Source organism: Nonomuraea sp. LPB2021202275-12-8, assembly GCF_037044575.1.
Lineage (GTDB): Bacteria > Actinomycetota > Actinomycetes > Streptosporangiales > Streptosporangiaceae > Nonomuraea.
The window spans coordinates 57672-114611 of the sequence record NZ_JBAHWD010000027.1; the positions used below are offsets into that span (position 1 = coordinate 57672).

A 56940-nucleotide genomic window follows, 5' to 3' on the forward strand; every position below is an offset into this window, starting at 1 on the left:
CCACGTCCTCGCCTTCGCCAAGGCCCTGTCCGAAGCCACCGCCCGCGCGGCCGCCTGACCCCTCACCCACCTTCTCGAAAGGCGCGACATGGCGAACCTGCCGCTGGTGCCGGCGTACGGCGGGGCGTCCTTGGGAGATCTCGCCCGCTCCCTGCTGTCGGCGCTGGGCATGGACGAGCCCAACCCGCTGGCGATCGAGCCGGCAGACCGGACCTGCCTGTTCCTCGTCGACGGTCTCGGCGCCGAGTCCCTCGCCGCGCATGCCGGCGCCGCGCCGTTCCTGTCCGGCATCGCCGCCAGGACCCTGACCGCCGGTTTTCCCGCGACCACCGTCACGAGCCTGTGCTCGCTCGGCACCGGCCTGTCGCCGGGGGAGCACGGGATGATGGGCCTGATGCTCGCCGTTCCCGGCGCCGGGCAGCTGTTCAACTGCCTGCGCTGGACCGGGATGCCGATGGACCCGCTGGAGTGGCAGCCGAGCGCCACGGTCTACGAGCGGGCCGCCGCGGCAGGGATCGAGCCCGTCTACGTGGCGCCCGCCGAATACGAGGGCACCGGCCTGACCGGGGCCGTCTACCGCGGGGTGCGCTACGTGGGCGCCGAGACGGTGGACGAGCGGGTGGCCCGGACGCTGGCCGAGCTGGCGAGGCCGCGGGCGCACGTCACCGTCTACTACGGCGATCTCGACGCCACCGGTCACATGACGGGTTGGGGCAGCCCGGAGTGGCTGCTGCAGCTCGCGATCGTGGACGAGATGGCCCAGCGCCTGGCCGAAGGGCTGCCTCCGGGCACCGCCCTGTACGTCACGGCAGACCACGGGATGGTCAACGCCGGCGAGAAGATCGACGCCGAGGCGACGCCCGAGCTGACCCGCGGCGTGGCCATGCTGGGCGGGGAGGCCAGGGCCCGGCACGTCTACGCGGAGCCGGGCGCCGCCGGGGAGGTGCTGGACGCCTGGAGCGAGGTGCTGCGCGGGCGGGCTTGGGTGGTGTCCAGGCAGGAGGCCGTCGAGTCCGGCTGGTTCGGGCCGAGGGTGCGGACGCGATGGCTGGGCCGCGTCGGCGACGTCATCGCGGTGCCCTACACGGACCTGGCCATCACCGCCCCGAGCAGCCATCGCATCGAGGCCCTTTTCACCGGCTACCACGGCTCGATGACCACGGCCGAGCAGCACGTGCCACTACTGGAGGTATCCGCCCGATGAGCCCGCTGATCACCCCGGCCGATCTCGCCTCGCTCAGCGGCGTCAGCGTGCTCGACGTGCGCTGGCGGCTCGGCGGGCCGCCCGGGATCGGCCTCTACCGGGAGGGGCACCTGCCGGGTGCCGTCTACTGCGATCTCGACGCCGACCTCGCGGCGCGACCGGGCGCGGGCGGCCGGCATCCGCTGCCTGCGGCGGAGGAGTTCGAGGCGGCCATGCGGCGGCTGGGCGTGTCCGGCGGGCGGCCGGTGGTGGTGTACGACGACGCCGGCGCCACGGTGGCGGCCCGCGCCTGGTGGGTGCTGCGTTACTTCGGGCATCCGGATGTGCGGGTGCTCGACGGCGGGCTGCCCGCCTGGATCGCGGCGGGGCTGCCGGTCGTCAAGGAGGAGCCCGAGGTGGCTGCGGGCGACTTCACGGCCAGGCCGGGCGGGATGCCGGTGCTGGACGCCGACGCGGCCGCGGCGCTGGCCGCCGAGGGGGTGCTGCTCGACGCCAGGGCTGAGGAGCGCTACCGCGGCGAGGTGGAGCCGGTGGACCCGGTGGCCGGGCACATCCCGGGCGCCGTCAGCGCGCCCACCTCGGCGAACGTCGGTCCTGACGGTACGTTCCTCGCCCCCGGCGAGCTGCGGGCCCGCTTCGCGGCGCTGGGTGCGGCCGAAGGCGTCCCGGCGGGCGCCTACTGCGGGTCCGGCGTGACGGCCGCGCACGAGGTGCTGGCCATGGAGGTGGCGGGCCTGCCCGCCGCCCTCTACGCCGGCTCGTGGTCCAACTGGGTCGCCGACCCGTCGAGGCCCGTCGCGACCGGCTGATCGCCCGCGCGCTCCCGAAGCGTCGCGATGGGCTGGTCGCCCGCGCCGAAGCAGGCGAAACCGAGCACCCCGGTCTTGGCCGAGGCGCAGGCCAGCGCCGAGGCGGGCGGCTGCCCAGCCGCGAGCAGTTCGTGAAAGCACGTCATGAGGGACAGCGCGTCCTCGTCGCCCACCGGCACCAGCCCGGCGACGACGCAGGCCGCTCCTCTGGCCAGGAACGTCCCGGCCAGGCCCAGCGGCGCGCCGTCCGCGGGCGTGCGCGCCATCCCGGAGTCGCACGACGACAGCACCACCAGCCTGGCCGCCTGTGACACGCCCAGCAGGTCGTAGGCCATGAGCGGGCCGTCATCGAGCGTGATGCTCGACAGCAACGGGCTGCGCGCGTGGAACACCCCGTGGGCGGCGAGGTGCAGCACGTCACCGGATGCGAGCGAGGCCAGCACCGGACCCGTCCGCGCGGGCACCTCGCGCGCCTGCGGATGGCAGGCGAGCACCCGCTCGACCTCCTCGTGGGCGTGCGCGAGCCCGGGCCCCGCCGCCGCGACCACGACCGCCGGACCTGCCGTGGGCGGGCGGCGGACGGCCGCCAGCCAGGCGGCGGCACTCGCGGCCACGCTCACCGGACGCTCACGCAGGGCGGGCAGCGCGGCCCACGGCAGCGTGTGCAGCGCCCCGGTGGGCACCAGCACCAGCGGCCGGTCGCCGATCTCGTCGCTGATCGGCCGCAGCAGCAGCCGCTCCAGCTGCGCCGCGGCCTCGCCGATCGGATGCCCGCTCGGGTGACCGGCCGGGTGACTGGCTGGGTCGCCCGCCGGATGCTCGGCGATCGGCCCGTCGCCGAGGCTGGACCTGCGCAGCGAGTAGCGCAGGCGGATGAGCGCCTCGGTCACGGGGAGCAGCTCGCCGAGCCGCCGCAGCGCCACCCCCTCACCGGTGATCACGACGGCGAGCAGCGACGTGCCGTCGGGGACGAACTCCACCAGTGCCGCCCGGCCCAGCGCCGCCCGCACCTCCTCGGGGGTCGCCGGCGAGCAGGCGTGCGCGGGAGCGGCCACCGCCCGCCAGCGCTCGGCCCACTCGAACACCTCCTCCGCGCCCCCGTCGCGCACCGCGAGCCGCAGCCCGAACCCCGCCAGCCGTTCGCCCGTTCTGGCGGCGTGCGCGCGCAGCAGCGGGTCGTCGAAGGTGTCGACCTGGCCGCCCACCTCGGCCAGCCCCTCCTGCACCGCCCGGAACGCGCCGGGGATGTCCTCCTGCAACGCCGCCTCCAGAGCCAGCGCGTGCTGCCGTACGGGGCCCGGGATCGGCGACGCCTGGGCCGTCCGCCCGGCGTGCGGTTCGGAGACCAGAGGCGTCAGCCGGGTGCCGGCGGGCATCCAGCGCTCGCGCCGCCTGACGTGCATGGTGAGCCGGGCGAGCTGGGCCGAGGCGGTCGGATGGTCGTCCATGGCCAGCGCGGTCTCGGCCGCCACCAGCCGCAGCGCCGCCGCCTCCGCGAGATGGGCGGCGTCCCTCTCCAGGTCGGCCGCGCACCCGATCAGCTCACGCAGCAGGGCCGGCGACGGCGGCTCCAGCACCAGCCTGGCCCGTAGGACGACCTCCCTGGCCAGCGGCAGCCACGACCGGCGATCCTGCACCGACAGCTCACGCATGGCGCGCTCGGCCACCGAGATCGCCTCGCGGGAATCGCCGGTCAGCAGCTCCACCTGGGCGAGCTTCAGCCGCGCCTCGGCCAGCGCCACGTGGGCGCCGGACTCCTCCAGATCGGGCACGGCCAGGCGCAGCAGGGCTCTGGCCTCGCCGGGCAGGTGCGCCGCCAGCAGCGCGGCGGCGAAGTCGGCGCGCATCGTGGCCAGCCTCTCGGGGAAGCCGAACAGGGTGTCCTCGGCATCGCGGTAGTGGCCGAACGCGCCGCCGATGTCGCCGCGCCGTACCGCGAGGAAGGGGAGGTTGGCGGCGGCCAGGCGCGCCAGGTGGTGGAGCCCGGCGTGCTCGGCGATCTGCAGGCACGCGCTGATGTCGCGCATCGCTTCGTCCCAGCCGCCCCGGTAGGCGTGCACCAGGCCGCGGTTGAGCAGGCCGCCGGCCAGGAACCTGCGGTCGTCGATGGTGCCGGGGGCGGCCACGAGGGCCCGCAGCGCCCGGTCGCAGGAGGCGATCGCCTCCTGATAGCGCCCGAGATGGGCCAGGGCGACGGCCCGCTGGGTGTCGAGTTTGGCGCGGTCGAGCGGCGACAGGTAGGCCCAGGCCAGGGCGGCGACCCGCAGTGCCTGCAGCGGGTGGCCGCGCTCGGTCCTGACCGTCACGAGCGAGAGCCTGGCCTGGGCCCGCCGCTCGGCGGGGGCGCCAGTCGTCCCGATGGCCCGCCTGAGGTGCTCCTCCGCGGCCTGGAGATCGCCGAGCTCGCGCGCCGCCAGCCCCATGGCCCGCAGGGCCACCACGGCCGCCTCCGCGACCCTGGCCGCCTCGGCCGACTTCAGGATGGTGCGGCCGGCGTCCATGGCCTGGCCGGGATCCACCACCGACCGCAACACGGCCATCTCCGCCGCTTCCACGAGCAGTGCGTCCGGGGAGCGGTCATGCGGACGGCGGTTGTCCGGTGTGGCCATGTGTGCCTCTGTTGCTGGTGCTGCCGGGGTGCGGGTGCGATGCGGGCCCCTGGCCCCGGCCGTGGCTTCACGGGCGGATGCGCACCCACCTGGTCTGGACGGGCGCCTGGCCAGGACGGTGACAGACCACGCTCAGCCAGCCGGGAGGCAGGCCGGTGGCCGCGAACTGGCCGCTGTGGGCCAGGTGCCTGGTGAGCGTCAGATGGGGGGTCCGGACGTCGACGTGGCTGCCCTCGGCGGGAGCCGGGCACACCTGCCCCGCCACGTCGATGAGCCCGTCGCCCACGGTCACCTCCAGGTCGAAGGTGAGCCCCGCGGCGACGAACCGGACCATGTGCGGGCCCTCGGCCCCTCGCACGCCACGGGTGGCCGCCCACTCGGCGGGGACGGCGGTCACCGCCCGCGGAACCCGCAGCCCGAAGGCGTCGCGGGCGGCCGCGGACACATGCCCCGGGATCGGATCGTTCCCGGAGGCCAGCCGGAGGGCGGCCAGGAAATACTCGTCGTTGATCATTGCACCGTCTCCTGTAGTGAGATCAGGGTGCGCAGTTTTTCCAGGCACCGGGCCCTGGTGGGACCGACGCTGCCGACGGGCACCCCCAGCCGCATCGCGACCTGCCTGCTTCCGAGATCCGTCGCGACCAGGTGGAGCAGCGTGCGGCAAGGCTCCTGCAGAGTGGAGACCGTCTTCCAGAGCAGGCGGTTGCCGTCCGCCTCCAGCACGGCGGAGGCAGGATCGGGGACGTGGGGGAGGTCGAAACCGGGACCGTGCGACGCCTTTCGCAGCAGCAGGAGGGCTTCGCGGCGGGCGGTCGTCGCCAGCCACGCGCCGACTCCTGCCGGGTCCCTGATGCTGTGGAGGTGCTCGAGCAGGCGCAGCCATGAGCCCTGGACCGCGTCCGCCGCGTCGGCCTCGCTCAGCCCGCACGCGCGGGCGACCGCCCACATGCGCGGCCCGAACCTGGACTCGAGCTCGTCCCAGGCGCGCTGGTCGCCGTCGGCCGCGGCTGAGAGCAGCTCCGCTGGATCACGTGTGTCCTGCATACGGCCTCCTTTCCGACCCTCACCAGGAGGCGATTCTGCCTCCTCGTGATCGTCCGGGGACTGAGCGTAAACTCTACAGACTCGCCGGGACGAGAACTCCCAGATCGGGAATTTGCCGGGTCTCCTGCGAGTCAAGGAGCCGTTTGGCCGCCTCTTTGACCGGCAGGTCCCGCGCGGCGTCGGCGATCGCGCCGGCGACGATGGCCGTGGCGAAGGACGTGCCGCTCCAGGTGGCGTACCCGTCGAACTCGTCACGCTCCAGATAGCTGCTCGTCAGCCACTCGCCGAGGGCGCAGGCGTCCACCCACGACCCGTAGGCGGAGAACGGCGCCCGGCGCTCCTGCGTGTGGTCCACGGCGCCCACCGCCACCGTGCCGGACAGCGCCGCAGGGTAGAAGGGGCGGTCGGAGGCGGTGTTGCCGGCGCACGCCACCGGCACCGTGTCCCGCAACTCGGCGAGCGCGTCGGTCAGCAGCGGCGGCGGCCTGCCGTCGAAGGTGTGGCCGCCGAAGGACAGGTTGAGCACGTGTGGCGGCCGGTCGCGCATCCGGTGCAGCGCCCGCACCACCGTCGCCTCGTCGCCCAGCCCGTCGCCGCCGAGCACCCGGCTCACCTGCAGCCACGCGCCGGGCGCCTGGCGGGCGAGCAGCCCCGCGACGAACGTGCCGTGTCCGGCCTGCGAGCCTTCGGCCGGGTCGGCGTCCTCGCCGCTCATCCGGGGGTACCAGTCGCTGTCGGCCCACCACCGGTGCGCGGCCACGCCGGTGTCGAGCAGCCCCACCACCACCTGGGATCGTGTCCGGCCCGGCCGGTAGCTGACCGGCGGGCACGGGAAGGGCCTGGAGGCCGGGCCGCCGAAGAAGAGCGGCTGGCCGGCGAAGACGTGGTTGGGGGAGGCCCGGAAGCCGTGCTCGCGCAGGTCGTTCGTGAGCTCGCACGGGTCCACGCCGGACGACAGATGGATCACGCAGACGCCGTCGGCCTCCGAGACGGCCTGGGTCCAGCGCGCGGCCGCCGAGAGCGCGCTGCGGTCCGTGAGGACCTGACCTGGGCGTATGAGCGCGTCGCCGGCAGATTGGATGTCCATGAGCGGGTATCTTTCCCCGCTGGCCCACCTGTCACGTGTCACACGCGCATCAAGTTGGTATGGCCCCCCTCTGGTATCGGATTGCGACCGACGGTAGTCTCTCCCTAGTCACTTGTGATCATCCCAGGACGAGGCCGTTGGGGAAGGCGCACCTCGTACCGAATCGGGAGGTCCGGTGTCTGCTCGTGGCGTGCTGTACGTCCACTCGGCTCAGCCCGCGCTGTGCCCTCATATCGAATGGGCGGTCGCGGGCGTCCTCGGCGTGCCCGTAGACCTGACCTGGACTCCGCAACCCGCCGCGCCCAACGTGGTGCGGGCGCAGGCGGAGTGGGAAGGGCGCGCGGGCATCGCGGCGGCCATCGCCTCCTCGCTGATGGGGTGGCAGCGGATCCGGTTCGAGATCACCGAGGATGCCTCGCCCGGCGTCGACGGCACCCGCCACGCCTACACGCCGACGCTCGGCGCCTTCAGCGCGGTCATCGGCGTGGCGGGCGACATCATGATCCCCGAAGACCGGCTGCGCGCCGTGATGCTGACCTCTGCCCAGGGGCGGTGCGTGCTGGAGGACGAGCTGGACAAGCTGCTCGGCAGGCCCTGGGACGAGGAGCTGGAGCCCTTCCGCTACGCGGGCGACGGAGCTCCGGTCCGCTGGCTGCACGCCGCCGTCTGAGGTGCGCCCCCAGACGCCACCGGCCTGCCCGGAACATGCGAAAGGGCCCCGCACCTGACCGGTGCGGGGCCCCTCGCGTTACTGGACTACAGCGGGATGTTCCCGTGCGCGCCCCTGGCAGGAGTGGCCTGGGCGAGGACCTTGGCGATCGCGCCCCGAGTCTCCTCCGGCTTGATCACCTCGTCGATCACGCCCAGCTCCTGCGCGCGGGTGAGCCCGCCCGCGAGCTTCTCGTGCTCCGCGGCGAGCCGCTGCTCCAGCTCGGCCCGCTCCTCCTCAGGGGCGGCGGCAAGCTCGCGCCGCTTGAGGATGCGCACTGCGGCGACCGCGCCCATGACCGCGACCTCGGTCGTCGGCCAGGCGAACACCTTGGTGGCGCCCAGGGCGCGGGAGTTCATGGCGATGTAGGCGCCGCCGTAGGCCTTGCGCGTGACCAGCGTGACGCGCGGCACCGAGGCCTCGGCGAAGGCGTGCAGCAGCTTGGCGCCGCGCCGGACCACACCGTCGTGCTCCTGGCCTACGCCCGGGAGATAACCCGGCACGTCCACGAGGACAACCAATGGCACTCCGAAGGCGTCACACATACGTACGAAGCGAGCGGCTTTCTCGGCGGACGTGGCGTCGAGGCAGCCGCCGAGCCGCATCGGGTTGTTGGCGATCACACCGACCGTCCGGCCGCCGAGGCGGCCCAGCGACGTGACGATGTTCGGCGCCCACTTGGGGTGCAGCTCGATGCCGGGCTCGTCGAGCAGGCCGTTCACCAGCGGCTTGACGTCGTAGGCGCGGCGCGCCGACTCCGGCAGCAGCGTGGAGAAATCCACCTCGTCGATGCCGGAGGTGCGCACCCGGCCCTGGTGGCCGAGCAGCACGGCGAGCTGGCGAGCCTTCAGCAGCGCGTCGGTCTCCGTCTTGGTGATCACGTGAACGACGCCGCTGCGCTTGCTGTGCGGCTCGGGGCCGCCCAGCGCGGCGCTGGTGACCTCCTCGCCGGTGACGCTGCGGACCACGTCGGGGCCGGTGACGAAGATGCGGCCGGAGTCGGCCAGGATCACCAGGTCGGTCAGCGCCGGGCCGTAGGCGGCGCCGCCGGCGGCCGCGCCGACGACCACGGAGATCTGCGGCACGACGCCCGACGCCTTGGTCATGGCGGCGAAGACCCGGCCGACGGCGTGCAGCGACTCGACGCCTTCGGCGAGTCGCGCACCGCCGGAGTGCCAGATCCCGAGGACCGGCACCCGTTCGCGGACGGCCACATCATAGGCGTGCACGATGTGCTCGCAACCTTCGCTGCCCATCGCGCCGCCCTGGAAGCGGGCGTCGCTGCAGAACGCGACGACGGGGACACCCTCGACCCGGCCCATGGCGGCGAGCACGCCGCTCTTGTCCACGGGAGTGATCAGCCGCAGCGAGCCCTCGTCGAGCAGTGCGGCCAGGCGGACGGCGGGATCACGGGGATCGGCGGGCTCCTGATCGGAACTCCCGGTCGCCATTCGGTTGTCGAGCACGGTCATCTATGCCCCCTTGAACACGACGGTCACATTGTGTCCGCCGAAGCCGAACGAGTTGTTGACCGCGGCGATGTCGCCTTCGGGCAGCGTGCGGTTCGCGCCGTGCACGAGATCCACTTCGATGCCGTCGTCGATGTTGTCGAGGTTGATGGTCGCGGGGATGATGCGCTCCTGGAGCGCCTTGACGGTGAAGACGGACTCGATGCCGCCGGCGCCGCCCAGGAGATGGCCGGTCATGGACTTGGTCGAGGTCACCAGCGGGTGCGTGCCGATGGCCTTGGCCACGGCCTTCACCTCGATGACGTCTCCGGCCGGAGTCGAGGTGGCGTGCGCGTTGACGTGCCTGACGTCCCGGCCGGTGAGCCCGGCGTCGTTCAGCGCCTGCGTCATCGCCATGCTGATGCCCCTGCCCTCGGGCTCGGGCTGGGTGATGTGGTGGGAGTCGGCCGAGTAGCCGACACCGGAGGCGTAGGCGTAGACGCGCGCGCCGCGCGCCCTGGCGTACTCCTCGGACTCCAGCACGAGGATGCCGGCGCCCTCGCCGAGCACGAACCCGTCCCGGTCGCGGTCCCACGGCCGGGACGCGCCCTGCGGGTCGTCGTTGCGGGTGGACATGGCGCGCGCGGCGGCGAACGCGGCCACGTTGAGGCCGTGGATGGCGGCCTCGGTGCCGCCGGCGATCACCACGTCGGCCCGGCCTGACCTGATCATGTCCATCGCGTAGCCGATGGCCTCGGCTCCGGAGGCGCAGGCGGACACCGTGGCGTGCACGCCCGCCTGGGCGCCCCTGTCGAGGCCGATCCAGGCGGCGGGGCCGTTGGGCATGAGCATCGGCACCGTGAAGGGCGACAGCCGGTTCCAGCCGCGCTCCTTGTAGGTGTCGTAGGCGGACAGGGTGGTGTTGATGCCGCCGATGCCGCTGGACACGACGACGCCCAGCCGCTCCGGCGCCACCTCGGGCGCGCCCGCGTCCTGCCACGCCTCACGTGCGGCGACCATGGCGAACTGCTCGCTGCGGTCGAGGCGTCGCGCCTCGGGCCGCGGCAGCACTCCGGCCGGGTCGACCGCGGCCGTCCCCGCGAACGTCACGGGGACGGTGTCGATCCAGTCCTCGGTGAGAGTCCTGACACCCGACTGACCGGCGAGGAGCGCCGACCAGGACGAACCGACGTCTCCACCGACGGGCGTCGTCGCGCCGAGGCCGGTGACGACGACACGTACCCGGTTTGCACTCACGTTTTCGCACTCCTTGTCGATCAATCGGTTGGACTTCAGTTCTGGATGAAGGTGAGGACGTCCTTGACCGTCTTCAGGTTCTTGAGCTGGTCGTCGGGAATCTCGACGCCGAACTCGTCCTGGGCGGCCACGGCGATCTCGACCATGGACAGGGAGTCGATGTCGAGGTCGTCCACGAAGCTCTTCTCGGGGGTGACCTCGGTGGCGGGAATGCCGGTGATCTCGTTGATGATCTTGCCGAGGCCCTCGAGGATGTCCTGCTCGGTGGCAGCCATGTCGCTATTTCTCCTTAGTTTTCCTGGGTTCTGCACGGCTTCGCCGTACAAGCTGATGTCCGTACGGCGTGCCGTACGGGATCCTACGGAATCTCGATGACCTGGCCCGCATAGGTCAGGCCGGCGCCGAAGCCGAGGACGAGCGCGAGCTCGCCCGAGCGGACCTCGCCGCGCTCCAGCATGCGCGAGAGCGCAAGCGGGATGGAGGCGGCGGAGGTGTTGCCGGCGGTGACGATGTCGCGGGCGACGACGGCGTTGTCGGCGCCCAGCTTGCGGGCGATGGCCTCGATGATGCGTAGGTTGGCCTGGTGTGGGATGAAGGCGGAGAGCTCGGACGGGTCCACGCCCGCGCGCTCGCACGCCAGTTTGGCGACCGGGTGCAGCGCGGTGGTGGCCCACCGGAACACGGTCTGCCCCTCCTGGTGGAGGTAGCCGTCGCGGTCGGGGATCTGGATGGCGTTGGACTTGTCGCCCGAACTGCCCCAGACCACGGGGCCGATGCCGGGAGTGTCGGACGGGCCGACCACGGCGGCGCCGGCGCCGTCGGCGAAGATCACGGCGGTGGACCTGTCGGTCCAGTCGATCCACTGCGACAGCTTCTCGGCGCCGATGACCAGCACGTTCCGGGCCGAGCCCGCGCGGACGGCGGCGTCGGCGGTGCCGAGCGCGTAGCAGAAACCGGCGCAGGCGGCATTGACGTCGAACGCGCCGGGGGAGTCGATGCCGAGCCGGTGGGCGACGACGGCCGCGGCGTTGGGGATCTGGGTCTCCAGCGTGCACGTGGCCACGAGCACCAGGTCGATGTCGGCGGCGGACAGGCCGCTGGCGGCCAGCGCCTTGCCGCCCGCCTGGGCCGCCATGTCCTCGAGGCTCTCCCCGTCGGGGGCGACCCGGCGCTCCTTGATGCCGACCCGTGACTGGATCCACTCGTCGTTGGTGTCGATCGTCTTGGCCAGGTCGTCGTTGGTGACGACCCGGGCAGGCTGGTAGTGGCCGAGAGCCAGCACCTTGGCGCCGGGTGCGGTGTCGAGGATCCTCACTTGGTCAGCTCCCTGGCGGCGTCGAGGTCATCGGGGGTCTTCAGTGCCACGGTCTGGACGCCTCGCAGCCCGCGCCTGGCCAGGCCGGTCAGGGTGCCGCCGGGCAGCAGCTCGATCATCGCGGTGACGCCGAGACCGGCCATGGAGGTCATGCAGGCGTCCCATCGGACGGGGCTGCTCACCTGGTCGATCAGGCGGCGCATCACCTCGGCGCCCTCCGTCACGATCTGGCCGTCGGCGTTGGACAGGAGCTTGACCCGCGGGTCGGCGGGCTCGACGTGCTGGGCGGCCGTGCGCAGCTGCTCGACGGCCGGGGCCATGTGCACGGTGTGGAAGGCGCCCGCCACCGAGAGCGGGATCAGGCGGGCGCGGGCGGGAGCGTCGTCCTTGAGCGCGGCGAGCTGCTCCAGGGTGCCGCCGGCGACGATCTGGCCGGCGCCGTTGGTGTTGGCGGGGGTCAGGCCGTGCTTGTCGAGGGCGGCGAGCACCTCGTCCTCCACGCCGCCCAGCACGGCGGTCATCCCGGTCCTGGTGATGGCGGCGGCCTTGGCCATGGCCTGGCCACGCTCGCGCACCAGGGCCAGCGCCTGCTCCGCGGTCAGCACCCCGGCCAGGGCGGCCGTGGCGAACTCGCCTACGCTGTGGCCGGCGAGGACGTCGGGAGTCACGCCGAGCGCCTCTGCGGACGCCAGGGCGGCGGCCACGAGCAGGGGCTGGGCCACGGCGGTGTCGCGGATCTCGTCGGCTCCGGCGGTCGTGCCGTAGGCGATCAGGTCCAGGCCGGCGACGTCGGACCAGGCGGCGAGACGATCGGCAACGCCGGGCAGCTCGAGCCACGGTGTGAGGAAGCCTGGGTTTTGGGCGCCTTGGCCCGGCGCGACGAGTACAAGCACGAACTCAACCATGCCCTGTAGAAGTCCGACACGCTGATGAAGATGTGAACGAACTTTGTCCAGGGTGTTTTGTAGGAACCCCACAATAGGGGTTTCGGCCGAGTTACGTTAGGGCCCGCCATGTTTCGGCGCTTTCCGACAGCCTGCCCAGGATGAGTCCCACCTGGAGGGTGAAGGCCGAGCGGCCCTCCGTCGGCTGATAGCCGGTCAGCTCGGTGATCTTCTTGAGGCGGTAGCGGACCGTGTTCGGGTGCACGAACAGCAGGCGCGCCGTGGCCTCCAGCGAGGTGCCCTGCTCCAGATAGGTGGCCAGCGTATCGAGCAGCGGGGTGCCGGCGAGCGGCAGATAGACGTTCTCGATGAGCTGCTCCCTGGCGTCGTCGTCGCCGTCGAGCGCCCGCTCCGCCAGCAGGTCCTCGGCGTGCACCGGGCGCGGGGCGTCCGGCCAGCCGGAGGAGGCCTTCAGGCCGGCCAGCGCCGCCCTGGCGGACCTGGCGGCGGCGTGCAGGTCGGGCACCTCGGGGCCGATGACGATCGGACCCTCGCCGAAGCGGGCCACGACCTGCTTGGCCGCGTCGTTCACGCTGTCCGCACCACCCACGATCACGATCAGCCGGTCGGCCTGCACCCCGGCGAGCAGGTCCATGCCGATGCGGCGGCCACGCTCGCGCAGCCCGTCGATCACCGCGCGCGGGTCGCCGTCGGGGGCGTGCCCGGCGATGACCACCACCGGGGCCGAGGTCCAGCCGAGAGCCGCGGCCCAGGAGTGCAGGCCGTCGTCGACCTCGCCGCGCACGAGCGCGTCCACGATCAGCGCCTCCAGCCTGGCGTCCCACGCCCCCCTGGCCTCGGCCTCGCGGGCGTAGACGTGCGCGGCGGCGAAGGCCACGTCGCGGGTGTAGCGGAGCATGGCCTGCTGGAGCTGGTCCTCGCCGCCGGGCGCCGCCAGCTCGTCGGTCTGCGCCTCCACCACCTGGACGACGACCCGGACGATGTCGACGGTCTGCTGCAGGGAGATGGAGCGCTTCAGCTCGCGCGGGGCGGTGCCGAAGAACTCGATGCTGGGCGTGGGCCGGTCCTCGCCCGCGTGCTGGAACCACTCCACGAAGGCGGCGATCCCGGCCTGCGCCACCAGGCCCACCCAGGAGCGGTCCTCGGCGCTGAGCGCGCGGAACCACGGCAACTGCTCGTCCATACGGGACATGGCCGCCGTCCCGAGCGAGCCCATGGCGCGCTCGAGCCTGCGAGTGGTGTCCTGCCGGGTCCGGTCTGTCACGCCTCCTAGAGTGCCAGGTCCGGCTAGATGACCGCGACGGCGGTTATCAGGCCGATCGCCACATGGGTGACCGCCAGCAGGCGGGCGCCGGGCTGCAGCTCAGGCTCCTTGACCAGGTCGCGGACCGAGATGCCCACCACCCTGTCGAAGAGCAGCATCGCCAGGGTCTGCACCACGATGCCGACCAGGCCGAAGACCGCCGTGCCCGCCAGGCCCTCGGCCAGCCGGCCGCCGGACGACCAGATGGAGGCCGCCACGATCAGGCCGATCGCGGCCAGCGCCGAGGTGGCCAGCAGGGTGGCGTTGGGGTTGCGCTCGGTGCGGATGACCGAGCTCAGCTTGCCCGGCGTGGCCAGGTCGATCACGTAGAAGCCGATGATCAGCAGGATCACGCCGACGGCGGCATAGGCGGCGATGGCGCCCGAACCGCGGGCGAGGATCTCCAGGAGAGTCATGGTTGCTCGATTCGGTGAGGTACGAAGGAGGAGGTGTCGTCGGTGATCAACCCGGTGGTCTCCCTTATACCCAGGCCGGCCGCCTCATCGGCGACCACCCAGGCGCCGAGCACCGGCCGCTGGCCGTCGAATTCGGGCAGCGCTTCGAAGCCCTGGAAGACGTAGCCCTCCTGGCCGTAGGAGCCGGGCGTCTCCTGCCCGCCCGACGGGGTGACGATCCGCATCGAGGAGCCCTCCCTGCCGAGCAGCGGCTTGGTGATGTAGGAGGTCAGGTCTCGGGGGCCGTCGAGGTAGGCGGGCAGCAGGCTGGGATGGCCGGGGAACAGCTCCCAGAGGACGGCGAGCAGCGCCTTGTTCGACAGCAGCGCCTTCCACAGCGGCTCGATCCAGGTGGCGTGGCGCACCGCGTGCCGGCCGAACGGCTCGGCCAGCATCCACTCCCACGGGTAGAGCTTGAAGGCCGAGCGGATCACCCGCTCCTCGACGTCGACGAACCGGCGGTTGAGGGCGTCCCAGCCGATGTCCTCCATGGCGACGGCGACGGTCTGCAGGCCCGCCTGCTCGGCGGTCTCCTGCAAGTAGGCGAGCGTCATCGCCTCCTCGCCGGTCTCGTCCATGTTGGTCCAGGCGAAATGGGTGGGACCGGGCGGCAGGGGCATCTCGCGCCAGCGGTCGATGAGCCGTTCGTGGATGGAGTTCCACTGGTCGTCGCCGGGATGCGTGTCCTTGAGCCAGAACCACTGCACGACCGACGACTCCAGCAGCGAGGTCGGCGTGTCGGCGTTGTACTCCAGCAGCTTGGCCGGGCCCGTGCCGTCGTACCGCAGGTCGAAACGGGCGTAGAGGTGCGGGTCGCGCCGCTCCCAGGAACGCGCCACGTCGTCGGCGGCCCACTCGGGGATGGCGAAGTCGGCGAAGCGGCCGGTCGAGACCACGTGCTCGGCGGCGCTCAGGCACATCCCGTGCAGCTCCTCGACCTGCTCCTCCAGCGACTCCACCTCCTGCATGGAGAAGGCGTAGTGGACGGACTCGTCCCAGTAGGGCCTGCTCAGGCCCTCGGGGTGGGCGGCGTGGTGGTAGGCCAGCCCCTGGCTCTCGATCGTCTTCTCCCAGCCGTCCCGGGGAGCGCCGCGCTCGCGCCGCACGCCTCAGCCTCCACCGGTGCGGGTGCTGCCGAAGCCGCCTCGCTGGATCTCGCGGCCGCCGCGGGTGGTGATGTTGACGTCGGAAGGGCGATAGCTGGTGCCGGCGCGCACCCGGGTGCCGACCCTGGTGCCGCCGTAGTACCAGATGTAGGCGCCACGGGATCCGCCGTAGTAGTGGGAGGTGCCGTCGTCGTCATCGTCGCAGAGGTCCTCGTCCACCACCTGGTAGGAGCCGTCGTCGAACTGCGTGTTCATGTCGACGCAGTCGGCGGCGACCTCGTCGTCGTTCTGCGTGGCCGCGCAGTAGCCGACCACCATGACCGACACCACGCCGATGACCGTGAGCGTGATCACGTTGGACGCCTTCGACCGCTTCTTGGGGCGGTTGGGGGGCTGTGGTGGGGGTGGCGTGTGCGCCATCTGGCTCCTGCTCTCTTCGGCCGGTCAGCCTATCGGTGGCGGAGTCCGGCATACAATCGGCTCAAACAGACTTTGATAGTGATGAACGTATGGAACCGGTCGAGGCGTTCCGGGAGATCGCCTTCCTGCTGGAGCGGGCGGGCGAGCCCGCCTATCGCGTGCGCGCCTTCCGCCGCGCCGCCTCGGTGATCGCGGACCTGCCCCGCGAGGAGCTGGTACGGCTGGCGGAGTCGGGCGGCCTGGCGCGGCTGCCGGGCATCGGCAAGGTGACCGCCCTGGTGGTGACCGAGGCGCTCAAGGGTCAGGTGCCGACCTACCTGCGCAGGATGCGGGCCACCGAGGGGGCCGACCTCGACGACGAGACCGCGGCGCTCAGAGCGGCGCTCAAAGGGGATCTGCACACCCATTCCGACTGGTCCGACGGCGGTTCGCCGATCGACGAGATGGCCGAAGCCGCCATCGCGCTCGGGCACGAATACCTGGCGCTGACCGACCACTCGCCACGTCTGAAGATCGCGAACGGCCTCCCGGCGGACCGGCTGCGCGAGCAGCTAGACCGGGTGGACGAGCTCAACCGGCGGCTGTCGCCTTTTCGGATCCTGACCGGCATCGAGGTGGACATCGACCTCGACGGCGGCCTGGACCAGGAGCCCGAGCTGCTGGAGCGGCTGGACGTGGTGGTCGCCAGCGTCCACTCCAAGCTGCGGATGCCCGCTCAGGAGATGACCCGCAGGATGGTCACGGCGATCGCGAACCCGCGCGTGGACGTGCTGGGCCACTGCACGGGGCGGATCGTCCGGGCCGGCGGCGAGCGGGGCGCGCGCAGGCCGGAGTCGGAGTTCGAGGCCGAGATCGTCTTCGAGGCGTGCCGGAGGTTCGGGGTGGCCGTCGAGATCAACTCCAGGCCGGACCGGCTGGACCCGCCCAAGCGGCTGCTGCGCCAGGCCTACGAGCAGGGCTGTGTCTTCGCCGTCGACTCCGACGCGCACGCGCCCGGCCAGCTCGACTGGCAGCGCTACGGCTGCGAGCGGGCGGCGCGGTGCGGGATCGAGCCGGCCCGGATCGTCAACACCTGGCCGCTGGAGGAGCTGCTGGCCTGGGCGCGCTGAGTCCTGGATCGCCTGCCCACACGCGAATGTCGGTGGCTGAGCGTACCGTCACAAGTGTGAACCGCACCGATCGGCTCTACGCGCTCGTCGAGGACCTGCGCGCCATCTCCCCCCGCCGCCGTTCGGCCCGCGAGCTCGCCAGGAGGTTCGAGGTGAGCGTGCGCACGATCGAGCGCGACATCACCGCCCTGCAGGAGTCGGGGGTGCCGATCTACGCCGAGGCGGGGCGCACGGGCGGCTACGCCATCGACAAGAAGATGTCGCTGCCCCCGCTCAACTTCACCCCCGCCGAGGCGGTGGCCATCGCCGTGGCGCTCAGCCGGGCCGGTGACCAGCCGTTCGGCAGGCAGGCGCGCAGCGCGTTACGCAAGGTGGTCGCCGCCATGCCCGGCACCGAGGGCGAGCTCGCCAAGGAGCTGGCACGCCGGGTGCTGCTCGTCGCCGAGCCGCCGGAGCCCGCCGGAGCGATCCGGCCCCTCGGCGCGGAGGGCGTCTCCCGCGCGATCGAGGAGGCGCTGCTGCGCCGCCGTGTGCTCCGGCTCGACTACGCCGACGCCAAAGGGGCGCTGACCTCGCGCGACGTCGAGCCGGGGGTGTTCCTGGGTGGCCGGGGCGGGTTCTGGTACCTGGTGGCGTGGTGCCGGCTCCGCGACGACGTGCGCGTCTTCCGGTTCGACCGGATCGCCGCGGCGTCCGTCACCGGCGAGCGCTGCCCGGACCGGCCCCTGGAGGGGTTCGCCACCGAGGTTCCCGAGATGGTCGTGCACGGCACTCTTCTCGATTAGCCGTTCGAAAACACCGACATAGGGTTGTCGTCGAGATGGCGGATACTTGCGTGTGTTCGAACGCGTCGCGAGCCGGGGATCCGCCTTCCCCGCGCCCCGGGCCCGCGCACGGGCCGCGCTTGCCGGCGGCCGTCCTGCCCTGGACACGCCGCCGACCGCCGAGTGGCGGCGCGTCCAGGGCTCACAGGTTCGCCGACTCCAGCCACCGCTCCAGCAGCGCCCGGTCGCCGTGCACGGTCAGCCCGTCGGGAGAGCGCCTGCCGTAGAGCATGAGCAGCAGCTCACCGGCCGGCGCCCGCACCGCCACGTCACCCTTGACGTGCCCGCGCTCCCACGAGATCCCGCCGTCGGAGCCCTGGGCGAAGGTCCACTCGCCGGGCCCGTCCGTGGCGTGCAGGTGGAAGGTGGCGCCCGCCACGTCCAGCTCGGCCAGGTGCCTGGTGACCCAGAAGGCGGCAGGCAGGTTCTCGAGGAACTCCTCGATGCCGTCGGCCGCGACCGCCGTGCCGAGCAGGGGCTCCCGGCCGAGCGCGAGCTCCGCGTCGGCCCGGTGCACGACCAGCTCGTGCGCCATCCGGCGCGGCCACCAGCTCGCCCTGCCGCTCGGCCCCCAGGTCCACATGGCGGTGTCCGGGTCGGTGGCGCGCAGCGTCCCGAGCATCTCGGTCATCCCGGCGGCGAGCCATTTCTGGTCGCCGCTCTCGCCGTCGGCCAGGCCGTTGGGCACCTGCCGCGACCAGATGGGTTGCTGGTTGCGTGTCGACACCATGTGAGTCACCCACCGGTGCATGGTGCCGACGTGTGTGATGAGGTCGGCGAAGGTCCAGCCGGGACAGGTCGGCACCGGTGTCTCCGGCGCGATGGCCGAGGCCAGCTCGGCCAGGCGCGCGGTCTCGGCTTCCACGAGCACGAAGTAGTCCGTCACCAGGCCGAGCCTAGGCCGCGTGTCAGGCCGCCCGGCAGGTGGTCCCCTTCTTGGGAAGCTTGCCGTTGATCAGGTAGTCGTCCACGAGCTGCGCGACGCACTTGCTGCCCGACAGGTAGGCGCCGTGCCCCTCGCCCTCGTAGGTGACCAGCGTGCCGGTCCTGAGCTGCGAGGTCAGCTTGGGCGCCCACTGGTACGGGGTGGCGGGGTCGTTCTTGCCCCCGACCACCAGGATCGGCGCCGAGCCCGTGGCGTTCACCCGCATGGCCTCGTCGCCGCCCTTGGCCGGCCACAGCCGGCACAGACCGCCGGAACCCTCGCTGCCGAACAGCGGCGAGATCTTCATCGCGGCGGTCTGCGTGCGGCGCAGCGTCGCCGTGTCCGGGCGCTCGGTGGTGTCCACGCAGGTGATCGCCGGGAAGCTGGTCATCTGCGTGGAGTAGGTGCCGTCGGGGCGGCGGCCGGTGTAGGAGTCGGCGAGGTAGAGCAGCGCCGATCCGTTGCCCTTGATCGCCTGGCCCAGCGCGTTGCCCAGGAACGGCCACGTCAGCTCCGAATACAGGGCGGCCGCGACGCCGGTGAGCGCCAGGCCCTGCGTGAGCTCGCGGTTCTTGACCTTGAGCGGTTTGGCGGCCAGCTGGTTCATCAGCCGCTTCACGGTGGCGTCGGCGCTGCCGACGTCGGTGCCGATCTCGCACTGCTCCCTGACGCACGCCTTCAGGAAGCTCTCGTACGTCTGCTGGAAGCCGCGCGTCTGGGTCAGCGTGCGCTCCTCGAAGTCGACCGTGGGGTCCAGTGGCGCGTCGAGCACCATCCGGCCGACGTTGCCAGGGAACTGCGTGGCGTAGACGGCGCCGAGCTGTGTGCCGTAGGACATGCCGACGAAGTTGAGCTTCTCCTCGCCCAGCGCGGTGCGGATGCGGTCCAGGTCGCGCGCGGCGTTGATGGTCCCCACGTACGGCAGGACCTTGGCGGAGTCGCGGCCGCACAGACTGGCGAACCGCCGGTTGGCCGCGTCGATCTTCCGGCGGGTTGCCGCGTTGTCGGGGAGCGTGTCGACGGCGGTGTACGCCTCCAGGTCGGCGGCGCTGCCGCAGCGCACGCCCGAGCTGCGGTCGACGCCACGCGGGTCGAAGCTGACCAGGTCGTAGCGGGAGCGCAGGGTGGACAGCGACTTTGCCGCCTGGTCGAGGGTGTCCACGCCGGAGGCTCCCGGCCCGCCGAAGTTGAACAGCAGCGAGCCGATCCGGTTCCTCCTGTCGGTCGCGGCGAGTTTGATCAACGCGATGTCGATCTTCGCGCCGTCCGGTGCGCCGTAGTCGAGCGGGACTGCCAGCTTCCCGCACCGCGCGGTGGCGTCCTGCTGGGCGGGCGGCTCGCCGTCAGGACGGGTGATGTCCGTGCACGGCCCCCAGGCGATCTTCTCCATCTCGGGTGCCCCGTCGGTGGCGGGCTTGGCCGGGCTCACACAGGCGGTGGCCGAAACGGCCAGGGCTGCGGCGGCAAGGACACGGCGCATACAACGTTCCCCTCATCAGCTCAGGGGGGAAGTAGAGCCCACAATACGTGAGTGTCCACCTAAGGGGTGAGACGACGCGTACCCCTCCTGACGCGCCGTCTCACCCTGGCAGGGAACGCCCCGAGATGGCGACGCCTCCGCGAAGGTTCTTCGCGGAGGCGCCCCTCGTGGATGTGTCAGACGCCCATCGACTGCGTGTCGTTGCTCTCGGCGCCACCGGCCTCGGTCACGCCGTTCTTGAGGTGGTAGCGGGCGATCGCCTCGCGCAGCACCTCGCCGTCGAGCTCGCCCCGCTCGACCAGGCTGGTGAGCACGGCCAGCGTGATGGAGGCGGCGTCGACGTGGAAGTGGCGGCGCAGCGCCGAGCGGGTGTCGGACAGGCCGAACCCGTCGGTGCCCAGCGAGGACCAGTCACCCGGCACCCACTGCGCGATCTGGTCCTGCACGGCCTTCATGTAGTCGCTCACGCCCACGAACGGCCCCTGCGCCTGCGACAGCACCTGGGTCACGTACGGGACGCGCTTCTCGGCGTCGGGGTTGAGGAGGTTGTGCTCCTCGCAGGCCAGCGCGTCGCGGCGCAGCTCCGTCCAGGAGGTGGCCGACCAGACGTCGGCGGACACGCCCCAGTCCTCCGCGAGCAGGCGCTGCGCCTCCATCGCCCACGGCCCGGCCACTCCGGAGGACAGGATGTTGGCCTTCGGCCCCTGCGTCTGCGGCCCCTCGGCGAACCGGTAGAGGCCCTTGAGCAGGCCCTGCACGTCGATGTCGGCGGGCTGGGCGGGCTGCAGGTAGGGCTCGTTGTAGACGGTCAGGTAGTAGAAGACGTCTTCCGGCTGCTCGCCGTACATCCGGCGCAGGCCGTCCTGGACGATGTGCGCGACCTCGAACGCCCACGAGGGGTCGTAGGAGAGGGCCGCGGGGTTCGTCGAGGCGATCAGCGGCGTGTGGCCGTCCTCGTGCTGCAGGCCCTCGCCGTTGAGCGTGGTGCGGCCGGCCGTGGCCCCGATCAGGAACCCGCGGGTCAGCTGGTCGGCCATCTGCCACATCTGGTCGCCGGTGCGCTGCCAGCCGAACATCGAGTAGAAGATGTAGATCGGGATCATGTGCTCGCCGTGCGTGGCGTAGGCCGTGCCGGCCGCGATCGCCGAGGCCATCGAGCCCGACTCGCTGATGCCCTCGTGCAGGATCTGTCCCTGCACCGCCTCCTTGTACGACAGCAGCAGCTCCCTGTCGACGGCCTCGTACGTCTGGCCGTGCGGCGAGTAGATCTTCGCCGTCGGGAACATCGCGTCGAGGCCGAAGGTGCGGGCCTCGTCCGGGATGATCGGCACGAACCGGTGGCCGATCTCCTTGTCGCGCATGAGGTCCTTCAGCAGCCGCACGAACGCCATCGTGGTGGCCACCTGCTGCTTGCCGGAGCCCTTGCTGAAGGTCTTGTAGACCTCTTCGCCGGGCAGCTTGACCGTCTTGGCGCGCAGGACCCGCTTGGGCAGCACGCCGCCGAGCGCCGCGCGGCGCTCCTTCATGTACTCGATCTCGGGGTCGTTCTCGCCCGGGTGGAAGTACGGGGGCAGCTCGCCCTCGAGCGCGGAGTCGGGGATCGGCAGGTAGAGCCGGTCGCGGAACTCCTTCAGCTCGGCCTTGGTGAGCTTCTTCATCTGGTGGGTGGCGTTGCGCGCCTCGAAGTCCTTGCCCAGGGTCCAGCCCTTGATGGTCTGGGCCAGGATCACCGTCGGCTGGCCGACGTGCTCGCGGGCGGCCTTGAACGCCGCGTAGACCTTGCGGTAGTCGTGGCCGCCGCGCGACAGCTTGCGGATGTCGTCATCGGTCAGGTGCTCGACCATCTTGCGCAGGCGCGGGTCGCCGCCGAAGAAGTTGTCGCGGATGTAGGCGCCCGACTCGACCGAGTAGGTCTGGAACTGGCCGTCAGGAGTGGTGTTCATCTGGTTGACCAGCACGCCGTCGACGTCCGCGGCCAGCAGCGGGTCCCAGTCGCGGCCCCAGACGACCTTGATGACGTTCCAGCCGGCGCCGCGGAAGTAGGACTCCAGCTCCTGGATGATCTTGCCGTTGCCGCGCACCGGGCCGTCGAGCCGCTGCAGGTTGCAGTTGATGACGAAGGTCAGGTTGTCGAGCTCTTCGCGGGAGGCCAGGCCGATCGCGCCGAGCGACTCGGGCTCGTCCATCTCGCCGTCGCCCAGGAACGCCCATACGTGGCTGCGGCTGGTGTCCTTGATCTGGCGGTTGAGCAGGTAGCGGTTGAACCGCGCCTGATAGATCGCCCCGATCGGGCCCAGACCCATGGAGACAGTGGGGAACTCCCAGAAGTCGGGCAGCAGCCGCGGATGCGGATAGGAGGGCAGGCCGTGGAAGCCGTGCGACAACTCCTGACGGAAGGCGTCGAGCTGCGCCTCGTTGAGCCGGCCCTCCAGGTAGGCGCGGGCGTAGATGCCCGGCGCCGCGTGGCCCTGGAAGAAGACCTGGTCGCCGGACTCCCCGTGGTCCTTGCCGCGGAAGAAGTGGTTGAAGCCCACTTCGTACAGCGAGGCGGCGGAGGCGTAGGTGGCGATGTGGCCGCCCACGTTGGTGCGGGCGTTGGCGCGCGACACCATGATCGCGGCGTTCCAGCGGATGTAGGCGCGGATGCGCCGCTCGACGTGCTCGTCCCCTGGGAACCAGGGCTCGCGCTCCGGCGGGATCGTGTTGATGTAGTCGGTGCTGCGCAGGCCCGGCACGCCGACCTGGTGCTCGCGGGCCCGCTCCAGCATGCGGAGCATCAGATAGCGGGCTCTGCTGCGGCCCTCCGTCTTGACGACGTTGTCGAGGGACTCGAGCCACTCGTTGGTCTCACTGGGGTCGACATCAGGCAGCTGGCTGGGTAGGCCGTCGCTGATGATCGAGAAACGCTGGCGTCCGGAAGCCACTGGGTCTCGCCTTCCGAGGATGACTGATGTCTGGTCTGGGTCGCTTTCCATCCTGGTCGCTGGCCGTAGAAAGTGCATCTCTACTGGCCGGTAACCAGAGTGTCCCTGCTGGCAGGGGGGTCATCGGTGGCCTAGACCACCGATGGTAGGACGAATCAACCGCTTAGGTTACATCCGCTCGTCAATTTAACAAGAGCGGAAAAGCCACGAAATTTTGCCTACATGTCTTCGAGTATCCCCCCGACAGGGGGGTGCGTCACCTCCGGGGAGAGACGCGCCGCGCGGAGTCTAGCCGCACCCCCTCTGAACAGGGGAATCGGTGGCGTTCCGGAGCGCCGGGCGCCGGATGCGGTCGCTCCCCACCCTCGCGACGGCCCGGAGGCCCCGCTGCGGGGCTTCGCGGGCGACTTGCCAGGAGACTCTCAGGAAGCCGGCCCCGGGAGCCTCCGGCCGCCTCCGCCAGGTAACGGTTTGGTCATTATTCTTCCGGCCTTCCGGGCGAACCGGGCGGCGTCTGCCTCTTTTCGAACGGCGCTCGCCGTACGAATGTGGATGTATGAATGCGACGGTAGGCGACCGGCTCCTCGTGCACGGGAATACCGTTGGCGAAAGGGACCGGAGCGGAGTAATCATCGAGGTCCAGGGCACTGGCGGCGGGCCTCCGTACATCGTGCGGTTCGACGACGGGCACACCGGGCTGGTGTTTCCCGGCCCTGATGCCGTGATCGTGCCTAAGTAAGATTTCCTCTGTGAGATCTGAACTCATCTCTGTGACCACTGGTTCACGGGAGACGGTGTACGACATCACGCAGAAATGCGCGGATTTCGTACGTTCGCAGGGCGAGGACGGCCTGCTGAACGTCTTCGTCCCGCACGCGACCGCCGGCGTCGCGCTGCTGGAGCTGGGATCGGGCAGCGACGACGACCTGCTTTCCGCGCTGCGCGAACTGCTGCCGACCGACGACCGGTGGCGGCACGCGCACGGGTCGCCGGGCCATGGCAGGTCACACGTCATGCCGGCGCTGATCCCGCCGTATGCGACGATCCCCGTCCTGGGTGGGAGACTGGCCCTGGGCACGTGGCAATCAGTGGCCCTTGTGGACCTGAACGTCGACAACCAGCAACGCCAGGTTCGGCTGTCGTTTCTGTCGGATTGATTCTGGCCGACTACGGCCGTACCCGTGGCGACCGTTGACGACCGAGGGTCACAGCGTGTGGACTGTCCCGAAGCGATAAACCGCATAAGCGGGGCCACTCAAGCAGGAGGGATAAACGTGAGCGCGACCGCGGGTCAGGCGCAGGGCGAGCGCGGCCTGGCCGAACGACTTGGCCTCAAGGCGGGTCAGGTGGTGCAGGAGATCGGTTGGGACGAGGACGTCGACGACGAGCTTCGCGATTCCATCGAGAACCTCACCGGCAACGATCTGCTGGACGAAGAGACCGACGACGTCGTCGACGTGGTGCTGCTGTGGTGGCGTGACGGAGACGGAGACCTCTTCGACGTCCTGACCTCCGCCATGCGAGCACTCGCCGAGGGCGGCCAGATCTGGCTGCTGACTCCAAAGGCCGGGCGTGACGGCCACGTGGAGCCGAGCGACATCGGGGAGGATGCCGCCACCGCGGGCCTTTCGCAGACCAGCAGCATCTCCGCCGCACCCGACTGGTCAGGGACCAGGCTCGTCGCGCCGAAGGGCCGACGGTAGGGAGCGCGAGCGTCAGCCATATGCGGCAGGATGAGACGTGTGAGCGGACATCCTGTCGAGGTCGGTGCCCAAGCTCCTGATTTCGAGCTGCGGGACCAGCACGGCACTCCGGTGAGACTCTCTCAGTTCCGGGGCAGGAAGGTCGTGCTGGTCTTCTACCCGCTTGCCTTCAGCGGGGTCTGTCACAGCGAGCTGGAGGCGCTGCGCGAGTTCAGCGCGGACGCACAGGTCCTCACCGTCTCGGTGGACTCCATGTTCACCCACCGTGCCTGGGCGGACCAGCAGAGTTACGCTTTCCCGCTGCTCTCCGACTTCTGGCCACACGGACAGGTCGCGCGGGCGTACGGTGTCTTCGATGAGGCGAAAGGCTTCGCGCATCGGGGGACTTTCATCGTCGACGGCGAAGGCGTGATCCGCTGGTCGGTGGTCAACCCGATCAGCGAGCCGCGTGACGTCGCCGACTACGTCAAGGCACTCGCCGACATTTCTTAACGGAGGAAACGATGCCCTGCTACCGCTGCGGGGCCCGGCAGACCGATCCGGTCCGAGGCGCCAGCCCGTGGAAGCGCGGCGTGCGCCGCGAAACGCAGGTGCTGGTCTGCCCGGACTGCCAACGGCTGCACGGCCTGGATCTGGAGGCATGCGGCACCTGTGGGTCCACGACGCTGATCTGCCGGCTCGGGGAGGTGGAGTGCCGCTCGTGCGGCGCCGTACGGCAGGCACGATCGGAGTCGCTCATGGGCTCGGAGGTGATGGCGGGCTCCGGGGCTCCCGGACTTTCCGCCGAGGTCGAGGCGGCTCTCAACCGGGTTCTCGGACGAGCCTGAGGACTTTTCCAGACATTTGCTGAGCTGCGCTATCGTCTCCTTTCGTGTCCTCAACAAGCTCGTTCGTCGTCGCGCTGGACGTCGGTGGCACGTCCATGAAGGGCGGCCTGGTCAGTGAGTCCGGTGCGGTGCTGCTGAGCGAGCGGCGTCACACCCCCCGCTTCGAGGGCCCGGACGCGGTCGTCGGCGCCATCCGCGACTTCATCACCCACCTGGCCACCTCCGGCGACGGCGTGCCGGCAGGCGTCGGACTCGCCGTGCCCGGCCTGGTCTCAGAGGACACCGCCATCTACGCCACCAACCTGGGCTGGCGCGACGTCCCCGCGACGGACTTCACCGAACTGGACGTCCCCGTCATACTCGGCCACGACGTCCGCACCGGCGGCCTCGCCGAAAGCGTCCTCGGCGCGGGCCGAGGCGTCGCCGACTTCCTCTTCCTCCCCATCGGCACCGGCATCGCCGGCGCCATGATCGTGAACGGCGCGCCGTACGGCGGCACCTCGGGCTGGGGCGGCGAGATCGGCCACATCCCCGTCTTCCCCGACGGGGAGCAGTGCGCGTGCGGCCAGTTCGGCTGCCTGGAGACCTACGCCTCCGCCGCCTCCGTCGGCAGGCGTTACAGCCTCCGTGCGGGCATCGACGACGTACGGGCCGAGCAGGTGGTCACCTCGGACGACCCCGTGGCCGTCGAGGTCTGGGACGAGGCCGTGGAGGCCCTCTCCTTGGCCCTGGCCACGTACACCCTCCTGCTGGACCCCAGCATGATCGTCCTGGGCGGCGGCCTCGCCGAGGCGGGCCCGGCGCTCTTCGACCCGGTCCGCACCCGCCTCGTCAAGCGCCTCGCCTTCCGCGACGCCCCGCCGCTGCTCCCGGCGGCCCTCGGAGTCGACGCGGGCATGCTGGGCGCGGCGCTCCTGGGCTGGCGGGCGGCGGGCCGGGCCGAGCTGGGAGCCGGGTGGGCAATGGATGTGCGATCGGTGCCGTTGGTGTCGTAAGGTGTAGTGCCGATCAGGGGCGGTTAGCTCAGGGGTAGAGCACTCGCCTTACAAGCGAGGGGTCACTGGTTCGAAACCAGTACCGCCCACCTGCGAAAACGGCCCGCTTCCGATCAAGGAAACGGGCCGTGGGTTACTAACTGGGTGACTATGCGGGCTGGTTCACTATGCGGTGAAGATCACGTCCATGGCCTCCGCCCCTTGCATGAGGACCGGCCGGATCTGCATGCGGTAGACCGTCTCGGTGACGACCGTGCTCCGGTGGCCGACCAGGCGGGAGATGTCCTCGATCGGCACTCCGGAGTCCGACAGCAGCGAGACGAAGCTGTGCCGCATCTCGCGCGGCGACCATTCCTTGCCGACGAGTCCGGCGCGGTCGAGGATCTTACGGAAGTCTCGCCGCACGTTGTGGGCGGTGAGCGCGTTGCCGCTCTGGGTCCGGAAGACGAGCCCGGAAGTGTCGTCCTGTTCCTCGTGAAGTTCGCGCAGCGCCTCCGCGCAGAGGCGAGGAAGCTTGAGCGATCGCCGGGACTTCACCGTCTTGGTGTCGCCTTTGGCCCGTACGGACCGCCATACGTAGGTCGCGAATTCTTCATGCTCCCAGCCGGCTTCGCCCACCGGCAGCCAGGCTTCCGACTTCCTGTCGTAGGCGACGACATGCGACCAGGTGAGCGCCCGTAGTTCCTCTGTCCGGGCGCCGATCAACAGCGAGAGTACGAGGTAGGCCCGCATGCGTGGGGTCGCCTTCGTGGCGGCTTCGATGATCGCTTGAGCCTGGGGGAGTGTCAGCGCCTTGGACGACCTGCCCGCCCGCCCTTCGGGGATCTCACAGAGGTCCACGACGTTCCGCTTCACCTTGTCACGTCGCATCGCATTCTTGATCGACCGGTTCAAGACCGCGTGGATCAGCTTGAGTGATCGCGTGCTGAGCGCGTCCCGCTTGCTCGCGAGCCACTCGTCCACGTCCTCCACGGAGAGGTCACGCAGCTTGCGCGCGCCGAGTGCCGGAATCACATGCGTCTCGGCATAGGTCGTGTACATCCGGACGGTGCTCGCCGACCGTCCGCCCAGCCCGTGCTCGAGCCAGTACTGGGTGGCTTCGCGCACGGTGTAGTTCGTCGGTGTGATGGCCGAGCCATCCTCGTGCTCCCGGAGGATCTCCTTGAGCTTCTCCTTGGCCTCGGTCTTGGTCTTGCCCCGGGCCTTCTTGACGATTCGCTTTCCGGCGGCGGTGTAGCCAAGGGTCACCGTGGCGGTCCAGCGCTGTCGCTCTTCGTCCCAGTGCAGACCGCCGTCTCCCTTGCTCCGTCGTGTGGTCATGATGCCCTCGCTTCGCGTTCAAGAAGATCGATGTATTCGGCGATGGCTGTCGCTGGGATCAGCCGGGTACGGCCCTGAGTGACGGACCTCAGTCGGCCTGATCGGATGAGTTCGTAGATCACACTGCGGCTCATGCTGAGTAGGGCCATGGCCTCGTGCACGCGATATAGCCGCCGCTCCGGTGGATGCAGTGGCGTCATTCGTGCCCCAGCTGCGTCGCGATCGAGTGGGCCTGGGGGATCCGCTGGCGGATGTACGCGGCCATGATCGTCTTGCTGGAGGTGTTCTCCTTCAGACGCGACCGCCAGCCCCATGACGCCTCCGGGACCAGGTTGTTCTCGGTCGGCACTCGGCTGTAGGAGCCGAACCCGATCGTCATTTCACCAACTCCTTCACGGTCTGTGGCTTCTTGGTTGCGGACAGCGGCGTCGAGCAGGATCCGCAGCAGTACGCCTGCCGTGCCCGGCACGGCCAAACGCGGCTTCACCACCCGTGTTGTTCACGACTCGCTCCGGCTCCGAACGGGTCCCCGCGTCCACTGGTGGCCGGTCCGGGCCCTACGGCCCACCACCCCCGGTGGTCCTACATGACCGCTCGTCTCGCCGATCAATGTCAACGACGGTCTGGACACGGCCTCCTGCTCGTCCAGCCGCTGACGGCTGTACGCACGGCCTGTTGAAACTGGAGAATTTCCTCCCCGGTGTGCTCCTGCGTCAGCGGTTGCCGGAGAGCAAGACCCTCACCCCTCGCCACCCCGCTTCCGCAGGATGAGTAGGTCCTCGTGGGCTGCGGCGCACACCGCAAGCCCTTTATCCTGGCTCCGCCAGGCGTCCAGCATCTGGAAGAATGACGCCCGGTTCACCAGCCCGCCATCGCGCAGCCCGCACAGCAACGCCACCAGGCGGTGGGTGAGCACCAGGCCGGCCTCCTCGGCCGTCGCCATGACCTGACCGGGGAGGTCGATGAGTTGCCCGTCGACGCGGATAGGCCGAACTGTGATCGCGACAACGCCGCCCGGCCGCAGCAGTTCGCCGCACTCGGACAGGATCCGTCCGAAGCCTTCCATCAGCTCGGGTAGCCGTCGGTGGGCGAGGTTGCCCTTGTCGGTGGAGTAACGGTGGTTCCATTTCTCGACCGGTCCGCCACCGTCTCGGCTACCGGAGCGGACGTGCCCATGTGTGTGCGCCCCATAGGGCGGGGAGGTCAGCACCAGCGCGGCCTTGCCCCGCAGGCCCGTGAACACGGTCGCGATGTTCCGCGCGTCCCCGCAGGTCACCCGAGCATTCCCCGTCGCCCCTTGCGAGCGGGCATGCTGGATGTTGGCGGCGGTGAAGCCGGCGAAGTCCGCCTCGTACTCCATCCCCGCCGCTTCCCGTCCCAGATGCATCGCCTCCACCAGGGTGGTTCCGATCCCGCACATCGGATCCACTACCAGCTCGCCTGGCTCGGTGAACGCGGAGATGACTTGGGCGGCGATGGACGGGAGCATCTTGCCCGGATGCCGCATCGACTCCGCGACATACCGGCCGCGCCGCTGCACTCGCGACTGCATCTGGCCGGTGACCAGCACCGACGACAGAACGTTGTCGTTCATCGGGCGCCTCCGGCGGCGCGTGTGAACAGGCAGACGTCCGCGTGCACAGACACCACCGGCGGCAGCTCCGCAGACTGAGCACGGCGAAGCTGCGCCAGCTCCGCCGGCCCAGGCTGAATCATGAGGGCGTCACCCTCGACCGGGACACGCAGCGCGATGACGTGCTGAAGGTAGGTAAGCCCGGCCCGCGCCGCGTGCCGGATGATCCCCGGCGCGAGATCCACCAGCCTGCCCCGCTCGTACCGGGCTGTCGTGATCACCGCCAAGTGACCACCCGGCGCGAGAACATGCCGCGCGTCCTCCAGGAACCGGCCCAGCTGCGATGCCCCGAGCGTCGGCTGCTCCGCCCGGCACACGGGGCAGTAGACCCCCGCCGAACCGGTAGGCCGGCCGAACTCCGGGTACGGGGGAAGAGCCGCGATCAACAGCTCAACTCGGCCTTCGACGCCGAGCAATGCTTCCAGGAGCTCATGCGGCCCGTACGGGCGCAGCCTCACCGCCGCCCGCTGATCGGCCGCGAGATCCCGCCGCAATCGGCCGACGAGATGCTGGGCAACCGGCAAACGCGGAACACACCCGATCCCCATCCGCCCCATCTCAGCCGCCGCGACAAGCACCGTCTCACTCGTCGTGAAGACGTCCGCGACGATCCCACCTGGACGGGTGCAGGAACCGATCAAATGCCGCGCCAACTCCCGCCCAACGCTGTGACGGTGCCGCCCGCATACCGCGTTGGTAGCGGGCGGACGATCCTCGGCCCTTCCGGGCGCGGTGTCGGAACACAGCCACACCGAGAGCGGCACCAACCGCCTCTCAGCAGCCCGCGAACCCTTCGACCGTGGTCCTTCGTTCTTGCTCATCTACGGTGACCCGTGACGGTCACTCGTTCCCATGCACTGAAACACCAGCTGATCGGCGCTGATTGGAACCGCTGCGTCCCCCAAAGCCTCTCTCCGGGCGCGGTCCCTCATCCTTCTGCGCGGCCCACTTTTTGTCGTGGAGCCGCCTGCGCACCACGCTGCCAGGCCATGTGCTTACCGAGTGGGGTTCGATATTCTCGATGGCCATGGCTCGCGCGTACCCAAGACGGACGCGGTCACCAGGCGGGGGAACGGTGCTGTACTGGCTGTATTCAGTAGCGGGCACGTCCCATACCTGGATACGCCATTCGGTGTCGTCTTCGTCGTCGAGCAGGTAATAATCCACAGCCCCTGAAGCGGAGGCGACCATGCGATCCAAGTAGGCGTCAAAGGTCGCACGGCCGAAGCTGCGCGGGCTTCCTGAGGCGTCATCCTCCACCCCACGTCCTGCCGCCATCATGTCGTCGGCGGGTCCGTAGTTGGTGACCCATGACCAGGCCCTGTCGCGCTTGTCCCTCGTCTGGATCACGAAGGCGTACTGGTTGCCAGCCGAGCTCATCCTTCGAGTCTGGCCATGTCCGACCACCGCGTCGTCGGCCACCGCAGGAATACGTGTGTCCGGTAACAACATTCTGGCGCTGATGTAGCGACCCCTGCGCTGGCGGCAGAGCGTATTTCTCATGATCGAAGACCGTGGCGTGAGCCCAGATTCGTAGTGGGTAATCCGCAAACCTCGCCCGGCCCCGGTGATGGTAAACGCCCCTGACATGTCATGCGTATGCTCGATTCGGGTCGCCCGCAAAGGAGAGCATCATGGCCAGCTATCGGGTCATCGTGATTGTGCTGCAAGGAGTCGTCGACGACCGCGCGGCCAAGGAGACCGCACGGTCGCTGGGCGCGAACCTGCAGCAGAGCAAACGCTGGCTGGTGTTCGATCTGTCGGGAGCCAAGCGCATCACACCGGGCGGCTGGCGATTCATCCTGCGTACCTGGCTCGACGCGCGAACTGCGGGCGGAGGCGTGTCCTTGGCCGGGGGTGCGGAGGTCTCCCACGCGCATTACGTAGCCCGCCAGATCGGGCTGCCAGCCTCGCCCAACGTAGAACATGCCCTAGCGGCGCTGGAACCGAGTCCCCACCTTCCGGAGCCCGCGCCACTGCACCAGTCGATGGGCGCCATGGAAGTTCAAGATCAGTCTGGAGACCAGTCCGTCGACGTGTACGAGCGGGCTTTCCTCGCCTTCTTCGGCTACCGACCGTCGGTCGGGCCACTGAAGGATGCGTTCTCTCGGGCGTTGATCATGCAGGCGCTCGCCGACGTCAGGCCAGTGGCCGAGGAGCCAGATCCGGCCCTCGACGCGATGCCGACGGGGCCTGATGAGAACGTCCTGGCGGCTCTGCGCGAGTCGCTCCATCCCCGGGGTACACAGATCGGCTTCGCCTATCTGGATGACGCGAACAGCGCACCGGCGGTGGAAGCGGCGCTGCGGCAGCTCGGCGAGGCGTTCGGGTGGGAGGTGACGGCGCATTCCGAGCCGCTGCAGGGCTCGTGGTTCCGCCGATTCCGCCTGAAGGCCAAGAACCTGGCGATGTCCGCGGACGCTAAGGAAATCGCCGAAGAGCTGCGCAGGGCCGCCGAACTGCGGGCGTTGCACGGCGTCCAGGCGCAGAATGACGGCGTGCAGGCGCAGGCTGCGGCGACTCTCATTCAGGCGCTCGACGGTACTGAGCAGGCGGTGGTTCTAGTCGGTTCCGTTCTGGTGATCAAGGACGCGGGTCGCTTGGCGGTACGCACGCTGACGCAACGCCAGCTCATCTACCTGGAACGCAGCACTGATATGACCCAACCGAGCAGGGTGCTTGAGGCTCTTGAGCGCTACGGCGCCGCAGCCGACGATCCGCCACCGAAGCGGAGCCGCGACCTCCCAGCGGGCGACGACAACAGTGACGGGCCGCCACCACACTGCGAATAGCGAGCCATTCCACACGCCGGACACTGGGCAGTCACGCTTGCGGCTTGGGTTGTAACCGGACGGAGGCCCCCTGACTCTCCGTCGCTGATGCGCAACGACAACGGGTTGGCAAAACCTTGGACGACTCACTCGGTGGGGCGCATCCAGGCAGGTCAGTCACAGACCGGTGTGCTTGGTGTGATCTTTGCGTGTGCCCTTGGAATCTGTCCTTCGCTCCTGGTCAGACGGTTGATGGAGTGGCTGCGGCAGTTTCATGATGTCTGCACTTCTCCCCTTGGTGCCCCGAGTTCTCCCCATCCGGTGGTCGAGACCTGGATCGACCAATCCGGCGCGATCCACGGGAGACTCCATGGCCCTCGAACTGCAGGACAGCACAACCTCGAAGAGGTTCAACGACAACGCTCTGAGCGTGGCAGACAGGGCGTTCCGGCTCCTGGTCACCGGTCCGAGTCCGCTTTCGGTGGACGGCCGCTCCATCGGTCATGGAGTGCCCAGCCGTCTGATCGATCTCGGCGAGCTGAAGGCGCTGCTGCTCGGGCCGCAGGCTAGCGACGAGTTGAAGGACGCCGTCTGGGCGCACCTCGTGCGGCGTTCGCGGTGCGATGGTCGGGCGTGGGTGATCGGGTGTGTGGGGATGGCGATGCCAGGGCTGAAGAACCTGGCCTCGCGGACCTCGCAGGGCTGCCCGGTGCATGTGGTCGACGACATTGTCTCGGAGATGGTGACGAACTTTGTCGCCCAGCTCGGCCGGATCGATCTCGACCGGCCTAACATCCTGCCTCGGCTGTTGATGTGGGCGAGGAAGGGCGCGCTCCAGGTTCGAGCGCGTGAGCTCGCCTCCGTCGAGCTGTGTGGCGACTTGCCTGAGCAGATGGCCATGACCGGGGAGCCGTTTCTGGTGCTCGCCGAGGCCGTCCGGTGCCGTGTCATCACTTCGGATGAGGCGAAGCTGATCAACGCAACGCGCCTTGAGGGCCAGGCGCTGCGGGCGTACGCGGCGCGCTTGGGGGTTCCGGCGGATCGGCTGTACAAGCGTCGGCGGGCGGCGGAGGCGCGGTTGGCGCGGGCGATCGAGGAGGGTCAAGTCTCGGTCAGTTATGACGGGCCGGGCTCCAGCTTCGGGGGCTGAGGCGGTGGTTCATCCATGTCAGCCGTGGTCACGGCTCGGGGTGGAGTTCCGGGGGCGATCGCCCGTTCCCATCGAGTCCATCTTCCCTCGTCCTTCGAAGGAGGACACCCGTCCCGGACCGTTCCGGGCCGGTGATCACGGCTGACGGCCAGTTCAGAACCTCTCGTCCTTGGGGGACATGTCATGAAGCCGTCTCGGCCTTGTCCGTTGCTCGTTATTCGGGTTCCAGCGGGGGTGAGCTGGACCCGGCGTGGTGCCGCTTCGTTGGTCTGGACAGGCGGTTGCCTGGCGGCCGCGTTGACCGTGCCGGGGGTCGCCGAGGCGATGACCGGGCTGGTCTCACCCTCGCTCGACCAGGTCATCACCAACCTGCGGAACGTGGTGATCGGGCTGCTCGTCGGGCTGGCCACGCTCTTCTTCACCATCGGGGGCGTCCGCTACATCCTGGCCGGCGGAGACCCCGGAGAGGTCGAGGCCGCCAAGAAGACGCTGCGGTACGGGGCGCTCGGGTACGGGGTGGCGGTGCTCGCGCCGGTCCTGGTGGAGATCTTGCAGCGGATCGTGGGGGCTTGACGTGTCCGGCACGCGCCGAAGGGCGGTCGGGCTGCTCGTCCTCCTGGCGCTCGCCGCCGCGCTCGCCTCGGTGCTGTTCAGCGGATACGCACTCGCCGCATCTCCGACGCCGACGCCGAGCGCAACGCCTTCCCAAGCTCCTAGCCCGGCGCCGCCGCCTTCGGCCGTGGAGCAGGAGTGCGGGTTCATCAACGTGGCCTGCGAGGCCCGTCAGGCGGTCAACGAGTGGTTCACGCATCTGGTGGAGACGGCGTCCAAGCCGGTGTTCGAGATGCTCGGGTCGACCGTGCTGGCGACACCGGAGCTGGACTCCCCGGTGATGGCGCGGGCCAAGCAGTTGTGGGAGGTATCGCGGACGATCGCGAACACCTGCTTCGTGTTGCTGGTGACAGCCGCGGGCGTGATGCTCATGGTCGGGCAGGCGCTCCCGGGGGAGAGCTCGGCGCGGGAACTACTGCCACGGCTGGTGTGGGCGTTGCTGGCCGCGAACTTGAGCCTGGTCGCGATCGGGTACGCGATCACTCTGGTGAACGGGCTGAGCCAGGCGTTCCTGGCCGACGGGGCCAGCCAGATCGATCCAGAGTCAGTGTTCGAGGCCGTCAAGGTGACGATCTTGGCGGGGATCGCCACCCACGGCGTGTTCTTCGCGCTTGTGTCGCTCGTCGCGGTGATCCTGGCAGTCGGGGTCGTGTTCACCTACCTCGTCCGGCTCGCGCTCACCATGGTCGTGATCGCAGCAGCACCCCTGGCGTTGATCTTCCACGCGCTGCCGATGACCGACGGGCTGGCCCGGCTGTGGTGGCGGTCGTTCATCGGGCTGCTGGCGATCCAGATATGCCAGTCACTCGTGCTCGTCACCGCACTGAAACTGCTGTTCTCCGATAACCCGGCCGAGAACGCCGCCACGTTCTGGATCCCGGCCTCGGCAGATCTGGCCGACCTGCTCATGGCCGTGTGCCTGCTGTTCGTACTGCTCAAGATTCCCGGATGGGTCGCACAGACGATCTGGCAGGCGAACAAGCCTCGGACGCTCTCACGCCTGGTGCAGTCCCTGATCGTCTATCGCGGGCTGGGCATGCTGCTCGGCAAACGCGCCGGTGCGGCCCGCACTGCACGACGTCCCAAACCGCCGACTCCGCCCAACGGCGGTGGAGGCAACGGGCCCGGCGGTCCTCCTGGAGGCGGTCCTCCCAGCGGTGGCCCTCCCGGCGGTGGTCCTGGTGGGCCAGGTCCGCGCCCAGGTGGACCGCGCCGCCCTCGTCCTCCATCCGGAACGCCCACCAAGGGTTGCGGTGGCAACGGAAACGCGCCTGCGGGACGTGCCCATCATGGCCGCCTAGCACGTCCTGACGGGCCGGACAGGACCGTCAGGGAACGGCTGGACCCCATCGCCCATCGCCGCCCGCAGCCGGGCCGTCATGACCGGCCGACCGTCCGCCCCAACCAGCAGCCGAACGCCACACGCCTGCCGCAATCGCCCGCGTCACGCCGCGCGAAGCGCGGCAAGCCGCAGGTCACCGTGCAGCTCGACGTGCCTCGTACCCACAGAAAGGCAGAACGCCGTGCGACACGCAAATAACGAGCGGCCGGTCGCCACGATCCCGACCGACGTGGAGATGCCGGACAAGATCCTGGCGAACCTGACCATCCGGCAAGTCGCGATCCTGGCGGGGACCGGGCTGCTGTCCACCTGGGTTTACCTCATGGCCGGTGACCGGCTGCCCATCCCAGTGCTCGCCGCGATCGTTCTACCGATGATCGCCTGCGGGTGCGCCCTGGCGCTCGGCAAACGAGACGGTCTCGGTCTCGACCGGCTCGCCCTTCATGCCCTCGCCTGGCTGCGCCGGGATCGCAAGCTCGTCACCGCTGAGGAAGGAGTACCCGAGCCGCCGGCCTGGTGTCGAGTACGAGGCCGCCTGCCCGGGAGGTTGCGCCTCCCGGTTCGGGCGATCCGCGAGGACGGCGTCATGGAGCTGGCCGAAGGCGGAACCGCCGCAGTCGTCCGAGCCGGCACCGTGGCGTTCGGACTGCGGACCGGCGAGGAACAAGCGGCGCTGGTAGGGGTGTTCGCCGGGTGGCTAAACTCCCTGGACGCCCCCGTGCAGATCCTCTTGCAGGCCCGCCCGGTCGACCTGTCCGACCTCGCCGACCGGATCACCGACACCGCCGGGCACCTGGCCGATCCAGCGCTCGAACAGGCGGCCCACCAGCACGCCGACTTCCTCACCGAACTCAGCGCCACCCGGGATCTGCTGACCCGCGATGTCCTCGTCGTGGTCCGCCACCAGGACATCGAGCAGCCGTCGGCATGGAGGCGCGGGACTCGGCGCGCGGCGCGCCGGAACAGCTCGGCGTCGATCGTGACCCGCCGCGCAGAGGAGACCGTCCGCTCCCTGCACGCCCTTGGCATCCATGCCTCCGTCATGGGCACCGACGACGCTCGCGAGCTGCTGGTGCGGTCGCTGTCACCGCGCCGCGCGGAACCGGTCGGAAGCGCCCGCCCCGATGAGCCGATCTCTCTTGGAGAGGACGTCTGATGAAGTTCACTCGACTCTCCGACGACACCGCGGAACTCGCCAAGACCGCCGCCGCCTTGCCCGGCCCTTCATCGTTGAAGATCAATGCTCGCTCGGTCGAGTTCCCCGACGGAGTCTGCGCATCGTTCACCATCTCCGGATACCCGCGTGAGGTCGGTGCCGGCTGGCTCGAACCGCTGATCGGCTACCCCGGGCACCTCGACGTGTCCCTGCACATCGAGCCCGTGCCTCCGCTGATCGCCGCTCAGCGTCTGCGCCGCCAGCTCGCCCGCCTGGAGTCAGCCTCCGGGAACGGCCGGGCACCGGACTTCGGAACCGAGGCGGCGGCCAACGACGCCGCGGAGCTGGCCGCCTCCCTTGCCCGAGGCCACGGTCGTCTCTTCCGCGTCGGCCTCTATCTCACCGTCCACGCCGCGGACTCCGAAGAGCTGGACGCCGAGGTCCAGTACGTCAAGACGCTGGCAGCCTCGCTACTACTCGACGCGCACCCGACGACCTTCCGTGCCATGCAGGGTTGGACAGCCACGCTCCCGTTCGGTGCCGACACGCTGAAGACGCGCCGGACCTTCGATACTTCGGCGCTCGCGGCGGCGTTCCCGTTCGCTTCGCCTGACCTGCGGCCCCGGCTCGGTGAGACGCCAGTCTTGTACGGGCTGAACGTCTACTCCTCTGGCGTCGTGCTGTGGGACCGATTCGCTCACGACAACTACAACTCCGTGACGATCGCCCGATCGGGGGCGGGCAAGTCGTATTTCACCAAGCTTGAGGTGCTGCGGCTGCTGTTCCATCAGGTCGAGGTGTGCGTCGTCGACCCCGAAGATGAGTACCGCCGCCTGTCGGGCGCCGTCGGAGGAACCATCCTCGGCCTCGGCGCGCCCGGCGTGTGCTTCAACCCCTTCGATCTACCTGACGCAGCCGAAGGTGACGCGCTCGACCGGCGCGCGATGTTCCTCCAGACCCTCATCGCGACCATGCTCGGCGAACCGCTCAGCGCCACGACAAAGGCCGTGCTGGACAAGGCCGTGATCGCCACTTACGCGGCCCACGGCATCACCTCCGACCAGCGCACCTGGAAGCGCCCCGCACCGCTGCTCGCCGACCTGGCGACAATGCTGGAGGCCACCGACGCGCCCGAGGCGTCCCAGCTGGCCGCGCGGCTCGTCCCGTACGTGTCCGGTTCCTATCGCAGCCTGTTCTCCGGCCCGACCACCACCCGCCCGGACGGCCACCTGATCGTGTTCTCCCTGCGGGACCTGCCCGAGGAGACCCGCCCGGTCGGGATGCTCCTGGCGCTCGACGCGATCTGGCGTCGCGTGTCCAACCCGGCCGATCGGCGCCGCCGCCTGGTCGTGGTCGACGAGGCGTGGACGCTCATGCGCGAGAACGAGGGCGCAAGGTTCCTCTACCGGCTCGCCAAGTCCGCCCGTAAGCACTGGGCCGGTCTCGCCGTCGTGACCCAAGACGCCGCCGACCTCCTCAGCTCCGACCTCGGCAAAGCCGTCGTCGCCAACGCCAGCACCCAGATCCTCCTGCGTCAGGCCCCGCAGGCTATCGACGAGATCGCCGATGCCTTCAACCTCACCGAAGGCGAACGCCTCTTTCTGCTGTCGGCCGGCCAGGGCGAAGGCCTGGTCTGCGCCGGCACCGGAGACCGTGCGGCCTTCTCCGCCGTCGCCAGCACGTCCGAGCACACCCTCGCGACCACTGACCCGGCCGACCAGCCGTGATCCCGCCCCTTCCCGAGCCGGTCCTCGGTGGAGCCGTGCTCGGAGGCGTCGTCGCCTTCGCCGCCGCCCGAGCCGCCTTGTGGCGGTGGCGTAACGCCCGCTTCGCGCGGAACGCTCGACTGATCGAGATCGCGATCCCGCCACAGGTCGAGCCCGGCAGTGCAGCCGCCTGGTGGTCCCAGGCCATGGGGCTGACCGCACCACGTTGGAAACGCGCCTTGTTCGGCCAACCCCACCTGTCTTGGGAGTACGTGGCCGACACCTCCAGCGTCCGCGTTCAGGTCTGGGTACCGGGCCTTGTCCCTCCGGGGCTGGTCGAGAAGGCGATCCGTTCAGCCTGGCCCGGCGCGACCGTGACCACCCGTCCGGCCGAACCGCCCACACCGCGCGGGGCCAGGACGTCCCGAGGCCGGATGACTCTGGCCCGCCCGGACCACTACCCGCTCTCGACGACGCACAGCGGCGACCCACTGCGTGCGCTCCTCGGCGCGCTGTCGGGGTTGCGCCCCGGCGAACATGCCGCCGTCCAGGTGCTGGTCCGACCGGTGACCGGGCGGCGGCTGTCAGCCGCTTACCGAGCCGCCTCAGCGTTGCGTAACGGCACGTCCGGCAGTTTCCGTTCCGAGCTGTTCGACCTGATCACACCCGGCGGCATGAGCCTTGCCAGGCCGGGCGAGCTGGCCAGGATGTTCCCCGAACGCGCCGAGGAGATCCGCGCCATCCTCGCCAAGGCGGGCCAGTCCCGTTTCGCCGTCCAGATCTCCTACGCCATCACCAGCGACCGCGCCGACGCCCGAGGTCGCCTACGTGGACGAGCCCACGAGATCGCCGCCACGTTCGCGCTCTACGCCTCCGGCCACCAGTACCTGCGTCGCCTACGCGGCTTCGACCTCCCCGGCCGCATGTCCAACCGCCGCATGAACACCGGTTACCTCCTGGCCGTCAATGAGCTCGCCGCGATCGCCCATCTGCCCTACGACCAGGCGGCCCCCGGCATCACCCGCGCCGGGGCACGCCCCATCCCGCCCTCTCCCGACGTCCCGGCGCATGGCCCGGACGTCCGAATCCTGGGCGACGCCGAAACCGGCCACCCGCGTCCTGTCGGCGTCACCGTGGCCTCCGCCCGCCAGCACCTGCACGTTCTCGGCCAGACCGGCGTCGGCAAGTCCACCTTCCTGGCCAACCTCATCCTTTCCGACGCCCGCGCCGGCCGAGGCGCTCTCGTCATCGACCCCAAAGGCGACCTCATCGACGACATCCTCGACCGCCTCCCGGAACGAGCCATCGACCGGACGGTCCTGTTCGATCCGGCCGAGCCTGGCAGCCCACCTTGCTTCAACGTCCTGGCCGGACCCGACCCCGCATTCGCCGTTGACTCGATCGTCACGATCTTCCACCGCTGTTTCGCCTCGTCCTGGGGCCCTCGCCTGGACGACCTCATGCGCTCGGCCTGCCTCACCCTCGTCCGCACCCAGGGCCACCGCGCCACCCTCGCGGAGATCCCCAAGCTCCTCACCGACACACCTTTCCGCGCCCGGATCGTCGGCCGACTCCACGACGAACTGCTGCAAGGTTTCTGGTCCGCCTACGACGAGCTGTCTCCGGCCGCCCGCTCCGCCGTGATCAGCCCCGTCATGAACAAACTCCGCGCCGTCCTGCTCCGCCCGTTCGTCCGCGACGCCCTCTCCGGCGGAGCCTCCACCTTCGACCTGGCCCACACCCTGGACACCGGCGGCCTGGTCCTGGCCCGCCTCCCCAAGGGTGTCCTCGGTGAAGACGCCGCCCGCCTCTTCGGCTCTGTCCTCCTCGCTCACACCTGGCAGGCCATCACCCCACGTGTCCGCCTCCCGGAACACGAACGCCGAGACGCCGCCGCCTACATCGACGAGGCCCAGAACTTTCTCAACATGCCCATCGCCGTCAGCGACCTCCTGGCCGAGGCCCGCGCCTACCACTTCTCCCTCACCATCGCCCACCAACACCTGTCCCAGCTCCCCAAGGACCTCCGCGAAGCCGTCTCCGCCGACGCCCGCAACAAGATCTACTTCACCGCCTCTCCGGAAGACGCCCACGACCTCGCCCGGCACGTCGGCCCCGTCCTCACCGCACACGACCTGTCCCACCTCGGCGCGTACCAAGCCGCCGGACGCGTCATGACCGCCAAAGGCGGCCAGTCCCCGGCCTTCACCCTCCGCACGCGCCCTCTCCCCGACCCGATCCCCGGCCGTCAGGACGCCGTACGAGCAGCCTCGCGCGCTGCCTTCTCCCGCCCAGAAACCTCCACTTTGAGCAAGCCCAAGCTCCGGATCCCGACAGACCCGCGCCGAACAAATGAGGAGAGCACCCGATGACCCGACCGAACGCACCCCGCCGCCAGCTCCCCTCCCGGCGCCAGCGCCCCCGTGTCACTCAGCCCCTCATCGCGGACCTCGCCGAACGCCTCACCCCGCGAGACGCCGAGATCCTCGACGCCGTCTGGGAACACCGCGTCCTCACCACCGACCAACTCACCGCGATCTTCTTCCCCAGCGTCCACCGCGCCCGCCACCGCCTCCTGGACCTCCACGAACTGCGTGCCCTCGATCGCTTCCGCCCCTGGGCACCCACCGGAAGCCGCCCTTGGCACTGGATCCTCGGCACCACCGGGGCCCACCACCTTGCGGCCCAACGCGGCATCACCCCGGCCGAGCTCCGCTACCGCCCCGATTCCGCCAGCGCGATCGCGCTCTCGTCCCGACTGAATCACCAGGTAGGCGTCAACGAGTTCTTCGCTCAACTCCACGCCACCGCCCGCCGCCGAGCCGACGGATCAACGGTCGCCGAATGGTGGCCCGAACGCCGCTGCGCCGCCCTCTGGGGCGACCTCGCCCGCCCGGACGCCTACGGCCGCTGGACCGAACCCACCCCCACCGGCCAGCCCGACACGATCGACTTCTTCCTGGAACACGACACCGGCACGGAAACCCTCGCCCGTGTTCTGGCCAAACTCGAGGGCTACACCGCCCTCGCCGAAGCCACCGGCATCACGACCCCCGTCTTGTTCTGGCTCCCTAACCCCACCCGCGAAGCCAACCTCCGTAAGCTCCTGACCAGCAACGACATCCCCACGGCCACCGCTGTACACACACCCGCTACGTCCCCTGACGGCCCCGCCGGGCCCGTATGGCTACCAGCCGGATCAACGGGCCCCCGCCACCGTCTAACGGCCCTACGGGACGCGTGGGGCCCCATCGCGGCCCGCCCCCACAGTGAGCCCACATGATGGCCATCGTCACCGCGACGTCGACCGGTGCATTCGTCCTGGTCGCCGTCATCCTCGGCGTCATCGCGACCGTGCTACCGGGCAACGGCGTCTCGGCCTCGAACACTCTCTGCGCAACCAAGGTCCTGTACGTCGCCGAGCCCGACACCACCGGGGCACAGCCTGCATGCACACCGATCAGGATCACCGGAACGGGGCACGGCGCGACAGCGATAGCAGCAGCATCCCGCCGACTCGGTACCCCTTACTCATGGGGAGGCGGTGGACTCGACGGCCCCACCCGGGGAATCGGCTCAGGCACGAACACGGTCGGCTTCGACTGCTCCGGCCTCACCCGCTACGCCTGGCACCAAGCCGGAGTCGCCCTTCCACGCACCGCAGCCGAACAATGGCACGCTCTTCCTCACATCCCAGTCGGCCATCAGGCCCCAGGAGACCTCGTGTTCTTCCAAGGCTCCGGTGGAGGCCCCGACCATCCCGGACACGTCGGTCTCGTCCTCGACGCAGACCGGATGATCGAGGCTCCCGCTACCGGCCTACGGGTCCGCGTAAGCCGGTACACCACCCGCCGGGACATCATCGGCTACGCCCGTCCGGGCATCTAAGCAGCCATCATTGGCGCGTCTCCAAATGAGGCCAAATACCTCGCGTGTCGAGCCGCACCACTCTGGTGGGCCGGGCAGAGACTTATACAAGATCAACTCGTAGGACACACGTATCACTCGCAGGATGAGCTCAGGGACGCAGTGTTCCGGGTCAGGCGCGAGCAGCGGTCCAGACGAAGGCCCCGTGGCTAGAAGGAGCGCAACCCGAATCAGCCACATTCCAGGACGTGTCCACGCTAGATCACCCATTTTGGGCCTTGCACCACTCGTTCGTCCAGCCCAACCGTGACCAAAGGGGCAAAAAAGCCTTGCGATACATATGCGACACCTGTGCATTCTGCCTCGCAAGGTGACTTCGCCATCTAAGATGCAGAAGTTACCAGGTGGCTCTCGGGAGGATTCGCCAATGATCGAGACTTGGACCGTTCTAAGTGAGGGGGCATGTTGGCACCGCTGCGCCTTGCAAGTCAACCCGTTCACCTATCTCACTATTCATAATAAACTTCATCCGGAATTTCCAGATGAAGAAAGCTATAACGTTGCGCTGATTGCTTCTTTCAAAGCCAACAAGGTTGACGTGATAGCCATTACTGACCACTGGCGCGTTGATAGTGGCGAACAACTTCGGCGACAGGCGAGGTCAGCTGGGATAGTTGTTTTTCCTGGATTTGAAGCCACTAGTAAAGAAGGCGTGCACTTGCTCGTCTTGTTCGACCCGAACACGACAGCAGAGCAAATCAACAGGTGCATCGGCGAGTGTGGCATCGCAGCTGACTGTCAAAACTCGGCTCCGGGCCTGCTCGATATTGAAGAGCTTCTCGTTTGTGCCGAGCGCTGGAATGCTGTGATCATTGCACCTCACGTAACAACCGGCGCCGGGTTGCTCGACCAACTGAAAGGGCAAGCTCGCATCCAAGCTTGGACCAATCCTCGCCTACATGCTGCGGGGCTTTCGGGAGGAAAGCTTTCTCAAGCGTACGGAGATATCCTCAAAGGAAAGAACTCCGACTATAAGAGGGCCACTCCAATTGCTCTCATAAACGCAGCTGACATCAATAGTCCCGGCGATGTAGAAAAAACAGGTTCGACGACTTGGATAAAAATGTCGAGCCTAACATCAACAGGGCTCGACCTAGCATTCCGTACTCCCGCGACTCGCATCGAGCAGGGGTCGCTGGCAGTCACAGACCACTCAGTAATCATCGGCATCGAGTGGACCGGCGGCTTCCTTGACGGGGTGCGGCTTCGCCTCAATGAATCACTAAATACTCTAATTGGCGGTCGCGGTTCTGGGAAGTCCACAGTAATCGAAAGTATTCGATATGCCCTCAATGTCGAGCCGCTTACCCCGAAGGCCATAGAAGAGCATCGCTCAATGGTAAATGACGTCAATGTTTTGGGAAGCGGCACTCAAGTAAAACTACTCATTAGTTGCCCGAAGCCGACTCCAACGTACTATGTTGTAGAGAGAAGCGTTCCCGAGGCTCCCATCGTACGCACCATGGATGGTACGGAACTACAAGTCACTCCGTTCGATTTGATCGGTAACATTGAAGCGTACGGTCAGCGAGAGCTTGCCGATCTTGCGCGCGATAAGAAGCAGCTCACGAGCATGATTGCCCGTTATATGCCTCAAGCCAGCGCGCATCTAGAACAGTTTAGCGAGCTCAGCTCAAAGCTCCAAGACTCGCGTAGTTATATACTGAACCTTCAGCGCGAACTTAAGTCCATTGATGAAAAGCTCGGGCGATTGCCGATGTTGCAGGAGCGCCTCGAGAACTTCGAAAAAGCTGGCATTGCAGAACGACTCTCAAACCAGGAGAAGATCCAGCAAGAAGAGTCCCTCCTCGACCGCGCTATCAAGTCTATAAGCGAGATAGCGCGCAGTTCAAGTGACTGGCCGGAAGCGCTAACGATTGAAAGCACTTATCTAGAGATCGAAAGAAACGCAGAGCTGCCAAATGCGGTTCTTCTCCAGAAGGCTAAGTCGATTCTTGTCGACCTCAATAGTTCCATGAGCACGTCAATCGCTGCCGTAATTTCCTCTCAGGAGAAAGCGAAAGAAGGGCTCGAAAATATCAAAAGGGAGTGGAGTCGGGCAAGCCTTGCTATCCGGTCGGAACTCAATGACGCATTGCGCGCACTGCAGCCTGCAGGGATAGACGGAAACGAATATCTCAGGCTTACTCGCGACGTGAGCAATCTTGAAGATCTCCGCCCGCGCTATCTAGAGCTAGCAACAAGTCTGGAGCGTTTTCAAGGCGAGCGTATTCAGCTGCTCGTAAAGGTTGAAGAGCTACAACGAGACCGTTTGGCCGATCTCAAGGCGGCAGCAAGGAAAATCGGTCGGAGACTAGCTGGCACAGTACGTGTTGAAGTCACCGAAGGCAGGGACCGAAGCCCTCTAATAAAGCTAGTCGATAGCCACCTGAGCGGCAGGAAGGACCAGATTCGGGCTGCTATCGAGTCTGCCGCTATTCTGTCAGTTCGAGATCTCGCCGATACATGCCGCAATGGGGCAGAAGAGATATTGAGTGCATACTCAGTCACTCGGATGCAAGCCGAGCTTCTTGCAAGTGCTGGCGAAGAGTTTTTCATGCTCATAGAGGAGATGGATCTCCCTGTAACTACTGAACTAGAGTTGAATTTGGGCACGAAAAGGGTCGAAAATTGGCGCGCACTTGATCGCCTATCGACTGGACAGAAAGCGACCGCTCTCTTGTTGATTCTTTTGCAAGAGAGCAGCACGCCGCTCATCATCGACCAACCAGAGGATGATCTCGATAACAGGTTTATCTACGACGAAATCGTTCCAAAGATTCGGGCATGCAAAATTAAGCGCCAACTTATCTTTGCTACACATAATGCTAATATTCCCGTGCTGGGTGATGCCGACCAGATTGTCACGCTCATGGCAGGGGATGTCGAAGGTCGAATCACTGGCAGTGTAAATCCCGGCGGGTGTGGAGCAATCGACGATCAAGGAGTTCGGGAAATAGTAGAGGAACTACTTGAGGGAGGTAGAGAAGCGTTTGATAATCGGCGCTATCTCTATGGCTTTTGATGGATCAGCCTGCGGTCTTCTTCTATAAGATCTTGCTCGACTGAAGGACGTGTTGCTCGAAGTGGATTCCGAGGGCGCCGCTCCCAACCCCTTGTAGAAGCGGCGCTTTCGCTCTGCCCCTGATAAGGATGCGGTTACGCAGGCAGGCGGCAAGAGAGTGACGATATACGCGAACCGAGGTACCGGGCGGCCTCTGACGTGTAGCAACGGTCTTGTTCACCAGTGAGGGCGGGTCAGCCAGAGCCGACCGGCCCCCACTAGGGAATCTTGTCAGATGCCGCCGCCGTGTAGGCGGCAGGTGCGTTCGTCGGCCGGGTCCAGCAGGATTGCCGGAAGTTCCTCCAGACCGAGGTCCAGGGCCCGGTGGATACGGTGCCAGCCGTCGATCACCAGGCGGTTGCCGGGTGGCTGCGCGCACGGAAGGGGCACGACCAGGAGGGGTCTGGTTAGGTCGACGGTTGCGGCGTGGTCAGGGTCGATGCGGATGAGGTCCTTGACGCCGGTCAACGTCCGGATAGCAGCCGGGCGTACGGGGTGGCGTCGGGCCAGGCGGGTGGCCAGGTCTACATCCCATGCCCACCCCAGAAGGGCGAACATCTCGTCGGACATTGTTTCTCCTCTTCTTCATGGCAGGAGCCCGGCCGAGCGGCCGGGCCCGTTGAGGTGGGGTGTCAGTCCTGGGGCCTTGCCATGCGGAAGCGGTTGGGGCGCTCGCTGGCGAGCTCGGCCTCGCCGTTGCTCGCGAGGGTGTCCAGGGCGTTGGCGACCGCTCCGGAGGAACGGTTGAGGACCTTGGCGATCTCGTTGGCGGTGAAGGCGAGGTCGGGGTGCTTGATCAGGTGGGTCAGGACGTCCGGGCGCAGGGGGCGGGGGGCGTTGCGGTCGCCGCGCGAGGAGCCCCATACGGTGGTGGTGCCGGTGGCCTTGGCCTGAGTGAGGCGGGCGGCCTTACGGACGTCTGCGGTGCCGGTGTAGATGGCCTCCAGGCCGGTGGCGAGTGCTGCTTCGTCGTCGGTCAAGAGGGCCGCGTAGGTCGTGGTGACGGCGCTGAGGAGGTCGGTCAGGGCGCGGCGCGTGTCTTCAATCGTGCGGGCCTTGGCCAGGGTCTGGGCAGCCTGCTGACGGCGGGCCTCCTCCTCGGCCTGGGCTCGGGCCAGCTCGGCCTCGGCGATCGCACGGCGGTCGGATTCCTGCTCCAGGATGCGCATCGCGTCCTGGAGGGACATGGCGGGCGTCGTGGTGGAGGTGTCCGCCGGGATGGCCGGGGTGTCCTGGGTGGCCATGTCGGGGTCGGCCGGGGCCTCGGTGGACACGTCGGGCGTCACCTGAGCCTCGGTAGTGGTGTCGGGCGTCGCGGGGGCGTCGGCCTGGTCCTGAGCGTCAGGGGTGACAGGGGCCCACGTGTCAGGGAGGGCGCGTCCCTGGTCGTTGCGGCCGCCCGGGGCGCGGACGGCGTGACCCGCCTCGGCGAACGCCGTAAGGGCCTTGGTGGCGGTCGGGCGGGAGACACCGGCCGCCTCGGCGATCGTCGTGATGGGCGCGGCCGGGTTGGCGGTCAGGGCCTCCCACACCTTGGCCGCCGTGCCTTCGGGACGGAAACCGACGGTCTCGGCAATCATGTTCGTCGTCATTTTCGTTCTCCTTTGTTTGGGGCGCGGCCCAAATTTCGCGGCACCGATTTCCTCGATGCATGACGACCATTTCTCGATTCCGAATGCGAAGCAAGCCGATTCGGTGATGCACGCAAAAATAAATGGATCTCTGATCGCCAAGCCGGGTAATGAAATCTTGGTGACGCCGAGAGGCCGCCTCAGCGTGAAAGCCTTTCGGGGGCGCGCGTGCCGTTCTTCAACACCTGAACGAATGTCTTTCCACTACGGAAGTGCGGCGCAGGCGTCATACGGTCGACCAGAAGCTTCTGAAGACGAGAGATCTGAATTATGAAGGAGAAATAGAGAATGAGGTAAATAGAGCAGGGGCCGGCAGATTCGGCCGGAGGCTCGCTCCTTGCCAAGTTCTTGTCTGGTAATGCGAGTCGGGCGGCCCACCGGTAGCGCTGATGGCCCATCTACCTGCGCGGACTCACCGGCCAGGGGTACCGATCAAGGCGGCAGGCCGATCGGTAGGGCGATTGGCGCACCGGTCGGCGGGCCGAACGTCGGCGCGCAAAGTTCGCGCAACGAGGGCGTCGCGGCCGAGGCAGCGGGTCTTCATCGCAGCGGGCAGGCCCGTACTCTGAGGGGTGGGACCAGCCGGATAGCAGCCGGTTGGTCCCACCCTTCTTGGCGCCTACGCGGCTCGGGGCAGGCAGAGCTCGGCTCACACGAGGTAGCCGCGCTGAGGGCTACCCCCACAGTCGAACGTCACGACGAACGCGACGGCTGCGAGGCTCCGCCTGCGGATGTCGACGGTGGGGATGCCAGAGCCGACGAAGTCACGTACCTCGGCCTTGTCGTGGGAACGACCTTCGCCAATGGAGTACGGATGAGTTTCCGTCGGCCTGTAGAGCCGCATGCCATAATAAGCGGTTAACGATCACGTGCTCCCCCTTGAATTCTGCTGCCTTCGTCGCGCGATCACGCGCGCACGGTATATCGGGCATCGACTCATAGGCTCTCGTCAAGTCGCTGAGAAACCGTTCGCCCCCTCATGCGGAGTCGGCGATTACGCGATAGAGCTGCTCCGTTTTTGAGGAAGGCTTTCTGCCTCGGGCACGCAATTGTTCGCGTAGTTCGTCGTAGCAGTAATGCAAGGCTTGGGGTCTGCCGAGACGGGCGTAGACCTCCATCCGCCTGCGGTACAGGTGCTCGGCGACGCCGTCGAGTTCTGTGGCCCGTTCGAGATAGCCGATCTCCAGTTCGGGCTGATTTTCCAGATCGGCGAGTTGGGCGAGGGCTTGGACGATGCCGCGGTTCAAGGAGTCTGCCGTCTCCCACGCCCAGGGATGCGGAACCCCGGGGAGGTAGGTGCCGGTATAGAGGTTGACGGCAGTGGTCAGCGCGGCGGTCTTCTCCGGGCCTGTGGCTACGGCCGCTGCGGCGAGCAGGTCGCGGATCTGCCAGACGTCGCAGCCGTAGAGGTCGGGATTGATCCGGTATCCGGTGCCGCCCTTGAACTGGATGACGACTCGTCCGTAGTTACCGGGCATCCCCAGGGCGTCGCACATCTTGGCGCGGGTCGCCTTGAGGAGGCCGGCGAACCGGTCACCTTGGGCGCCGGCTTCGGGCCAGAGCTTGTCACCGGCGAGTGCCTTGCTCAGCAGAGAAGAGCGGTGCTCGGCGAGCAGGCCGAGCAGGGCCCACGTGTCGGTTCCCCAACCACCCGCCGTGCGGTTGGGCCCCTCAATGGCGCACTGGCCGATGAGGTGGATCGTGCCGCGCCGGTCAGCTGTCGCGACGTCGAGAACAGCCGTGGGCCTGGCCTGCGGTGATGGTGCGCATTGCCCAGCCGCCTTTGAGTGCGTCGCAGGGGTCGTGTTGGTGCCCTGTGTCGCGTCCGTACCCCGAACGGGCGTTACGAGATCGGGAACCGCCCGCGCGGCGTCCGTCGCCTGGGCACGTGGCGACGGCGACCCGGCGGGTGGGGTCACCGAACGACTGCGCCAGCTCAACAGGCCGAACGTCACCAAGAGTCCGACCAGACCATGTGCCACCAACGACGGTCCGGTCAGATTCTTGGTCACTGTGCCGACAAGATGCCGTCGCATGCTGCCTCCCTTGTCCCTCTGGGGCGTTCGCACTGATCAGACCGCGCGCAGCGCCGGAACCGAGTACGCGAAACTCTGCACGGCGGCTACTGACCGGGGCTGCGGTGTCCAGGATCGCGAGAACGCCTCTGGCAGTGGGCCTCTGAGGCCGCGGCGCTGAGTGGTGAAAACCCACCATCGCGCGGAACCACTCACGCCCGACACGGCCAAAGAGAGAGCATCACAGTGGGTGCTTGCACCACTACCCTCTGACTGGGGGTGACGGTGGACGGACAGAATCAGATCAACGCGCAGCGCCTGCTGCAGGGCGTTGTACCGGATGAGATCTTCGCGTCGTACGCCAAGCTGCTCGCGGAAGACGGTTGCCCCGAGGACGACGCCGCGTCCCTGCTCGGGGGTAGTGAGCAGGTAGCGGAATTGACCGCCCGCGGAATGGCACATCTACGGCCGGACGGACCGCTGGTACCACCACGTCTCGTGCCCGCGCCTCCGGAACTCGCGCTCCAGGGCGTCCTGACAGATCTCTCACGCCGTCTCGTCGGCGATCAGGAACGGCTGCTGTCCGGACACAAGCGGCTGAGCGAGTTCCACCAGACGCCGACCACCGCCTCCTCGAACTCCGCGATGGACCGGCTCGTGCAGATCGTCACCGACCGGGACGAGATCAGCTCCCTGTCCTACGCACTCATCAACGCCGCACGGCATGACTGGCTCACGCTGGACAACTACGTCCTGGAAGCGCCCATCGCGGACTCCACCGGGTACGCGCCGCTACCAGTCTTCGAAGGCCAGGTGCAGTGCCGTGCTATTTACGAGATCCGCTGCGCAGAGCATCCGATCGGCGCGAAGACGATCGAGGCCGCGGTGGCGGCCGGCGAGCAGGCTCGGCTGCTGCCTCGCGTCGGGATGAAGATGAAGCTCGCGGACGAAGCGGTCGCGCTCCTTCCGCTGACACCTACGGGGATGGGCGGGGCGCTGCTCGTGCGCTCGCCTGTCATCGTCGGGGCGCTGCGGGAGTACTTCGAACTGCTCTGGGAGAAGGCGATCCCGTTCGGGAGCGCCGAGGCCGCCGGCCCACTCACGCCCGCGCAGTCGCAGGTGCTGCAGCTGCTCACCCAGGGACTGTCCGACGAGGCGATCGCCCGGCGGATGGACATCAGCGTCAACACCATGCGCAGACATTGGACCGCCATTCGCGATGCGCTGGGCGTGGAGACCCGCTTCGCCGCCGGAGCCGCAGCAGCCCGCCGCGGCTGGATCAACTGAACCCGAGAGGCCCTGTCACATGCCCGAATACCTGGACTTCGTTCCCCAGCAACGATTCCAGCCCACCCTCGCTCTGTCCCCGAACGGCCAGTTGGTCGCCTACTCCAGCCATGTCTCCGGACACTACGACCTATGGGTCGTCCCCGTCGCAGGGGGAGAGCCCCGCCGCGTGGCAGGCTTCGACGACCGGACGGTCCGTCAGATCGCCTGGACGCCCTCAGGCGACCAGCTGGTCTTCACCGCCGATGAGAACGGGGACGAGCAGTTCCGCCTCTACCTCGTCGCGCTGGATGGCAGCGGTCTGACCGAGATCAGCTCCGGGCCGGACTGCCAGCGGGTCCTGGCCGGGTCGCCGTTCGACCCGACCGGCCGCTTCCTGGCCTACACCGCCAACGACCGCGACCCCGCCGCCCAGGACCTCATCGTCCATGATCTGGTGACCGGCGAGCTCCGCCGCTTCACGCCGCCCGAGGAGGTCGCGTTCGAGGCCGTCAGCCTCTCTCCGGACGGCCGCTGGCTGCTGTCGACCGGCTTCCGCTCCAACACCGACATAGCCGTCTACCTCACTGACCTGACCGACTCGGCCGCCGAGCCGGTCTGCGTGACGTCCGCCCTCGGTGAGGGGGTCTTCGACCCCGGAGTCTGGGCGGCGGATTCCAGCGGCTTCCACCTGCTCACCGACCATTGGAGCGAGTTCACCGCCGCCGCCTTCTACGACCTCGCAGCCGGATCCCTGCATCCGATCGCCCGCCCGAGCTGGGACGTCGAGGTCCTCGACGCAGTAGCCGGAGTCCGCATCTGGTCCGTCAACGAGGGCGGCAGCTCCCGCCTGCACGCGGACCGCGACGGTTCCTCCGTCTCGCTGCCCGACATCCCGCCCGGCGTCATCACCGCCCTGTCCCTGGCGCCGGACGCCTCCTTCGCGGTCGTCATGATCAACTCTGCGGCAAGGCCGGCAGAACTAGCGGTCTTGGACCTATCTCGCCACGAGTTCCGCTACCTCACCGACACTCGCCCCCCGGCCCTGCACGTCATCGACCCCATCGCACCCGAGCTGATCACCTACCCCGCTCGCGATGGGCGCGACGTGCACGCCCTGCTCTACCGCCCGGACGGCCCCGGCCCTCACCCGGTCCTGCTGTCCATCCACGGTGGCCCCGAATCCCAGGAACGTCCCGTCTACGCCCGTTCCGGCCTCTACCAGCACCTTCTCCACCAGGGCATCGCCATCCTGGCCCCCAACTTCGCTGGATCCACCGGCTATGGCACCGCCCACCAGAAGCTCATCTACTGCGACTGGGGCGGCATCGACCTCGACGACCTGGACCAAGCCGTCCAGTACCTCCACACCCTCGACTGGGCCGACCCGAACCGCCTTGCCGTCATGGGTGCTTCCTACGGCGGCTTCGCCGCTCTGTCCTGCTTGGCTCGCCTTCCCTACCCATGGGCCGCAGGCGTCTCCATGTGCGGTCCGAGCAACCTGCTCACCTTGGCGAAGGCGTCGCCCCCCACGTGGAAGACCTTCGTCGCCACCGTCCTCGGCGACCCGGACACGCGCGCCGAACACCTTCTGGCACGCAGCCCCGTCACCCATGCCGATGGCATCAACGCTCCTCTGTTCGTCCTCCAGGGAGCTCATGATCCGCGTGTCCCCCAGGCCGAGTCCGACCAGATTGTCGCTCGCCTGCGCGAACGAGGCGTTGAGGTCCGCTACGACATTTACCCCGACGAGGGACACGGCTTCACCAACCGAGCCAACGAGTTGACGGCGTACGAGGCCATCAGCGCGTTCCTCCACACCCACCTGATCGCCACCACCGCCGACCGCGCCGAAGCGCTCCAGGTGGGCTGAGAGGTCCAAGCACAACGGTGCCCACCCGTCGACCGGGTGGGCACCGTGGATCATGCCATCCAGGGTTCAGACGTACCCGATCGCCCGCAACGTATCGTCCTCCTGTCCACCGACGGCGGACAGGAGGGACAGCAGGCTGAGGCGGTGGGCCCGCATCTCGCGGACGTTCTCCTCGACAGCGTCGAGAGTGGAGTCGAGGCTGACATTGAAGCTGCAGTTCTCGTCGCTGCTGACGTAGACGAAGGCCACGTCGCACATCAGTGAGAACAGCTTCGCCCGCACGTCATCGCCGCGCCCCGGATACAACTCTTCGAGGACAGCCTCGAAGTCAACGGTGCTCATGTTCGCCTTTCCTCCCGTGGAGACGTTCCCGGTCGTACGTCGGAGGTCGGCCTGATAGCAGCAGGCCGACCACGTTCATCCCGCTGCGGCGCCCGCACATGCGACGCCCCTGACCTTGACTTCGAGGAAGACCCACACCGTGTGCCCGGTCTGCGGGCTGCCGATCTGGGAGAGCGTCAGGGCGAGTTCCCTGACGATCGCGAGCCCCAAGCCGCCCACGCTCGGCTCCTGCTCGGCCTGCTGACGCTTGAATCGCGGGATCCCGGAACCGCCGAGATCATAGACCCCGAGGTAGGCCGGGCCGTAGTCCGGAAGACGGACCTCCACCCCGAACCAGCCTCCGGCGTGGCCGGATCGGGTGTGCAGCAGGGTGTTGGTCGCGAGTTCGGACACGATGAGCCCGGCGTCGTTCTCGCGACCCGTTCCGGCGAACAACGCTTCGACCATGCGCCGGGCCAGCCGGACCTGGTCGGTATCCCCGGGGAACACGCACCGCCACATCATCCGTTCGGGCGCGCGCGTCCGTTCCTGTCGTTCCTGTGGGTTTGTTGCTGCGATCATTCGCGGCATTCCTCCTACGGTCGTTGGCCGCCGGATCCGGGTGGATGCGACGGGCTCCTATGGGGACCCGACTTCGCGTCAGAGGTCAAGCCGTCCAGTACGTGCGGGACCTCCTTTCCGAGTCGGGCGAACCTGCTGTTCGAGTACTGATCTGATTACGGACAGCGAACACCTGCGAAGCGGGGACCGTCAGGAAGAGACTGGAGGAAGTTTCAGGAGGACCCTCGGCTACCGGCACACAGGTGATCCCACATGAGCGAAAATGGCGTCAGGCCCAACTGGGCGGAGGGCATCCGCGCGAAGCGGCTCCACCGGTGCTGGAGCCAGAACGAACTGGCACGACAACTCGAGCTCGCGGCCGACTCCCGAACACGCGCAAGCCTGCCGAGCCGAAGCTCGATCATTCGGGAAATCCGCTTTCACGAGGCCGGCACTCACCGGCCCGGCCCGGTGTACGCCGAGCTCTATCGACGTGTGTGGACGCGGTACCCGGAGCCGAGAACAGAATCACCAACCGAGTTGCCCGGTGACCACCTGGCCCTCGCTTGGACAGTAGGAAGGCTGAACCTGCGCATGGACCGCCGATCCGTCTTGCAGTTGGCCGCGGCCGCCACAGTGGGCGCGGCACTCGACCCAGCCCAACGCCTCATGCGAGCCCTGGCCGGCGACCACCGGCCGGACGACACGACGATCACCCACCTCGAAGACCGGACACGAGGCTTCCACCGCCTCGAAGAACACATTCCCGCCGACTCCCTCTATCCAGCGCTGCTCAGCCACCTGAACGAGGTAAGCGCCCTGCTGGAAGGCGGCCTTCCAGACCACCACCGAAATCGGCTGGCAGTGGTGGCCGGGGAGAGCGCCATCCTGGCCGCATGGTTCGCCTGGGAGCAGGGCGACGAACACATGACGGCCTCACACACCCGCCTGGCCAACGTCGCCGCCAAACACGCGAACGACGACTCCATCGCCGCCTGCATGTCCGGCTACCGCTCGTACATGACAGGCAGGAACGGCGCGCAGAGCACCAGGCTCATCCAGCAAGGGCTCAACCGGATCGGCGAGGGCGACCCCGCGACACGGGCGTGGTTGCTGGCCCGACATGCCGAAGAGACGGCGCTCCTCGGCGACCACCGGGGCGCGTTGCGCTCGATCCACGAAGCGGCGGACGTCTATGCGGGCGCGGACATCAACGCCCGTCCCTGGACGTGCTTCCTCGACCCGGGGCGCTTCGCGTCCATGAGCCTGACCGTCCACTCGCGGCTCCGGCGCCACGACGACTCCGCCGCCGCCATGGACGAGATCGCGCTCCACCTCGGACCGACGACCGAGGTCAAGAAGTTGTGCGTCGTCAAGGCCGAGATGGCGCTCGCGCATTACCGCCTCGGAGACGTCACCGAGGCCGTCGACTCCGCGCGATCCGCACTCGACGCCACCACCGCGATGAACTTCCCCCTCGGTTGGGAGCGCCTGGACAACGTCGCCGTGGAGCTCAAGCCCTCACGCACCCAAGCCGCCAGAGATTTCCACACGGAGTACGCCGCTACTCGCCCTTCGCGGAAACAGCCGTCTCTTCTGTGATCCAGTCCAGGTAGTCGGCCAGGCCACCCTCGATGGGGACGGCCACGATCTCCGGCGTCTCGTAGGAGTGGACCTCCCTGACGACCATGATCAGCTCGTCAAGCCGTGCGGTGACGGTCTTCATGAGGATCAGGTACTCCTCACTCCGCTGGATCTCACCCTGCCACCAGTAGGTGGACACGATCGGACCGCTGATCTGAGCACCGGCCGCCACCCGGCTCCCGACCACCGCATCGACGATGCGCTCGGTCTCTTCGCGGGTCCCGGCGGTCACGTGGACCTCGACATGGCGGGTCATGACCCCGAGCGTACGTCCTTGAAACGATCACCTCCTCGTTTCAGTTCACGTAGAGCCTCCAGCTCCCGCCTCAGGGCATACGGCCCGGCGAGCATCAGGGCATGTACGGCGCTCACCTGCCGAGCCGATGCCCACATGCCCGACATGGGCGCCTGGAATGGGAGGACCTCGATCGAATGAACCCGGAACGCGGCCGGGTCCAGATATCGCATGCCCCCGGTCCCGCACAGGTAGGTCCTCGCACCGGTCAACCAGGCAAGGTCGGCCAGCCGCTGTGACCGTTCGCCACGGGCGAGCAGATCGCTGCTGTGCAGGATCAGCCCCGGCCACCCGACCTCCGCCAGCAGCAGGCGGGTGGACAGCTCCGTCACGTCCGCCAGCCGATCCGTGCTCTCGAACGCGGCGAGCATGGGTTCGAGACGGCGCTTGAACGTCGGCCAGTAGGCGCTGTGCCGGTAGTGGTCGGCGAGCAGCTGGGCGACGCGGCGGCGGCAGCGGGCAGGGTCGGCCAGGCGCGCACCGCGGATGGAGGTGGAGCGGCCATGGGGCAGGTGGGTGGCGATGGAGAGCCACTGCGTCCGCTGCGAGCCGTCGAGCGAGGACAGGCGCGTGCGGTGCTGGTAGTCGCGCCGGGCGAACTGCACGTCGTCCAGGACGATCCAGTAGTCGGCCGCGAACAGCTTGGCGAGAGTGGCGAGCCGGGGCAGGAGATTGGGTTGGTGGATGGCGCACACCTGCCCGTTCGGCGAGTCAGGACGTGAGGAGCCTGCTGTCGAATCCGGCGCGGAGAAGAGCCTGGTAGGCGTCATGGACCTCTCCTGGGACGGGCTGCTCGATGGCGTAGCCGAGCTTGGGGTACTCGATCACGCGCTGGAAGTCGCCGACGAGCATGTCGATGACCAGCTTCGGATCGCCGATCGAGCTGATGTAGTCGTCCAGCTCCAGCGGCTCTGAGGCGCACACCACCTCGACCTCGGGCCACACCTTCCGCGCCGTGGCGTACGCTCGGCGCTCCATGTACGGCTTGGAGATCAGGAGTACCGAGACGGGTTGGATGCCCGCATCGGCCAGCACCTGGCGGGACAGGCCGATGTTCTGACCGGTGTTGGTGGCGTTCGGCTCCACCAGGATCGCCTCGTCGGGCATGCCGAGTTCCAGCGCGTGCTCGCGGTAGTGGACGGCCTCGCCGCGGGGGAATCGTGCCGCGGTGGTGGGGCTGGTGGCGCCGGAGAAGACGAGCAGCGGGAACCAGCCGGCGCGATACAGCTCGACGGCCGCGCGCGCGACCCCGAGGTCGTGGCTGCCGAGGCCGATGGCCACATCACACTCGCGCAGGTCGTGGTGCATCTGGTGGTAGTCCCAGATCGCGCGGGCGTGCCGCCACTGCTCATCGGTGATGACCTGCTGCTTGACGCTCACTCGGCTGCTCCCTGATCGCCGTGGCAGAGGGAACTGGTCGTTGTCCCCCTGGATGGTCCGCTGGATGCCCTCGATGCTGCGCAGTTGGTGCGCGAGCCCGTGCTGCGCGGCCTCGCGTGCGGCACGGTCGAGGATCATCAGCCCATCATCCACGGTGGCCCGGTCGGAAAGCAGGATGTGCCCGTAAGCCGTCTCCAGCCGTACGCGCTGCATGGGCGCGTCGGTGACGGCGGTGGCACGGGCGAGGTCGATCAGGCGCAGCGCTTCCGTGAGGTTTCCGGCGCCACGGTGGGCCAGGGCGAGTTTCTGGTGCGCGACGGACCAGTCCTCGGGCTCACCGAGGCTCTCGAACTCGCGGATGGCGGTCGTCATCAGCCGGGCGGCGTAGTCGTTCTTGTCGTTCTTGCTCAGGGCGGTGCCGACCCACAGCCGGGCTCGCGTCCGATCACGTGGCGAGAGCCGGTCGTCCACCGCCAGCGCTTCATACTCCTTGGCGGCCTCGTACAACGAGCCCGACATCTCGGCGACCACCGCCAGCGACAGGTCGAGCTGGGCGATGCGGCGGGGGATGTCGAGCTGACCGTAGATCGAGCGGGCGTTGAGGTACGAGCGGCGAGCGGACAGGGGGCCGGCGACTGCGCCTTGGTCGCGTTGGAGGTCGCCGAGCAGCGTCGTCGACCGGGCGAACAGGTACAGGCCCTTGTCGTCCAGGGCGTGGGGGTCGTAGCGGGTGAGCCATCGGTTCAGTAGGTCCGTGGCGTAGTTGAAGCTCTGGCGGCTGAGGGCGACCACGGCCCGGTCGAGGTCGTCGGTCC

Annotated in this window: 56 protein-coding genes and 1 tRNA gene (2 of these 57 running past the window's edge); 27 read left to right on the forward strand and 30 right to left on the reverse strand. The window is 68.5% G+C overall.

What is annotated here, in order from left to right:
* The 3 genes in view from V5E28_RS35370 to V5E28_RS35380 are tightly spaced (at most 30 nt apart) and all read left to right on the forward strand, a layout consistent with a single transcriptional unit that may run on beyond the window.
* A protein-coding gene (locus V5E28_RS35370; RefSeq protein WP_336213551.1) for a DUF5998 family protein crosses the window boundary here: on the forward strand, positions 1-58 show its final stretch. 533 nt of this gene lie to the left of the window's left edge; only the last 58 of its 591 coding nucleotides appear in the window; the start codon falls outside the window, past its left edge; its stop codon occupies positions 56-58.
* 30 nt (positions 59-88) lie between these two features.
* Positions 89-1204: an alkaline phosphatase family protein gene (locus V5E28_RS35375; protein WP_336213552.1), complete on the forward strand. Its 1116-nt coding sequence runs from the start codon at positions 89-91 to the stop codon at positions 1202-1204.
* Positions 1201-2013 carry a sulfurtransferase gene (locus tag V5E28_RS35380; protein WP_336213554.1) on the forward strand — a complete coding sequence of 271 codons (813 nt, stop codon included), beginning with the start codon at positions 1201-1203 and terminating at the stop codon, positions 2011-2013. The genes V5E28_RS35375 and V5E28_RS35380 overlap by 4 nt, the downstream gene beginning before the upstream one ends.
* On the opposite strand, the gene V5E28_RS35385 is transcribed toward V5E28_RS35380, so the two are convergent.
* The 4 genes from V5E28_RS35385 to V5E28_RS35400 all read right to left on the reverse strand — a co-directional run bounded on the left by V5E28_RS35385 (position 1953) and on the right by V5E28_RS35400 (position 6753).
* Positions 1953-4622, reverse strand: coding sequence for a CHAT domain-containing protein (locus V5E28_RS35385; protein WP_336213555.1), 2670 nt, complete (start codon positions 4620-4622; stop codon positions 1953-1955). The genes V5E28_RS35380 and V5E28_RS35385 overlap by 61 nt on opposite strands.
* Positions 4623-4689: 67 nt before the next feature.
* Entirely contained in the window at positions 4690-5136 is a 447-nt protein-coding gene (locus tag V5E28_RS35390) for a hypothetical protein (RefSeq protein ID WP_336213556.1), read from the reverse strand.
* Entirely contained in the window at positions 5133-5666 is a 534-nt protein-coding gene (locus V5E28_RS35395; protein ID WP_336213557.1) for an RNA polymerase sigma factor, read from the reverse strand. The genes V5E28_RS35390 and V5E28_RS35395 overlap by 4 nt, the downstream gene beginning before the upstream one ends.
* Positions 5667-5739: 73 nt before the next feature.
* The gene (locus tag V5E28_RS35400; protein WP_336213559.1) at positions 5740-6753 is read right to left on the reverse strand and encodes a S8 family peptidase; all 1014 of its coding nucleotides are present in this window, start codon (positions 6751-6753) and stop codon (positions 5740-5742) included.
* Positions 6754-6928: 175 nt separating this feature from the next.
* On the opposite strand from V5E28_RS35400, the gene V5E28_RS35405 reads away from it, so the two are divergent.
* Positions 6929-7423 (forward strand): DUF3145 domain-containing protein, encoded by a 495-nt coding sequence (locus V5E28_RS35405; protein WP_336213561.1) that lies wholly within the window; start codon positions 6929-6931, stop codon positions 7421-7423.
* Positions 7424-7509: 86 nt separating this feature from the next.
* Here the strand turns inward: V5E28_RS35405 and V5E28_RS35410 are convergent, their stop codons facing one another.
* The 9 genes from V5E28_RS35410 to V5E28_RS35450 form a co-directional block, all read right to left on the reverse strand.
* Positions 7510-8934: a carboxyl transferase domain-containing protein gene (locus tag V5E28_RS35410; protein ID WP_336213562.1), complete on the reverse strand. Its 1425-nt coding sequence runs from the start codon at positions 8932-8934 to the stop codon at positions 7510-7512.
* Positions 8935-10167 (reverse strand): beta-ketoacyl-ACP synthase II, encoded by a 1233-nt coding sequence (gene fabF, locus V5E28_RS35415; RefSeq protein WP_336213563.1) that lies wholly within the window; start codon positions 10165-10167, stop codon positions 8935-8937.
* Between the two features lie 35 nt (positions 10168-10202).
* Complete coding sequence (locus V5E28_RS35420) at positions 10203-10442, reverse strand: acyl carrier protein (RefSeq protein WP_189140927.1); 240 nt, start codon at positions 10440-10442, stop codon at positions 10203-10205.
* 83 nt (positions 10443-10525) lie between these two features.
* The gene (locus V5E28_RS35425) at positions 10526-11482 is read right to left on the reverse strand and encodes a beta-ketoacyl-ACP synthase III (RefSeq protein WP_336213566.1); all 957 of its coding nucleotides are present in this window, start codon (positions 11480-11482) and stop codon (positions 10526-10528) included.
* Complete coding sequence (locus V5E28_RS35430; protein WP_336213568.1) at positions 11479-12375, reverse strand: ACP S-malonyltransferase; 897 nt, start codon at positions 12373-12375, stop codon at positions 11479-11481. Before V5E28_RS35430 ends, V5E28_RS35425 begins: the two co-directional genes overlap by 4 nt.
* A 103-nt stretch (positions 12376-12478) precedes the next feature.
* Complete coding sequence (locus V5E28_RS35435) at positions 12479-13603, reverse strand: PucR family transcriptional regulator (protein WP_336213626.1); 1125 nt, start codon at positions 13601-13603, stop codon at positions 12479-12481.
* Between the two features lie 71 nt (positions 13604-13674).
* On the reverse strand, positions 13675-14106 hold the full coding sequence (locus tag V5E28_RS35440; protein ID WP_336213569.1) for a DUF350 domain-containing protein: 432 nt from the start codon (positions 14104-14106) through the stop codon (positions 13675-13677).
* Positions 14103-15251 (reverse strand): glutathionylspermidine synthase family protein, encoded by a 1149-nt coding sequence (locus V5E28_RS35445; RefSeq protein ID WP_336213571.1) that lies wholly within the window; start codon positions 15249-15251, stop codon positions 14103-14105. The genes V5E28_RS35440 and V5E28_RS35445 overlap by 4 nt, the downstream gene beginning before the upstream one ends.
* Before the next feature lie 3 nt (positions 15252-15254).
* Positions 15255-15671 carry a hypothetical protein gene (locus V5E28_RS35450; protein ID WP_336213572.1) on the reverse strand — a complete coding sequence of 139 codons (417 nt, stop codon included), beginning with the start codon at positions 15669-15671 and terminating at the stop codon, positions 15255-15257.
* A gap of 89 nt (positions 15672-15760) precedes the next feature.
* Between V5E28_RS35450 and V5E28_RS35455 the strand changes: the two genes are divergently transcribed.
* A complete protein-coding gene (locus V5E28_RS35455) occupies positions 15761-16780 on the forward strand; it encodes a PHP domain-containing protein (protein WP_336213574.1) in 1020 nt (339 codons plus the stop codon).
* Between the two features lie 56 nt (positions 16781-16836).
* The gene (locus V5E28_RS35460; RefSeq protein ID WP_336213575.1) at positions 16837-17565 is read left to right on the forward strand and encodes a helix-turn-helix transcriptional regulator; all 729 of its coding nucleotides are present in this window, start codon (positions 16837-16839) and stop codon (positions 17563-17565) included.
* Positions 17566-17746: 181 nt separating this feature from the next.
* Here the strand turns inward: V5E28_RS35460 and V5E28_RS35465 are convergent, their stop codons facing one another.
* From V5E28_RS35465 to aceE, 3 genes are all read right to left on the reverse strand, one after another.
* Positions 17747-18490 carry a maleylpyruvate isomerase family mycothiol-dependent enzyme gene (locus tag V5E28_RS35465; protein WP_336213576.1) on the reverse strand — a complete coding sequence of 248 codons (744 nt, stop codon included), beginning with the start codon at positions 18488-18490 and terminating at the stop codon, positions 17747-17749.
* Between the two features lie 22 nt (positions 18491-18512).
* A complete protein-coding gene (locus V5E28_RS35470; protein WP_336213578.1) occupies positions 18513-20009 on the reverse strand; it encodes an alpha/beta hydrolase in 1497 nt (498 codons plus the stop codon).
* A gap of 176 nt (positions 20010-20185) precedes the next feature.
* Entirely contained in the window at positions 20186-22933 is a 2748-nt protein-coding gene (gene aceE / locus V5E28_RS35475; RefSeq protein WP_442945921.1) for a pyruvate dehydrogenase (acetyl-transferring), homodimeric type, read from the reverse strand.
* A gap of 556 nt (positions 22934-23489) precedes the next feature.
* On the opposite strand from aceE, the gene V5E28_RS35480 reads away from it, so the two are divergent.
* The 7 genes from V5E28_RS35480 to V5E28_RS35510 all read left to right on the forward strand — a co-directional run bounded on the left by V5E28_RS35480 (position 23490) and on the right by V5E28_RS35510 (position 26547).
* Entirely contained in the window at positions 23490-23672 is a 183-nt protein-coding gene (locus tag V5E28_RS35480) for a DUF1918 domain-containing protein (RefSeq protein WP_336213579.1), read from the forward strand.
* A gap of 10 nt (positions 23673-23682) precedes the next feature.
* The gene (locus V5E28_RS35485; RefSeq protein WP_336213580.1) at positions 23683-24090 is read left to right on the forward strand and encodes a secondary thiamine-phosphate synthase enzyme YjbQ; all 408 of its coding nucleotides are present in this window, start codon (positions 23683-23685) and stop codon (positions 24088-24090) included.
* A 117-nt stretch (positions 24091-24207) separates the two neighbouring features.
* Positions 24208-24636, forward strand: coding sequence for a DUF3052 domain-containing protein (locus V5E28_RS35490; RefSeq protein WP_336213581.1), 429 nt, complete (start codon positions 24208-24210; stop codon positions 24634-24636).
* Between the two features lie 39 nt (positions 24637-24675).
* A complete protein-coding gene (locus V5E28_RS35495) occupies positions 24676-25128 on the forward strand; it encodes a peroxiredoxin (protein WP_442945922.1) in 453 nt (150 codons plus the stop codon).
* An 11-nt stretch (positions 25129-25139) separates the two neighbouring features.
* Complete coding sequence (locus V5E28_RS35500; RefSeq protein ID WP_336213583.1) at positions 25140-25463, forward strand: hypothetical protein; 324 nt, start codon at positions 25140-25142, stop codon at positions 25461-25463.
* Between the two features lie 44 nt (positions 25464-25507).
* Positions 25508-26458 (forward strand): ROK family protein, encoded by a 951-nt coding sequence (locus V5E28_RS35505; protein WP_336213584.1) that lies wholly within the window; start codon positions 25508-25510, stop codon positions 26456-26458.
* Positions 26459-26475: 17 nt separating this feature from the next.
* Positions 26476-26547 (forward strand) — tRNA-Val (locus V5E28_RS35510).
* Between the two features lie 76 nt (positions 26548-26623).
* On the opposite strand, the gene V5E28_RS35515 is transcribed toward V5E28_RS35510, so the two are convergent.
* The 6 genes from V5E28_RS35515 to V5E28_RS35540 all read right to left on the reverse strand — a co-directional run bounded on the left by V5E28_RS35515 (position 26624) and on the right by V5E28_RS35540 (position 30833).
* Entirely contained in the window at positions 26624-27778 is a 1155-nt protein-coding gene (locus V5E28_RS35515) for a tyrosine-type recombinase/integrase (RefSeq protein ID WP_336213585.1), read from the reverse strand.
* Positions 27775-27978, reverse strand: a complete 204-nt coding sequence (locus V5E28_RS35520) for a helix-turn-helix domain-containing protein (protein WP_336213586.1) — start codon at positions 27976-27978, stop codon at positions 27775-27777. The genes V5E28_RS35515 and V5E28_RS35520 overlap by 4 nt, the downstream gene beginning before the upstream one ends.
* Positions 27975-28157: a hypothetical protein gene (locus V5E28_RS35525; protein ID WP_336213587.1), complete on the reverse strand. Its 183-nt coding sequence runs from the start codon at positions 28155-28157 to the stop codon at positions 27975-27977. Before V5E28_RS35525 ends, V5E28_RS35520 begins: the two co-directional genes overlap by 4 nt.
* Positions 28158-28517: 360 nt before the next feature.
* Positions 28518-29372, reverse strand: a complete 855-nt coding sequence (locus V5E28_RS35530; RefSeq protein WP_336213588.1) for a TRM11 family SAM-dependent methyltransferase — start codon at positions 29370-29372, stop codon at positions 28518-28520.
* Positions 29369-30232, reverse strand: coding sequence for a DNA methyltransferase (locus V5E28_RS35535; RefSeq protein ID WP_336213589.1), 864 nt, complete (start codon positions 30230-30232; stop codon positions 29369-29371). Before V5E28_RS35535 ends, V5E28_RS35530 begins: the two co-directional genes overlap by 4 nt.
* A gap of 19 nt (positions 30233-30251) precedes the next feature.
* Positions 30252-30833 carry a hypothetical protein gene (locus tag V5E28_RS35540; protein WP_336213590.1) on the reverse strand — a complete coding sequence of 194 codons (582 nt, stop codon included), beginning with the start codon at positions 30831-30833 and terminating at the stop codon, positions 30252-30254.
* Between the two features lie 212 nt (positions 30834-31045).
* On the opposite strand from V5E28_RS35540, the gene V5E28_RS35545 reads away from it, so the two are divergent.
* The 10 genes from V5E28_RS35545 (at position 31046) to V5E28_RS35590 (ending at position 45100) form a co-directional block, all read left to right on the forward strand.
* Positions 31046-32203 (forward strand): hypothetical protein, encoded by a 1158-nt coding sequence (locus tag V5E28_RS35545; protein ID WP_336213591.1) that lies wholly within the window; start codon positions 31046-31048, stop codon positions 32201-32203.
* Positions 32204-32552: 349 nt separating this feature from the next.
* Complete coding sequence (locus tag V5E28_RS35550) at positions 32553-33332, forward strand: hypothetical protein (protein ID WP_336213592.1); 780 nt, start codon at positions 32553-32555, stop codon at positions 33330-33332.
* A gap of 264 nt (positions 33333-33596) precedes the next feature.
* A complete protein-coding gene (locus V5E28_RS35555) occupies positions 33597-33905 on the forward strand; it encodes a pilin (protein WP_336213593.1) in 309 nt (102 codons plus the stop codon).
* 1 nt (position 33906) lies between these two features.
* Positions 33907-35484, forward strand: a complete 1578-nt coding sequence (locus V5E28_RS35560) for a hypothetical protein (protein ID WP_336213594.1) — start codon at positions 33907-33909, stop codon at positions 35482-35484.
* Positions 35468-36442, forward strand: a complete 975-nt coding sequence (locus V5E28_RS35565) for a PrgI family mobile element protein (RefSeq protein ID WP_336213595.1) — start codon at positions 35468-35470, stop codon at positions 36440-36442. The genes V5E28_RS35560 and V5E28_RS35565 overlap by 17 nt, the downstream gene beginning before the upstream one ends.
* Positions 36442-38169, forward strand: a complete 1728-nt coding sequence (locus tag V5E28_RS35570; protein ID WP_336213596.1) for a VirB4 family type IV secretion system protein — start codon at positions 36442-36444, stop codon at positions 38167-38169. Before V5E28_RS35565 ends, V5E28_RS35570 begins: the two co-directional genes overlap by 1 nt.
* A complete protein-coding gene (locus V5E28_RS35575; RefSeq protein WP_336213597.1) occupies positions 38166-40520 on the forward strand; it encodes a helicase HerA domain-containing protein in 2355 nt (784 codons plus the stop codon). The genes V5E28_RS35570 and V5E28_RS35575 overlap by 4 nt, the downstream gene beginning before the upstream one ends.
* Positions 40517-41431, forward strand: a complete 915-nt coding sequence (locus V5E28_RS35580) for a replication-relaxation family protein (protein ID WP_336213598.1) — start codon at positions 40517-40519, stop codon at positions 41429-41431. The genes V5E28_RS35575 and V5E28_RS35580 overlap by 4 nt, the downstream gene beginning before the upstream one ends.
* Positions 41428-42036, forward strand: coding sequence for a C40 family peptidase (locus V5E28_RS35585; protein WP_336213599.1), 609 nt, complete (start codon positions 41428-41430; stop codon positions 42034-42036). The genes V5E28_RS35580 and V5E28_RS35585 overlap by 4 nt, the downstream gene beginning before the upstream one ends.
* Positions 42037-42442: 406 nt before the next feature.
* Positions 42443-45100: a TrlF family AAA-like ATPase gene (locus V5E28_RS35590; protein WP_336213601.1), complete on the forward strand. Its 2658-nt coding sequence runs from the start codon at positions 42443-42445 to the stop codon at positions 45098-45100.
* Between the two features lie 270 nt (positions 45101-45370).
* Here V5E28_RS35590 and V5E28_RS35595 read toward each other — a convergent pair whose 3' ends face one another.
* The gene (locus V5E28_RS35595) at positions 45371-45709 is read right to left on the reverse strand and encodes a hypothetical protein (protein WP_336213602.1); all 339 of its coding nucleotides are present in this window, start codon (positions 45707-45709) and stop codon (positions 45371-45373) included.
* A gap of 62 nt (positions 45710-45771) precedes the next feature.
* A complete protein-coding gene (locus V5E28_RS35600) occupies positions 45772-46731 on the reverse strand; it encodes a hypothetical protein (RefSeq protein WP_336213603.1) in 960 nt (319 codons plus the stop codon).
* Here V5E28_RS35600 and V5E28_RS35605 point away from each other — a divergent pair.
* Positions 46718-47044, forward strand: a complete 327-nt coding sequence (locus V5E28_RS35605) for a hypothetical protein (protein ID WP_336213604.1) — start codon at positions 46718-46720, stop codon at positions 47042-47044. The genes V5E28_RS35600 and V5E28_RS35605 overlap by 14 nt on opposite strands.
* 703 nt (positions 47045-47747) lie before the next feature.
* Here the strand turns inward: V5E28_RS35605 and V5E28_RS35610 are convergent.
* Positions 47748-48806, reverse strand: a complete 1059-nt coding sequence (locus V5E28_RS35610; RefSeq protein WP_336213606.1) for a BTAD domain-containing putative transcriptional regulator — start codon at positions 48804-48806, stop codon at positions 47748-47750.
* Positions 48807-49070: 264 nt separating this feature from the next.
* On the opposite strand from V5E28_RS35610, the gene V5E28_RS35615 reads away from it, so the two are divergent.
* Complete coding sequence (locus V5E28_RS35615) at positions 49071-50072, forward strand: helix-turn-helix transcriptional regulator (protein ID WP_336213607.1); 1002 nt, start codon at positions 49071-49073, stop codon at positions 50070-50072.
* Positions 50073-50091: 19 nt separating this feature from the next.
* Positions 50092-51924, forward strand: a complete 1833-nt coding sequence (locus V5E28_RS35620; protein ID WP_336213608.1) for a S9 family peptidase — start codon at positions 50092-50094, stop codon at positions 51922-51924.
* Between the two features lie 66 nt (positions 51925-51990).
* Here the strand turns inward: V5E28_RS35620 and V5E28_RS35625 are convergent, their stop codons facing one another.
* Complete coding sequence (locus V5E28_RS35625) at positions 51991-52266, reverse strand: hypothetical protein (RefSeq protein WP_336213609.1); 276 nt, start codon at positions 52264-52266, stop codon at positions 51991-51993.
* A gap of 75 nt (positions 52267-52341) precedes the next feature.
* Complete coding sequence (locus tag V5E28_RS35630) at positions 52342-52755, reverse strand: ATP-binding protein (RefSeq protein WP_336213611.1); 414 nt, start codon at positions 52753-52755, stop codon at positions 52342-52344.
* A 645-nt stretch (positions 52756-53400) separates the two neighbouring features.
* On the opposite strand from V5E28_RS35630, the gene V5E28_RS35635 reads away from it, so the two are divergent.
* The gene (locus V5E28_RS35635) at positions 53401-54408 is read left to right on the forward strand and encodes an XRE family transcriptional regulator (protein WP_336213612.1); all 1008 of its coding nucleotides are present in this window, start codon (positions 53401-53403) and stop codon (positions 54406-54408) included.
* Here the strand turns inward: V5E28_RS35635 and cutA are convergent.
* The 3 genes in view from cutA to V5E28_RS35650 are tightly spaced (each overlapping or abutting the next) and all read right to left on the reverse strand, a layout consistent with a single transcriptional unit that may run on beyond the window.
* Positions 54371-54706: a divalent-cation tolerance protein CutA gene (gene cutA, locus V5E28_RS35640; protein WP_336213613.1), complete on the reverse strand. Its 336-nt coding sequence runs from the start codon at positions 54704-54706 to the stop codon at positions 54371-54373. The two genes, V5E28_RS35635 and cutA, sit on opposite strands and share 38 nt — an antisense overlap.
* A complete protein-coding gene (locus V5E28_RS35645; protein ID WP_336213614.1) occupies positions 54703-55515 on the reverse strand; it encodes a WbqC family protein in 813 nt (270 codons plus the stop codon). The genes cutA and V5E28_RS35645 overlap by 4 nt, the downstream gene beginning before the upstream one ends.
* Positions 55457-56940, reverse strand: partial view of an ElyC/SanA/YdcF family protein gene (locus V5E28_RS35650; protein WP_336213615.1) — the 3' portion only. 304 nt of this gene lie beyond the right edge of the window; the window shows 1484 of its 1788 coding nt (coding positions 305-1788); the start codon falls outside the window, past its right edge; it ends in the stop codon at positions 55457-55459. The genes V5E28_RS35645 and V5E28_RS35650 overlap by 59 nt, the downstream gene beginning before the upstream one ends.

Bases quoted from the DNA above. Each gene is read 5' to 3' on its own strand.
- V5E28_RS35435 (WP_336213626.1), bottom strand. From the start codon at position 13,603: ATGGGCTCGCTCGGGACGGCGGCCATGTCCCGTATGGACGAGCAGTTG.
- V5E28_RS35450 (WP_336213572.1), bottom strand. From the start codon at position 15,671: ATGGCGCACACGCCACCCCCACCACAGCCCCCCAACCGCCCCAAGAAG.
- V5E28_RS35440 (WP_336213569.1), bottom strand. From the start codon at position 14,106: ATGACTCTCCTGGAGATCCTCGCCCGCGGTTCGGGCGCCATCGCCGCC.
- V5E28_RS35620 (WP_336213608.1), top strand. From the start codon at position 50,092: ATGCCCGAATACCTGGACTTCGTTCCCCAGCAACGATTCCAGCCCACC.
- V5E28_RS35595 (WP_336213602.1), bottom strand. From the start codon at position 45,709: ATGTCCGACGAGATGTTCGCCCTTCTGGGGTGGGCATGGGATGTAGAC.
- V5E28_RS35530 (WP_336213588.1), bottom strand. From the start codon at position 29,372: ATGAACGACAACGTTCTGTCGTCGGTGCTGGTCACCGGCCAGATGCAG.
- V5E28_RS35410 (WP_336213562.1), bottom strand. From the start codon at position 8,934: ATGACCGTGCTCGACAACCGAATGGCGACCGGGAGTTCCGATCAGGAG.
- V5E28_RS35545 (WP_336213591.1), top strand. From the start codon at position 31,046: ATGGCCAGCTATCGGGTCATCGTGATTGTGCTGCAAGGAGTCGTCGAC.
- V5E28_RS35605 (WP_336213604.1), top strand. From the start codon at position 46,718: ATGTTCGTCGTCATTTTCGTTCTCCTTTGTTTGGGGCGCGGCCCAAAT.
- V5E28_RS35515 (WP_336213585.1), bottom strand. From the start codon at position 27,778: ATGACCACACGACGGAGCAAGGGAGACGGCGGTCTGCACTGGGACGAA.
- V5E28_RS35480 (WP_336213579.1), top strand. From the start codon at position 23,490: ATGAATGCGACGGTAGGCGACCGGCTCCTCGTGCACGGGAATACCGTT.
- V5E28_RS35580 (WP_336213598.1), top strand. From the start codon at position 40,517: ATGACCCGACCGAACGCACCCCGCCGCCAGCTCCCCTCCCGGCGCCAG.
- V5E28_RS35600 (WP_336213603.1), bottom strand. From the start codon at position 46,731: ATGACGACGAACATGATTGCCGAGACCGTCGGTTTCCGTCCCGAAGGC.
- V5E28_RS35590 (WP_336213601.1), top strand. From the start codon at position 42,443: ATGATCGAGACTTGGACCGTTCTAAGTGAGGGGGCATGTTGGCACCGC.
- V5E28_RS35500 (WP_336213583.1), top strand. From the start codon at position 25,140: ATGCCCTGCTACCGCTGCGGGGCCCGGCAGACCGATCCGGTCCGAGGC.
- V5E28_RS35390 (WP_336213556.1), bottom strand. From the start codon at position 5,136: ATGATCAACGACGAGTATTTCCTGGCCGCCCTCCGGCTGGCCTCCGGG.
- V5E28_RS35380 (WP_336213554.1), top strand. From the start codon at position 1,201: ATGAGCCCGCTGATCACCCCGGCCGATCTCGCCTCGCTCAGCGGCGTC.
- V5E28_RS35420 (WP_189140927.1), bottom strand. From the start codon at position 10,442: ATGGCTGCCACCGAGCAGGACATCCTCGAGGGCCTCGGCAAGATCATC.
- V5E28_RS35395 (WP_336213557.1), bottom strand. From the start codon at position 5,666: ATGCAGGACACACGTGATCCAGCGGAGCTGCTCTCAGCCGCGGCCGAC.
- V5E28_RS35470 (WP_336213578.1), bottom strand. From the start codon at position 20,009: ATGCGCCGTGTCCTTGCCGCCGCAGCCCTGGCCGTTTCGGCCACCGCC.
- V5E28_RS35585 (WP_336213599.1), top strand. From the start codon at position 41,428: ATGATGGCCATCGTCACCGCGACGTCGACCGGTGCATTCGTCCTGGTC.
- cutA (WP_336213613.1), bottom strand. From the start codon at position 54,706: ATGACCCGCCATGTCGAGGTCCACGTGACCGCCGGGACCCGCGAAGAG.
- V5E28_RS35375 (WP_336213552.1), top strand. From the start codon at position 89: ATGGCGAACCTGCCGCTGGTGCCGGCGTACGGCGGGGCGTCCTTGGGA.
- V5E28_RS35625 (WP_336213609.1), bottom strand. From the start codon at position 52,266: ATGAGCACCGTTGACTTCGAGGCTGTCCTCGAAGAGTTGTATCCGGGG.
- V5E28_RS35400 (WP_336213559.1), bottom strand. From the start codon at position 6,753: ATGGACATCCAATCTGCCGGCGACGCGCTCATACGCCCAGGTCAGGTC.
- V5E28_RS35525 (WP_336213587.1), bottom strand. From the start codon at position 28,157: ATGACGATCGGGTTCGGCTCCTACAGCCGAGTGCCGACCGAGAACAAC.
- V5E28_RS35535 (WP_336213589.1), bottom strand. From the start codon at position 30,232: ATGAGCAAGAACGAAGGACCACGGTCGAAGGGTTCGCGGGCTGCTGAG.
- V5E28_RS35610 (WP_336213606.1), bottom strand. From the start codon at position 48,806: ATGCGACGGCATCTTGTCGGCACAGTGACCAAGAATCTGACCGGACCG.
- V5E28_RS35520 (WP_336213586.1), bottom strand. From the start codon at position 27,978: ATGACGCCACTGCATCCACCGGAGCGGCGGCTATATCGCGTGCACGAG.
- V5E28_RS35570 (WP_336213596.1), top strand. From the start codon at position 36,442: ATGAAGTTCACTCGACTCTCCGACGACACCGCGGAACTCGCCAAGACC.
- V5E28_RS35550 (WP_336213592.1), top strand. From the start codon at position 32,553: ATGGCCCTCGAACTGCAGGACAGCACAACCTCGAAGAGGTTCAACGAC.
- V5E28_RS35635 (WP_336213612.1), top strand. From the start codon at position 53,401: ATGGACCGCCGATCCGTCTTGCAGTTGGCCGCGGCCGCCACAGTGGGC.
- V5E28_RS35645 (WP_336213614.1), bottom strand. From the start codon at position 55,515: ATGACGCCTACCAGGCTCTTCTCCGCGCCGGATTCGACAGCAGGCTCC.
- V5E28_RS35385 (WP_336213555.1), bottom strand. From the start codon at position 4,622: ATGGCCACACCGGACAACCGCCGTCCGCATGACCGCTCCCCGGACGCA.
- V5E28_RS35455 (WP_336213574.1), top strand. From the start codon at position 15,761: ATGGAACCGGTCGAGGCGTTCCGGGAGATCGCCTTCCTGCTGGAGCGG.